The sequence below is a fragment of the Mycobacterium sp. UNC410CL29Cvi84 genome (assembly GCF_000686745.1).
GTDB classification, from domain to species: Bacteria; Actinomycetota; Actinomycetes; order Mycobacteriales; family Mycobacteriaceae; genus Mycobacterium; species Mycobacterium mucogenicum_B.
This window is the reverse complement of the sequence record NZ_JMLM01000009.1, coordinates 56,116-111,665: the sequence shown is the minus strand read 5'-3', so window position 1 is coordinate 111,665 and position 55,550 is coordinate 56,116. Positions and strand designations below refer to the sequence as shown.

Sequence of the window (55,550 nt, the reverse complement as noted above, 5' to 3'; positions counted from 1 at the left end):
GAAGATCAGCGAGTCGTTGGTGATCGCGAAGTTCTGGTAGGTCTCGGGGTCCAGCCCGGCTGCCGGCGGCATCAGCACCGGCTGTGCGGACTGGCGGATCAGCTCGCCCTGAATCAGCGGCAGGATCACCGGAAAGGGTTGTGCGCCAGGCGCGAACAGGTTCTCGATGGTGATCGGCCTGCGCTGGACCAGGTCCCACGTGAACGTCTTGTAGAAGGTCTGCGGATGCGCACCGCCGACATCCTGGAACGTCTTGAACACGACCGACTGGGTGTTACGGGGCGGGATCGCCGCGGTGTACTGCGTCGCGGTGGTATCCAGCTCGTATGAGGTCTCGTGCGGTCCGGGCATCTTCGCGACGTTGACGTATCCGTCGCGCGTCTGCGTGATGTAGTCGACCACGGCCTGCTGATCCGGGTAGTCGATGGGATAGCTGATGTTGAGCGCGTAGCCGCGGGTGGTGTCCCGAATCTGACACATCCGCGAGCCGTCGACGACACCGCCCAGCTCCGGGCATTTCGCCGGGGTCGCGGCCGCAAGAGGCGTGCCGAGCAAACCGACCGCCCCTGAAGCAGCGATCACTGCGGCGAGTGCGGGAAGGCGCATCTGGTGAATCCTCCGGGGATCAAGAAATGGCGGCACGTCGCCGCCGGTTCCAGCGTACCTGTCGGCCCTACCCGTCCCGGGCATGAACTGCGACCAGGTGATTCAGCGCGACGGCCGGCAAATGAACGCCGTCGGCCGGGCGGCGGCCCCGGCACCGATGCGCGTGATCACCACGGAGAGCTGCCCACCCGACCGCTGCAGCTTCAGCTTGGCGCGCAACGCATCCGGGTCGACGTCGACGCCGCGCACCAGGATTTCGACGGCCGACGCCCCGTGCGCGGACAGCGCCTGCCGGAGTCGCTTCTCGTTGTAGGCGATCTGCTCGATTACCTCGAAACCCCTTGTACCGCTGGGCAACTCGTCGCCGGACAGATACGCGATCGCCGGGTCGAGCTGCCACAGGCCGTGCCGCGCCGCATAGTGGCGCACCAGACCGGCCCGCACCACCGCGCCGTCGGGGTCGACGATCCACCGCCCCGCCGGCCCCGATGGACAGTCACCGGGGTCGGCATCGGTGAATTCCTCGGCCACCTGGCCGGTCTTGTCGAGCACCGTGGCCCGGCGCGTGACGCCGGAAGGGGCCAGCCCCGGTGACCACAGACAGGCCTCCCGGACGCTGCCGGCCAGCGACGTGATCTGCACCTCGCCGCGAAATCCCAGCTCGGCCAGCTGGCCGAAATCGACGCCGGGTGCGCATTTCACCACCAGATCGCGGCCCCGGTAGACCTCGAGCAACTCGTCCAGCGGCGGGGCGTAGTCGCGGGGATCGAACTTGCGGCGGCCCGAACTGCGCCGCGCCGGGTCGACGACCACCACCGCGTCCCGCGTGATCGGGCGGAGCGCGTCCGCACGGCACAGCAGCGCCCGGTCGCCCACGTTGTGCCGCGCCATCGCCAGCCGGACCGCGTCGAGATCGCTGCCGATGAGGTGAGGCGAGGAATCACCCGAATTGCTCAGGGCGGCAAGTTCTGTCCCGACGGAACACGTCGCATCGTGCACGACGCGACCGGACAACCGCCGCGCCCGATGAACGGCGACGGCCCCGGCCGTGGCCTGCTGCAGTGCCTCGTCGGTGAACAGCCAGCCGGCGACGTCGCCGAGCTCGGCCAGTTTGGCGACGGCCCGGCGACGCAGCAGCACGGTCTCGACCAGCACGGCCGCGCGGTCACCGAAACGCGAACGCGCCCAAGCGATGTCGGATACCCGGTGGGCATCGGTCAGGGGCCGGGCAGCCACCTCGGCGAGCGCCTCCTGACCGGCTCCGGTCAGGTAGGCGACATCGTCGAGCGTGAAGGCATAGCCGCTCACGTCAGAGCGTCAGGAGCGTCGGGTCCGCCGAGGATACCGTCAGGACGGCTTGACCCCGGTGATCATCACGTTGTAGAACCAGCCCTTCGGCACGACGCGGCGCCACACGTTGGCGTCGAACCAGCTCAGCGTGGTCCAGCCGCCGAAGGCGAACTTGGCCCACTTGAAGCCGAGCTTGCCCGGGGGCACCGTCGACTCGAAGGTCCGCACCGGCCAGCCCAGCATGGCGGCGGTGAATTCCTCACTGGCGGTGGCGACTTCGACCGCACCGGCGTTGGTGGCCATGCGCTCCAGGTCGGCGGGCTCGAACGTGTGCAGGTCGACGATCCACTCGAGCGCGGCGGCGCGCGAGTTCTCGTCGAGCTCCTCCTGCGGCCGGCGCCAGGATTCCAGGCCCGGCAGCTTCATGGCCGCGACGGTGGTCTTCCACGTCAGGTCGGCCAGGCGGCGGGCGTAGAAGTTACCGACCGTGGTGGGCTCGCCGGCGAAGATGAAGCGGCCGCCCGGCTTGAGCACGCGGACGACCTCACGCAGCGACAGCTCCACGTCGGGGATGTGGTGCAGCACCGCGTGTCCGACGACGAGGTCGAAGGTGTCGTCCTCGTAGGGGATTCCCTCCGCGTCGGCGACGCGGCCGTCGATGTCCAGACCGAGGGCCTTGCCGTTGCGGGTGGCCACCTTGACCATGCCCGGGGACAGGTCGGTGACAGAGCCGCGGCGCGCGACGCCGGCCTGGATCAGGTTCAGCAGGAAGAAGCCGGTGCCACAGCCGAGCTCGAGGGCACGGTCATACGGCAGCTGACGCTGGACCTCGTCGGGGACGATGGCGTCGAAGCGACCGCGCGCGTAGTCGATGCACCGCTGGTCGTACGAGATCGACCACTTGTCGTCGTAGCTCTCGGCTTCCCAGTCGTGGTACAGAATCTGCGCCAGCTTGGTGTCGTGGCGGGCCGCCTCGACCTGCTCGGCCGTCGCGTGCGGGTTGGGGGCCTGGTCAACTACCTCGGATACCTGGGCGGCAGCGTCGGCTGCGGCGACCTCGGAAGTCTGGTCGGTACTCGTCATGCAGGTCAGCCTAACTGCCCCGTCACCGGGAGTTCACATCCACGGTTCTGTTCACCCGCTGAGCACGGGTTCAGCGAACCGCGAACGCCGCCTTTGCTGTGGCCAGCGCCTCGGGCGACGCGCCCAGGAACCTGCGCGCCCACTTCTGCGCCTCGTCGTAGACGTGGTCCGGCGCAACCAGTTGGTCGACCAGACCCAGGGCCACCGCTTCCTCGGCACCGGCGAACCGGCCGCTGAACACCAGGTCCTTGGCCCGGCTGTCGCCGACGGCCGCCGCCAACCGCGCGGCGGCGCCCTCGGCCGGTGCCCGGCCCGACAGGATCTCCGTCGACCCCACCTTCACGTTGTCACCGCTGATCCGCCAGTCCGCCGCCAGGGCCAGCGTCAGGCCGCTGCCCAGCGCGTAGCCGGTGACGGCCGCGACAGTGGGCCGCGGAATGGCGGCGACGGCGTCGACCGCGGCGCGGCACACCGCGCCCGCGACGCGGGCTTCGGCAGCGTCGAGGGTGCTGGTCTCGTGGTTGTCGTCACCGGTACAGAAGACCTCGTGGCCGCCGTACACGATGACGGCGGTGACGTCGGACCTCTGGCCCAGCTCCTCGGCGGCCGCGGCGACTTCCCGGCACATCTGGCGGGTCAGCGCATTGCGCGGTGGCCTGGCCAGAAGCAGGGTCCCGATGCCGTCGGTGACGTGGAGTTGGACGAACTCGCCGATGTCCATCACTGCGCCCTGCCGGCGCGGGCCGCCTTGTACCGCTCGGCATCGAAGAACTCGATGTCCCACGTACCCTCACCCATGGTGAGCACCGGTTCGATCGGCTCGATCTTCCGCTCGTCCTTGAGCAACTGACCGACCGTGCGGCCGTCCAGCGAGCTCAGTTGCGTCCACGTGGGCGGCAACAGGAACGAATGCCCCTGCGCGAACTCCTCCAGCGCGGCCGCGGGCGTACGCCACGCGACGTGGTCGCTCTCGGTGTTGTTGCCGTCGGCGCGCTGGCCGGCCGGCAGAGCACCGACGAAGAAGAACGTGTCGTAGCGGCGGGTGCGTTCCTCTTTGGGGGTGATCCAGTTGGCCCACGGCCACAACAGGTCCGCACGCAGCACCAGCTTCTCGCGGGCCAGAAACTCCCCGAACGACAGCTCACGGCTTTCCAGCGCGGCCCGGGATTCGTGGTAGACGGTCGCGTCGGAGACGATGCCGTCCGGATCGTCGGCCGGCCCGGCGAACAGCACGCCGGACTCCTCGAAGGTCTCGCGTGCGGCGGCGCACACCAGCGCGCCGGCCAACACGGGGTCGACGCCGAACTTGTCAGCCCACCAGGTGCGGTCAGGTCCGGTCCACGCGATGTCGGCGTCGCGGTCGCGCTCGTCGACCCCACCGCCGGGGAAGACCGTCATGCCGCCGGCGAAGGCCATCGACATGGTGCGGCGCATGAGGAAGACCTCGATGCCGGGCGCACCGTCGCGCACCAGCATCACGGTCGCGGCCGGCCTGGGATGCAGCGGGTCGAGTTCGGTCATAAACGCCTCCTGTGCGCCGCGCGACTGCGGGTACGACGGGCGAAGTACCGCCCGTCGATGTACTCCAGGGCGATCGACTGACCGAAGGCCTGGGAGAGATTCTCGGACGTGAGCACCTCGGGCAGCAGCCCCGAGGCGATCGCCTGCCCCTCGGAGAGCAGCAGGCAGTGCGTGAAGCCCTCCGGGATTTCCTCGACGTGGTGCGTGACCAGGACGGAGGCCGGCGCGTCGGCGTCGGCGGCCAGATCAGCCAACCGGGCCACCAGTTCCTCCCGCCCGCCGAGGTCCAGTCCGGCCGCCGGCTCGTCGAGCAGCAGCAGCTCCGGGTCGGTCATGAGCGACCGGGCGATCAGCACCCGCTTGCGCTCGCCCTCGGACAGCGTGCCGTAACGGCGGTCGGCGAGGTGTTCGGCGCCGATGCTCTCCAAGGTGTCCAGCGCGCGGTTGTAGTCGACGTCGTCGTACTGTTCGCGCCACCGGCCCAGCACGGCATAACCGGCGGAGACCACCAGGTCGCGCACCACTTCGTCGTCGGGTATCCGCTGTGCCAGCGCCGAACTGCTGAGCCCGATGCGCGACCGCAGCTCGGACATGTCGGTGCGGCCCAGCCGCTCGCCCAGGACGAACGCCGTGCCCGACGACGGATGCTCGACGGCGGCCGCCATGCGCAGCAGCGACGTCTTGCCCGCGCCGTTGGGGCCGAGGACAACCCAGCGCTCGTCGAGTTCCACCGACCAATCGATCGGGCCGACCAGGGTGGCACCGCCGCGGCGCAGTGTGACGGCCGAGAATTCGATCAGGAGGTCGCCATCGACGGAGTCGATAAATTGGTCCGAGTCGGGCGGGACTTCTGGCCTTACGAGGTTGTCGTTGAGGGCGCCGGGCACTCGCTCATCGTAGCCACGGCCGGTTCAGCTGCCCGGTCCCCCACCACGTGCGCCCATCCGCTGGCCGCGAGCCACCGGGTCGGGGTGCACCGCAGCACCAGTTGCACCAGCGGCCCAATCCCCAAGGCGTACACGACGGTTCCCACGCCGACGGTGCCGCCCAGCAGCCAGCCGGTGGCCAGCACCGTCACCTCGATGCCGGTACGGACCAGCCGCACCGACCATCCGGTCCGGGCCACCAGCCCGGTCATCAGTCCGTCGCGCGGACCCGGCCCCATCCCGGCACCGATGTACATCACCGTGCTCACGGCGTTGAGCACCACGGCGCCGACCATCATCGCGGTGCGCACCGGCAGCGTCGTCGGCTGCGGCAGCACCATCAGGGCGGCGTCGACCACGACGGAGATGACGATGACGTTCGCGACGGTGCCGACGCCCGGCCGGTTCCGCAGCGGGATCCAGCCGAGCAGCACCACGACGCCGACGAGCGCCGTGGCGCCGCCGATGGTCAGCCCGGTGTGCTTGGCCAGTCCCTGATGGAAGACGTCCCACGGATCCAGGCCCAGGCCGGCCCGCACGAACAGCGCCATCGACAGGCCGTAGCCGCTCAGCCCCGCCAGCAGCAGCACCGAGCGGATTGTCAGGCCGGCCCCACTGACGCGTTTGCCCGCTGCCATCACCGGTGGTCCTGGAAGCGAGCGCGGATGGCGTCCAGTTCGTGACGCACCCGGGCGGCATCCAGATCGCGGACATCGGCGCGGTTGTCGCGCCTCGACCGGGTGCGCTTCTCAGCCAGTTTTGATAGCCAGTTCGTTCGCATGACACCAGTTTTCCGGCCAACTGGCTTGCCATTCAATAGCCAGTTGACCGATACTGGCTTCAATGTCGATCGAGATGTCAGCCAGATCACTTGACGAAGTCCTTCTGGCACGCGAATTGGGCAACTGGCGCACGTCCAGCCTCAGTGGCCCCGCCTATCTGGGCCTGGCCGACGCCATCCGCCTGCTCATCGTCGACGGCCGGCTCCCCGTCGGCGCCCGGTATCCCAGCGAACGCGCGCTGGCCGACGCCCTGCGGGTCTCCCGTACCACCGTCACCGCGGCCTATGCCCAGCTGCGCGAGGACGGCTACCTCAACGCCCGCCGCGGCGCCCGCAGCACCACGGCCCTGCCGCCCACGGCGCTCACGGCCAGTCCGGCACCCATCGCCAGAACCGGCACGCTGAGCCTGGCCGACGCCGCGCCCTCCGCGCCGGCGGCCGCCACCCTCGAGGCGTTCGCGCGCGCCGCCCAGCGCGTGGCGCCACATCTGCACGACCTCGGCATCGAACTCACCGGCGTCGCCGAGCTTCGCCGGGCCATCGCCGAAAGATATTGCGCCAGAGGTCTTCCCACCGATCCGGACGAGATCATGGTGACCACCGGGGCGCTCCACGCGATCAATCTCGTGCTGGCCACCTACGCCCGCCCGGGCGACCGCGTCCTGATCGAACAGCCGACGTACCACGGCGCCATCTCGCTCATCGCGGCCTCCGGCGCCCGGCCGGTGCCCGTCAGCATGGCCGAAGACGGCTGGGAACTGGACGCCGTGCAGGCCGCCATGCGGCAACTGGCTCCCACCCTGGCCTATCTGATCGTCGACAACCACAACCCGACCGGGCTGAGCCTGCCGGCCGCGGGGCGCGAGCGCCTCGCCCGCATCATCTCCGAGACCCGGACCCGCACCATCATCGACGAAACCATCTGCGACATCTGGCTGGACGATCCGCTGCCGCCGCCGCTGGCCTCCTACCTGGAGAGCCGCCGCGACCTGGTGATCACCGTCGGCTCGATGTCGAAGTCGTTCTGGGGCGGCCTGCGGGTCGGCTGGATTCGCGCCGAACGGTCCACCCTGGCCGCCATCGCCGCGGTGCGGCCGACCATCGACCTCGGCACCGCGATCGTCGAACAACTGGCGTCGGCCGACCTGCTCCGGCAGGCCGACACCGTCCTGCCCGCCCGTCGCGACATGTTGCGCGCCCGGCGTGAGCTGGTGAGTTCGCTTCTGCAGGAACAACTCCCGGACTGGACGGCCAGTCCGTGCCACGGCGGCATGTCGATGTGGATGCGGCTGCCCGCACCCATGAGTTCAGCACTGTCCGCCGCGGCGTCCCGGATGGGCCTCGTCATCCCCGCCGGGCCACGCTTCGGGGTCGACGGCACGCTGGAGCGCTTCATCCGCGTGCCCTTCACCCAGCCCGAGGAGCGCCTGCACCAGTCGGTCGCGGTGCTGGCTCAGGCGTGGCGCGGCGTCACCGGCGTGGGTACGCCGGACGCGCACGCCCTCGTCGTCTGAGGTGGGCTGAAGCGAGACTTACTGCTGGCTCTGGATCAGGCCGATGCAGGTGCCGATGTGCTCGGGCGTGCAGGGAATGCCGTTGACCGTCTGCAGGCCGCCGACCGACTGGGTGATCTGCGCGCCCGTCCCGCTGTTGGACGTCTGCGGCGGCACCGCCTGCGGGCCGCTGCCATTCGCCGTGCCCTTGACGCACACGCCTTCGAAGTGGCTCGGCACGGTCCCCCAGGGGCACGCGTAGGCGGGCGCGGCCGCCGTCACCGATACGACCGACAAGGGGCCGGCGACCAACGCGACAGCACTCACACCAACCAGAACCGCACGCTTCATGTCACCGTCTCCCACACGCTTACGCAGCAAATCAATATCAATAGTCACCACTGTAACGCGACAGCGGTCCCGGCGTGCCCTCGCCAGGGAATCCCTAGGGAATGTCCACCCGACGCACCACACCGTCGACGGCGTCGGCGGCCTCGATCTCGCCACGCGTGATGCCCAGGATGAACAGCACAGTGTCCAGATACGGGTGGTTCAGCGAGGCGTCGGCAACGGCCCGCAGCGCGGGCTTGGCGTTGAACGCGACGCCGAGGCCGGCCGCCGACAACATGTCGATGTCGTTGGCGCCGTCGCCGACCGCGACGGTCTGCTCCATGGGCACACCGGCCTGGTTGGCGAAGTCGCGCAGCGCCTTGGCCTTGCCCGGGCGGTCGACGATGGGGCCGGTCACCCGGCCGGTCAGCTTGCCGTCGACGATCTCGAGGTGGTTGGCCGCCACGAAGTCGAGCATCAGTTCCTCGGCCAGCGGCTCGATCACCTGACGGAACCCACCGGACACCACACCGCAGTGGTATCCCAGCCGGCGCAGCGTGCGCAGCGTGGTGCGGGCGCCCGGCGTCAGCTCGATCTGGTCGGCGACCTCGTCGACCACCTCGGCAGGCAGGCCGGCGAGCGTGGCCACCCGCTCCCGCAGCGACTCCTCGAAGTCCAGTTCGCCGCGCATGGCGGCTTCGGTGATGGCCGCGACCTTCGCCTCGGCGCCGGCGCGCGCCGCCAGCATCTCGATGACCTCGCCCTGGATCAGCGTCGAGTCGACGTCGAACACGATGAGCCGCTTGGCCCGCCGGGCCAGGCTGTAGTCCTCGAGCGCGATGTCGACACCCTCGTCGACCGCGACACGGGCCAGCGCGGTCTGCAGCTGCGCGTAGGCGCCGCCCACCTGCGGCACCGACACCCGCAGCTCCAGACCCGTCACCGGGTAGTCGGAGACGCCGCGGATGAAGTCGATGTTGACCCCGAGCGCCGCCACCTCGCGGGCGACGACGGTGAAGGCCTCGGCGGTGATGGGCCGGCCCAGCACCACGATGGTGTGGGTCGACGGTTCGGTCAGGACGGGCTGGTCGTCACTACTGTCGATCGACACGTCGAGCCCCAGCTCGCCGATGGCCTGCTGCACGTCGGCGCGCAATACGTCGCTCGCCACCTCGGCCGGCACCGCGACCAGGACGCCGAGCGTCAGGCGGCCACGGATCACCACCTGCTCGACGTTCAACAGCTCGATGTTGTGCCGCGACAGCACGCCGAACAGCGTCGACGTCACACCTGGCTGGTCCAGTCCGGTGACGGTGATCAGCACCGACCCGTTTGAGTTGCTTTCCTGCGTCATCCGTTAGGTCCCCTAACGCAGAACCGCCCGCGCCTTAGGCGCGGGCGGGTCGGCTGATTTCTAGTGGTGCGATCGACCGATGTGCGCTTCGGCACGCATCCGCTCGACCATGTGCGGGTAGTGCAGCTCGAACGCCGGGCGCTCCGAACGGATGCGGGGCAGCTCGGTGAAGTTGTGCCGCGGCGGCGGGCAGCTGGTGGCCCACTCCAGGGAGTTGCCGTAGCCCCACGGGTCGTCGACGACGACGGGCTCGCCGTAACGCCAGCTCTTGAACACGTTCCACACGAAGGGCAGCGTGGACAGGCCCAGGATGAAGGCACCGATGGTCGAGATCACGTTCAGCGTGGTGAAGCCGTCGGAGGGCAGGTAGTCGGCGTACCGGCGCGGCATGCCCTCGTCACCGACCCAGTGCTGGACCAGGAAGGTGGTGTGGAAACCGATGAAGGTCAGCCAGAAGTGCAGCTTGCCCAGACGCTCGTCGAGCAGGCGGCCTGTCATCTTCGGGAACCAGAAGTAGATGCCCGCGTAGGTGGCGAACACGATGGTGCCGAACAGCACGTAGTGGAAGTGCGCGATGACGAAGTAGCTGTCCGTCACGTGGAAGTCCAGCGGCGGGCTGGCCAGCAGCACGCCCGACAGACCACCGAGCAGGAAGGTGATCAGGAAGCCGACCGAGAACAGCATCGGCGTCTCGAAGGTCAGCTGCCCCTTCCACATGGTGCCGATCCAGTTGAAGAACTTGATACCGGTCGGAACGGCGATCAGGAACGTCATGAACGAGAAGAACGGCAGCAGCACGGCGCCGGTGGCGTACATGTGGTGGGCCCACACGGCGACCGACAGGGCGGCGATACCGAGCGTTGCGTAGATCAGGGTGGTGTAACCGAAGATCGGCTTGCGGCTGAACACCGGGAAGATCTCCGAGACGATGCCGAAGAACGGCAGCGCGATGATGTACACCTCGGGGTGGCCGAAGAACCAGAACAGGTGCTGCCACAGCAGGACGCCGCCGTTGGCGGGGTCGTAGATGTGCGCGCCCAGGTGGCGGTCAGCAGCCAGGCCGAACAGCGCGGCGGTCAGCAGCGGGAAGGCCAGCAGCACCAGGATCGAGGTCACCAGGATGTTCCAGGTGAAGATCGGCATGCGGAACATCGTCATACCCGGGCAGCGCATGCAGACCACGGTGGTGACCATGTTGACCGCACCCAGGATGGTGCCCAGACCACCGACGGCCAGGCCGACGATCCACAGGTCGCCACCGGCACCGGGCGAGTGGATCGCGTCGGTCAGCGGCGAGTAGGCGGTCCAGCCGAAGTCAGCGGCACCACCGGGGGTGATGAAGCCGGCGATGGCGATCATGGCGCCGAACAGGAACAGCCAGAACGAGAAGGCGTTCAGACGCGGGAACGCGACGTCCGGGGCGCCGATCTGCAGCGGCAGCACCAGGTTGGCGAAGCCGAACACGATCGGGGTGGCGTAGAACAGCAGCATCACCGTGCCGTGCATGGTGAACAGCTGGTTGAACTGCTCGTTGCTCAGGAACTGCAGTCCCGGCATGGCCAGCTCGGTGCGCATGAACAGCGCCATCAGGCCACCGATGAAGAAGAACACGAAGCAGACGACGCAGTACATGATGCCGATCAGCTTGTGATCGGTCGTGGTCACCAGCTTGTAGATCAGGTTGCCCTTGGGGCCCATACGCTCCGGGAACGGGCGACGAGCCTCGAGTTCTCCGATTGGGGGCGCTTCGGCTACCAACAGATCCTCCAAATGTTCCGGGCGAATAGTTCGAGCACACGGGGCATCCCATGTTGTCTGCCGGTGATCTTATCCCCCATCGCACAGCCTTGCGGCGAGGGTCCTACAAACTGTCGTAATTGGCTGGACCGGCCGCTGACCCCGGCGTGGCGCCGGCGCCCGCGACCGCGCCTCATCTGGGCCTGACGGCGCGAGTGTTACCGTCGGCCACGTGCAGTTTCCGACTCCCCGTACCCGGCTGTCCAGCGCAAGCGCGGCGGTTCTCACCGCCCTGTGCGCGACGGCCGCGACCGTCCTGACGGGCTGTTCGGGACACACCAGCGAACCTCAGGCAGCGAACTCGGCGCCCATCACCAGCACCACCCGTATCGCCACCGCGGGCGTGCTGGGCAACCAGCGCCGGCCCGACGACTCGTGCGCGCCCACCCCGGCAGCGCTCGATGAGGGTCCCCCCACCCGTCAGGTGCACCACGCCGCCGGCTCCACCGACGTCAACGCGGACCCGCAGCGCATCGTCGTGCTCTCGGGCACCGCGCTCGACGCGCTGTGCGCGCTGGGACTGCAGTCCCGTGTCGTCGCCGCGGCGACCCCGACGGATTCGTCGGGCCAGACGTCATACCTGGGCACCGTCATCCACAACGTGCCGGCGGCCGGGACGCGTGGCGCACCCGACATGGCGGCGGTCAAGGCCGCCAACCCTGATCTGATCATCGGCTCGCAGGTGTCGGCGACGTCGGACACCTACGGCGCGTTGTCGGCGATCGCGCCGACGGTGCTCACCGGACCGTCCGGTGCGGCCTGGCAGGACGATCTGCGGATGGTCGGGGCGGCGACCGGCCGCGGTGCCGCCGCGGGCGCACTGGTCGACGGTTTCAACGCCGACGCCACCAGGGTCGGCGGGCAGAACGACGCCTCGCACTTCCAGGTGTCGGTGGTGCAGCTGACCGAGGGCACCCTGCGCATCTTCGGCGCCAACAACTTCCCGGGCAGCGTGCTGGCCCGCATCGGCGCGGATCGTCCTGCGCCACAACGATTCACCGACAAGCCCTACCGCGAGATCGACATCTCGAAGCTGGGGCCCGGCACCGATTTCTCGGCGGCCGACGGTGACATCGTCTACATGACGTTCGAGTCACCGGCGGCCAAGGACAAGGCCGCCGTGTTGCTCGACAGCCCGGCCTGGAAGAAGCTCGCCGCCACGCGCGACAACCGGGTGTTCGTGGTGAACAACGAGGTGTGGCAGACCGGTCAGGGCATCGTGGCGGCCCGCGGCATGCTCGACGACCTGCACTGGCTCAACGCGCCCATCAACTAGTCAGCCCGCGCCCTGCAACGCCTGCTGGCCGAACTGTCCCAGTTCCAGTGAGCCGTCGGGCAGTACCAGTTCGCCCGACTCGATGCGCTGTCGCAGGTAGGCGAACGTCTGCGCGGTCTGGGCGAACAGGTGCTCACCGGCACGCAGCGCCGGGCGCGGCTTGGCATCCGGCGAAGCGAACTGCGGCAGCGGTTTCACCTCGGTGTGGTAGTCGACGTTGAAGAACAGCGGGAACGAGTACCGCTCCTCGGCGACTTTGCGGACGCGGTGGCTGGTGGCCACGAACGCGCCGTTGGTCCACAGCTCCAGCAGGTCCCCGACATTGACGACGAACGTCCCGTCGACCGGCGGTACGTCGATCCACTCGCCCGCGCCGTTGAGCACCTCGAGGCCGGGGGCCGTCGGCTTGAGCAGGGTGAAGCATTCGTAGTCGGTGTGCGCGCCGATCCCGATGCTGTCGTGGGCGTCCGGGTTGTACGGATAGTGGATGAGCCGCAGCTGGCTCGGGGTCTTGGTGGCATGCCGGGAGAAGACCTCGGGATCCTCACCGAGGGCGACGGCGAACGCCCACAGCAGCCGCTGCCCCACGGCCAGCACCGCCTGGTAGTAGGCGGTCACCGCGTCGGCGAAGCCGGGTAGGTCCGGCCACGCGTTGGGGCCCAGCATGGGATTGCCGGCCAGGTAATCCGGGTCGTCGGCGGGCAGGTCCAGCGCGGTGTCGAACGCTTCCTTCAGATCCGGGACGGTGCCCTCCAGGCCCTCCTCGCCGACCGGCACATACCCGCGGTGACAGCGGGACAGCCCGATGTAGTTGCGCATCTTTTCTTCCACCGGCAGCGCGAAGTACTCCTTCACCGCCGCCAGCATCGCGCTGAACAACGACTCATCGATGCCGGTGCCGCTGATGTAGAAGAAGCCGACGTCGGCCGCCGCCCGGCCCAGCTCGGCGGCCACGCGGTGCTGCTCGGCACGCTCGGGTGACGACAATCCGCTGATGTCGATGATCGGCACCGACGTGAATGACGTTACGCCACTCATGAATTCACATTCCCTTCCGAGTTGTCCACCGTCCAGTGCACGCCATTGGCCTGGATTTCGTCGCCGACAGAAGCCATGTCGGCAAAGTCGATACCGAGGGCTCGCTGCTCGTCGCCGCCCACGGTGCCGAGCACCACCTGAGTGCCGTCGGCCCAGCCGAACATCGTGCCGACCCGGACCAGTAGCGCCGACGCTCCGGCGGGCCCGGACAAGTACAGCGCGCCCGTCGGCCCCGCGTCGCCGGAGTCGCGGACCCAATGCTCGATGTAGTGCTCATGCACGCCGGTCTCGACGAGAACGTCACCCTCCCAGTGCATTACGCCGGCGTCGGGATGCGGACCCGGCGTCGTGATGTCGAAGTCTCGATGCCACTCGAAGACGTCGCCGTCCTGGTGCAGGGTGCCCGCGAAGCCGCGGGAGTCCACGTAGGCCGTCAGGCTCTGCAGCCACAGCACCCCCGGTTCGGCGTCGCGCGTGCCGTCGACCTCGATCAACAGCGTGCGGCGCCAGAGGCCGGCGCAGTCGGTCAGCAGTGGTGTCACGACGATTCCTCCCAGTTGTGCTGCAGCATCCGCAGTCCGTCAACGGTGGACACTCCTATTGCCCGCACCCGCGCGATCCCGCCGTCCGGGTAGGCCTGTACGCGCAGTGCCGCCACGTCGGGCACGTCGACCGCGAACACCTGGCGCGCATCGGCGAGCAGTCGCGTCCGCGGCAGCACCGGAACGTCGAAAGCGACCATCCCCCAACCATGTTCCCGATCGGGACGGCTACGACTGCCCAGCACCGACACCTCCAGGCTGGCGTTGAACACGAAGTACGAGGTGTCGACCTCGATGCGGCGCAGGTCGGCGGGGGCGGCGAACGACACGATCACCGCGTCATGGGTGTCCGGTCCGACGTCACGGCGTCGGCGTGCCTCCCACCCGTCACCCATGTTGTGCGGCCGGTTCGGCAGGATCAGCGACGTGGCACTGGAATAGAAGCTGTCACTGCACCATTCGACCCGGCCACCGTTTTCGAGGCCGGACACCTCGACGGTGACATCGCTCCAGGACGCGGGGTCCGGCACCACGTCGCCGTAGGCCCGCAGCCGGGCGACGCCGCCGTCGGACTGCAACCGCAGCCGTAGATGCGTCCACCGCCTGCGGTCCGCGACGGCCAGCAGATTGTGCGAATCAGCCTTGAGCACAGTGGGTTCCACTATCGGCGTCCAGGCCACGGCGGGGTCTGTCGGATCGTCAGTGCGCGCCAGCACGCAGGCGTCCACCGCGCAGCCGCTCGGGTGATTGCCCGAGAAGAACCGGGTGTCCACGTCGATGGTGCGCAGCCGGCCGGGTGTCCCCAGCCGGATGATCGCCCAGTCTCCGGCCCGGCCGGCGTGGCGGCGGGTCTCCCAGCCGTCCACCACTTCGCCGCGCAGGTCGAAAGTTCCGGGCACAAAGGCGGGTTCGGCCGGGTCGACGAGTCGCTCCTTGAATCCGAAAGATTCGTCACTGGCGGCCACCACGCTGCCGCCGACGAGGCGCGAGGCGAGATCGACGTCGGTCATAGTCCCAGTGCCTCCGACAGCGGCCAGTGGCTGCGCGGGTTGTCCGGTCCTGGCGCGAACACTCCGGCCTTGCTGGTGGACAGACCCAGCCCGACGACGGCCTGCGCGAGGGCCACCGCGGCGGCGACCCCGTCGACCGCGGGCACCCCGAGCTTGGCGGAGATCGCCGCCGTCACTCCCGCCATGCCGGCGCACCCCAGGCAGATCACGTCGGCGCCGTCCTCGTTGATGGCGCGCGCCGCCTCGTCGACAATCGCCCGCACGGCGCCGGCGGGGTCGGCGTCCACGTCGGCCGTGCTGAGGCCGCAGGCCCTTACCGAGGCGCAGTGTGCGTTCAGGCCGGCCAGCAGCAGCCGGTCCTCGATGGGCGGGATCGACCGGGCGAGCGTCGTGATCACCGAGAACCGCCGGCCGATCAGATGCGCGACGTGTGCGGCGCATTCGGCGATGTCGAACACCGGCACCGTCAGCATCTCGGCGAGCGCGTCACGGCCGTGCTCGCCGAATCCGGCGAGGACGACGGCGTCGAAGTCGAAGTCACCCGACCGGGTGAGACGGGCCACCAGGTCCATCACCCCGACCGCGGAAAGGTAGCTCTCGGTGGACGAGTCGATCGCCGCCGAGCCGAAATACGGTGACATGCAGACGATCTCGGTGTCAGAATGCGCCGCCGATCGCGCGGCGGCCGCGATCTCGGCGGTCATGGCCGCCGAGGTGTTCGGATTGAGCACCAGGATTCTCATACCGGCTCCCCTACCAACGCCGGGGTGCCGGCAACCCAGGTCTGCAGTACCGAACCCCGCAGCGTGACACCGTCATACGGGCTCACCGGGTGGCGGTGCCGCAGCGTCGCCGCCCGCACGGTGTCGAGGGCACCAGGGTCGAAGGCGCACAGGTCGGCCCGCAGGCCCACCGCGATTCGTCCCCGGTCGGCGTAACCGGCCAGCGCGGCGGGCCGTTCCGACATCCACCGGCTCAGGTCGGCGAGCCCGAAACCGCGTGCGGCGGCCTGTGTCCACACCGCGCGCGGGCTGAGCTGCAGTGAGCTGATCCCGCCGAACGCCCGCCCGAAATCCCCGTCGCCCTTGAGCCGCGGCGCGCAGGGCGAGTGGTCGGACACCACCAGGTCCAGCGTGCCGTCGTGCAGCGCCGACCACAGCAGTTCACGGTTGGCGCCATCCCGGATCGGTGGGCAGCAGGCGAATTCGGTGCCACCGTCCTGGACCACCTCGGCGGCGAATGTCAGGTAATGCGGACAGGTTTCGGCCGTCACCGGTATCCCGGCCCGCTTGGCCTCGACCAGGCGCGCCAGCACGGTGGCGCTCGAGACGTGCACGATGTGCGCGCGGGCCCCGATCGCCGCCGCCGCGTCGATCACCAGGGCCACGGCATCGTCTTCGGCGGCGTCGGGTCGCGACGCCAGGAACGACCGGTATTCCCGGCCCGAAGGGGCTGGGCCGGCGTCGATCACCCGGTTGCTCTCGGCGTGCACCAGCAGCACCGACCCCAGTTCGGCGATACGCCCCATGGCATCCCGGAACTGGGCCGGGCTCAGGTGCGGGAAATGCGGGTTGCCCGAGTCGGCGAGGAAGCACTTGAAGCCGCGCACCCCGGCGCGCGCCAGGTCCGCCAGGTCGTCCAGGTTGCCGGGCACCACGCCACCCCAGTACCCGACGTCGACGTGGCAATTACCCGCTGCCGTGGCCTTTTTGATGTTCAGCGCCGCGACGCTGGTGGTCACCGGGTCGCAGTCCAGGGGCATGTCCACCACGGTGGTGATCCCGGCCGCGGCAGCCGCCGCGGTGGCGGTCTCGAATCCCTCCCAGTCGGTACCCGGATCGTTGATGTGCACGTGCGTGTCGACGAAACCGGGCAGCAGCACCACCGATTCGGGCAACCGGATGTCTTCTCCCGCCGGGCAATCGGCGTCGACCTCGCCGAGGAACGCGATGCGCCCCCGATCGATTCCCACCGCGGCCGGAACCTGGTGGCCGTCGATGAGCACCCGCTCGGCGCGCAGCACGCACTCCATCACAGCCCGCCGAATCTGTGGTGGAAATGCTCGGTGAGCTCGGGCCACACGTGTGGATCATGACCGGGAATCAGCTGAAAACCCCTGTCGGCAGCCAATTTCTTGAGACGGCGGATCGGCTCGATCGTGTCCTGCGGGTCGACGTCGATGAACCCGCCGATGGCGAGCTCGTGCTCGATGTTCTCCGTCAGATCGGCGGCGTCGAAGGCGAAGACGAAGCCGTCACCGCCGACGGACTGGTCGAGTTCGACGACGAAGCTCTGATGCCCCGGTGTGTGCCCATAGGTGGGCACCGCGGTGATGCCCGGGGCGATCTCGGCTTCCCCGTCGGCCAGGAGCCACTCGATGTTCGGGTCGTCGAAATCGATCCGATTGATCGCATTGCGTTCGGGTTCGGGGTGATTCGACAGCCCGTACTCGAGTTCACGACGCTGCGCGTGCACCGGGACCTTGCCGGCGAACAGCTTGAGCCCGCCGGCGTGGTCGTGGTGCAGATGGCTGACGGCGACGGTGTGGATCTCGTCGAAATCCACCCCGACCTCCGCCAGCCGCTGCTCGATCGGCTCACCCGGGCCGGGCAGCACCGGGCGGTACTCGACGGTCGGGAAGAACCGCCGGTACAGCGCCGGATCCCGCACGAGCGCGGTGTTGAATCCCGTGTCGAGCAGGACCCAACCACCGTCGGTCTGCAGCAACACCCCGGGCACCGGCTCGCGCATGCGCTCCTCCGGCGGTGCCCCGTACACCGACACCGACTTCGGCAGCTCCTCCCAGCCCAGGGTCAGCAGAATGATCCGCCGGACCCCGGGCTTGCCGACCAGAGTGGCCATCAGCCGACCGAAAGGGCGTTCAGACGCAGTGAATTCGGGTTGGTGACCACATGTGCCTGTTCGACGCCCTTGAGCCAGGGCTGGGCCACCATGAAGTCGTTCACGTCGGCGACATTCAGCCAGCACCCGGTCTTGACCGCTTCCACACCGGCCGTCGAGAAGTCCGGGGCCGAATCGGCGGGCAGGCCCTTGGCCAATGCGTCGGTCACCGCGGGCGACGAGCAGCCGAAGAAGTTCAGGCCGCCGCCGGCATCCCACGAGATGTGGCCCCAGGTGTACGGCGACGGCGCGTCGGGCCAGCCGACGTACGTCATGATCTCGGGTGCGGACTTTCCGTCAGTACCGACCCACCCGTAAATCTCCGACGTGGGATACGCCTGCACCTTGACGGTCAGACCGGCTGCGGCCAGTTCGGTCTGAATCAGGTTGCTGATCAACTGGTTGTCCGGGTTGCTCGAGTCGTAGCCGATGGTGACGGCCTTTTGATCGGCCGGCAGCGTCGCGGCGATGGCGGACAGCGCCGAGGGGTCGTGCGGCACCGACTGCTTGCCGTATTCGGCGGCCATCATGTTCGGCGGGTAGATCTGCTCGGCCTTCTTACCTCGCCCGAAATACGTCTGCTTGACCAGCTCGTCGACGTCGATCGCCTGCATCACCGCGTTGCGGTTCTTGGCGTCGGTCATCATGCCCTTGCTCGGGTTGATGTACACGTAGTTCGACATCATGGTCGGCAGCGAGTAGTTGGTGAACGCCTTGTTGTTCAGGTACGACTGGACCGCCGAGGACGGCAGATCGTGCAGGATGGCGGCCACCTGGCCGTTGTTGAACTGCAGCTGCTGCGCCGACACGTCGGTGATGACCGGGAGCTCGACCTTCTCGAAATACGGCTTGGTGCCCCAGTATTCGGGGAAGGCGGCCATCGCGTAGTGCGACCCCACCTGGGCGTCGGTCAGCACGAACGGCCCCGTGCCGAGATCGTGGGTGGTCAGGTAACCCTGCGCGTTGTCCGTGCCGGCGTTCTTCTTCAGTCCTTCAGGACTGAGCATGCGGGGGCCGTACGGACACGCCAGGTAATCGAGGAACGCCGAGTTGGGCGCCTTCAGCGTGACGGTGACGTCGTAATCCCCTTGTGTGGTGACCGATTCCACGTCCTTGACCATGTAGGCCGGGCCCTGGTTGACGGCCACCCGGCGATCGAACGACGCCTTGACCGCAGCCGACGTGAACGGCGTGCCGTCGTGGAACTTGACGCCCTCGCGGAGCTTGAACGTGAACACCTTGTTGTCCGGCGACGCCGTCCAGCTCGTGGCCAGCAGCGGTTCCAGGACGGCCTTGTCGACACCGGCCTTGTACTGCAGCAGACCTTCGTAGGTGTTGGTGGTCAGCAACAGACCTTGGCCCGCGTAGTAGATGTCGGGGTCCGGCGGCTGGCCCGGGTCCTGCAGGAACGACAGGTGCAGAACCTTGTCGGTGGGCGCGGCGTTGGGCGTGCCGCTGCCGGAATTCGAACCACCGCAACCGCTCAGCGTCAGCATCACGGCGGCACCGGCAGCGGCGATCCGCCAGCCTCCGCGCGCGCGACCGGGGACCTTGTGGCTCTTCATCATCGGGCAACTCCTTCGAGGGCGGGGCTGGACAATTCGGGCGGACACATTTCGGAAAAGGCGGTGAGGATCTCGTCGGTGGTGCGCATGGCACCGGCCTGCAGGTACTCCATGGCATCGAGCGCTGCGTCGTGCCGATAGGTCGACGAGCCGCCGACGCAGTCGGTCACGACGCGGACGTAGAAGTCACGCTGGTGCGCATCGGCGAAGGTGTAGTGCACGCAGACGTCGGTGAGCCCGCCGATGAGAATCAGCGTCGAGGCCCGCAGGCCCGACAGCACGATCTCGAAATCCGTTCCGATGAAACCGGAATAGCGGCGTTTGACGATGTGGAACTCGTGGTTGGGCCCGTCGAGGTCGGGCAGCAGCGCGGGATGCAGCGGGGTGCCCGGCCGGCCGTCCACGCAGTGCTCTCCCTCGGCGCCGTCGAGCTCGCGGCCGAAGTCGATCCCGTTGGGGCGGTGCACCTCCTGGAAGAACACGATCGGGATCCGCGCGGCGCGGGCGGCGGCGATCAGGCGCTGGGCCCGGGCGATCCGGCCGTCGTAACCGGCCATGTGCTCGATGCCGACCAACTCGGCCGGCATGTCGCCGGACTCCTGCATGTCGACGACGACCAGGACGGGATTACCAACGATGAGCGGCTGTTTCGGCACTTAACCTCCTGTGACTGCGATACGCGGATCAGCGGCGGCCTGCAGCAGGTCCACCACCGTGTTGATGACGACGTAGAGCGCACCGAGCATCAGCGTGACCCCGGCGATCGCCGGAAAATCCGCCACGGGAATGCTCTGCGCGACGTACTGTCCGATGCCGGGCCAGCCGAAGACCTGCTCGACCACCAAGACACCCGAAAACATCAGGCCCACTTGAAGTCCCGTCATCGACAGGGCGGCGCCGACCGAGTTGCGCAGCACATGCCTGGCCAGGATCCGGGTTTCGGACAGTCCCTTGGCGCGGGCCGTCCGCGCGTAGTCGCTGTCGATGTCGGCCAGCAGGCTGCTGCGCAACACCCGGCCGATCGCGACGGCCGGGCCGATCGCGATGACGAACGCCGGCAGGATCAGGTGGTGCGCGGCGTCGGCCACGACATCGAGCCGCCCGTGGAGCAGACCGTCGACGGTGAGCATGCCGGTCGGCCCCGTCGGCGGGCTCGGCACGGCACTGCGGCCGTTGGCCGGTACCCAGCCCAGGTCTTGGTAGAAGACGATGAGACCGAGGATGCCGAGCAGGAACATCGGCGCCGAGGAGCCGGCGAACAACACGGCTCGAAGGACGTTGGCGCCGCGCCACTTCAACGTCGTGCTGAACGCCAGCAGCACCGCGAGGACGATGGCGATAAGCAGGCCGGCGAGCGCCAGCTCCAGGGTTGCGGGGACGAACGACCCGAGATCGGACATCACCGCATGCCGGGTCCGGTACGACGTGCCCAGGTCGCCGGTCGCAGCGCCGGCGAGGTAGTGCCAGAACTGCACCAGCACAGGGTCATTCAGTCCCAGCGCGGCGCGCCGTGCCGCCACCGCATCGGCCGAGGCCTGTGCGCCCAGTTGGGCCTTCACCGGATCCAGCGGCGAGATGTTCTGCAGGACGAACATCACTCCCGTCAGGGCCACCAGAATGGCCACCATCGACCCCAACCGCGAGGCCACGAAGGTCTTCATGTCGTCACCCACCTCTCTTCACGCGCGCGCTCATCACCACCACCGGTTCGGCGGCCTAGGTCGTCTTCATCAGGTTGCGCAGGCAGTCGCCGGAGATGTTGGCGACCAGCGCCAGCACCAGCACGCCCAGTCCGGGCATGACCGGAATCCACCACTGCTGCAGGAAGTAGCTCAGGTTGCGCGCCGAGTCGGCACCGAGCTCGGGTGCCGGCGCGGCCTGACCGAGCCCGAGGAAGGACAAGCCGGCCAGGGTGAGGATCAGCGTGCCGATATCCAGGCTCGCGGCGACCAAGGCGTTGGGCACCGCGCCCGGCAGCAGGTGCCGTCCCGCGAGCCGAAATCGGCTGACGCCGGCCAGCTTTGCGGCCTCGACGTGGGGGCGTGCCGCCAGCCGTGCCACCTCCCCGCGCACCAGCCGCGCGTAGAACGGCCACCACACGATGGATACGGCGATCAGCGTGTGGAGGAAGCTCGGTCCCAGCGCGGCGACCACGGCGATCGCCAGCACCGGCGCGGGCAGCGACAGGAAGCCGTCTGTGATGCGCATCAGCGTCGAGTCGACCCAGCCACCGGCCGCCCCGGCGATCAGGCCCACGAGCCCGCCGATCAGCAGGCCCAGCGCGACGACCGCCAGCGCGGCCAGCCAACTCGACCGCGCGCCGTAGAGCACGCGGGACAGGATGTCGCGTCCCACGCTGTCGGTGCCGAGCAGGAACCCGTGCTCGCCCGGCGCCTGCAACGGCATCCCGACCGGGATCAGCGGGTCGTGCGGAGCCAGGAGCGGTACCGCGATGACGGCCAACGTCAACAGGATCACGAGGGAGAATCCCGCGCGGTTGAGGATCGTCGACCGGGACTGTGGCAGCGCCAGTCGCAGCCGGCCGCGACCGCGGGTGAGACTCGGGGCGGGGATCGCGATGGCCATCAGCGCACCTTCTCTTCGATACAGGCGACCTGGTGTGCGCCACCGGATTTGCCGACGAGTCGGACGTCGAGTTCGTCGCCGCTGCACGCGTCGACGGCGATCGGGCATCTCGGATGGAACGCACACCCGGTCGGCGGTGACAGCGGGCTCGCCGGTTCGCCTGGCAGGACCCGTGATTCGCGGCCGAGGTCGGGGATCGCGTCGACGAGCGCGCGCGTGTACGGGTGCGTCGGGTTGCCGATGACCTCTTCGGCCGGCCCGATCTCGACGATGCGGCCCAGGTACATCACGGCGATGCGATCGGCGACCACCCGCGCCACCGACAGGTCGTGCGTCACGAACACCACCGACATGTCCAGACCGCGGCGCAGGTCCCCGATCAGGTTGAGCACCGAGGCGGCAAGGGACACGTCCAGGGCGCTCGTGGGTTCGTCGCACAACAGCACCGCGGGTGGGACGACGGTGGCGCGGGCCAGCGAAACCCGTTGGCGCTGACCGCCGGACAGCTGGCCGGCGCGTGACTTCGCCACCTCCGCGGGCAGCCCCACGCGGTCGAGAACCTCGATGACGGCATCGCGCCGCGCGGCCCGCGACAGTTTCCGGCCGCGCAGTCGCTCGGCGATCAACTCGCCCACCGACAGCCACGGCGTGAGTGAGGCGCCGGCGTCCTGGAACACCATCTGCGGGCGCTGTTCGCCCGCCACCTCGACGGTGCCCGTGGTCGCCTTCTCCAGACCGGCGATCACCCGCAACAGCGTGGACTTTCCCGAACCGCTCTCCCCCACCAGCGCCACCGACTCGCCGTGCCCCACGCGCAGGGTCACGCCGCGCAGCGCCTGGAGCTTGCCGTGCGGCGCCACGGTGAAGGTCTTGGTCACGTCGGTCACCGTGACGGCGGCGGGCTGGTCCGCAGCAGCAGAGCTGATCGACTGTGCGGCAACGGGTTCCAATGCGGCGTCGGGCTCCACCGCCAGATCGGGCAGCTGCTCCGGGGTGAGCAGGCAGGCGCTGACCCGCCCGGGGCCGACGGGAACCGGTTCGGGAGAAGATTTCTCGCAGTTGTCGGTGGCTTGGTCACAGCGCGGGCTGAACGCGCATCCGGGTAGCGGTGACAGCGGGCTCGGCACCGAACCCGGCATCGCCGCGAGCCGACTGCCCCGCGCGGTGTCCAGCGTCAGCCGGGACCGCAGCAGCCCGCGGGTATAGGGGTGGGCCGGTGCGCCCAGAACGTCGGCGGCCGGGCCGACCTCGGCGATCCGGCCGGCGTAGAGCACGGCGATCCGGTCGGAAATCTGCGCGGCCACCCCGAGGTCGTGGGTGATGAAGACGATGCTGCAACCGATTTCGTCGCGGAGTCGCTGCAGCAGCCGCAGGACCTGGGCCTGCACGGTGACGTCCAGCGCGGTGGTCGGCTCGTCGGCGATGATGAGTTCGGGCGAGCCGGCGATCGCGATGGCGATCATCACGCGCTGGCGCAAGCCGCCGGAGAGCTCGTGCGGGTAGGCGCGCATCCGCCGCGCCGGGTCGGGTATGCCGACCGCGGTCAGCAGGCGCAGCGCTTCCTCGTCGCTGCCCGCGGCCTCGGCGACCTGCTTGCCGATCCGCATTGTCGGGTTGAGTGAGGTCATCGGGTCCTGGAACACCGCGCCCAGATCGAGGCGGCGAACCGTGCGCAGCGTCTTCGCGTCACCGTGGACCATGTCCGAGCCGGCGACCGAGATGCTGCCGTCGATCCGGGCGGACGCCGGCAGGAGCCCGAGCATGCCGAACCCCAATACGCTTTTCCCCGAACCCGATTCGCCCACGAGCCCGAGGATTTCGCCGCGCTGAACGGTCAGCGAGACCCCGCGCAACGCGTGTACCTCGCGGCCGTTGCGCTGGAACGTGACGTGCAGACCCGCCACGGTCGCCACCGCCTCGGGGGTCGGCGACACGGTCGCGACCTGCGTGGCATCCACCACCGATACAGCAGTGCCCATGTGCGCTCTCCTGCGTTCTGATCGCCATGCCTTGGTGCGTCGCTGACCGCTGGCCTGTCAGTTGACAGTTTTCTCCCCGGACCATCCCGCATGGTGTCGCCGAAGTAAGCACGATGTAAGCAACCGGGGGCCGTAAGTAACCGGCGGATATCGCAGGTTTCTGTCGCGTGACAGATACTGACCGCCGGTATCGATGACACCTGCCGTGGACCACGATGAATGAATGTCGACCACCCACACAGGAAGGCCTCGACTGCGGCCCCAGCGACGTCCGGGCATCACCGCACGAGACGAAATCCTCGATGCGGCAAGCGAATTGTTCACGACCTTGGGTTACACCGGTACGTCGACGCGAACCATCGCCGATTCGGTCGGCATCCGGCAGGCGTCGCTGTACCACTACTTCAAGACCAAGGACGACATCCTGTGCGCCGTACTGAGCCAGACCGTCGCCCCGACACTGGCGTTCATCCCGAGCCTGCTGAGCGCCACGCCGGCGTTGACCGCAACCGAGCACCTGCACGCCCTGGCGACGTTCGACGGAGATCAACTACTCGGTGGCACGTGGAATCTGGGCGCGCTCTACCTGCTTCCCGAACTGCGCGCCGATCGCCTGGAGCCCTTCTGGTCCGACCGCGAATGCCTGCGACAGCACTACCTGACCCTGAGCCGGGCAGTGCTGGAACGCACCGGCGTCCATCCGGCGGCCGCCGACCTGCCGTTCCGGCTGGTCGAATCGCTCGTCAACATGTGGTCGGTGCCGCACGGCCCCGAACGATGCGATCTGCCCATGCAGGTCGCCGATGCCGGTGTCCGCGTGCTGGGCGTCCTCGACGCCGAAACACCCGCACTACGCGAGCGCACCAGGCAGGTCATCGAACAACACACCTGCCCCGGATAACCTCTTAGCGTGTTTCACGTACTGAACATCACCTACACGCAACCCTTGGACGTCGTCGACCAGGCGCGGCCGGCGCATCTGGAATGGCTCGGCAAACTGGTCGAGGAGCGCCGCATCCTTCTTGCCGGCCGACTGGAGTCGCAGGCCGGCGCTGTGCTGATCGCCTCGGACATGACGGCCGAGGAAGCCGACGCGCTCACCGCCAGCGACCCGTACGTGCACGCCGGCGTCGCCACCTACGAGCGTGTGAGCTTCAACGCCGGCTTCCGCGCCACCGGGCTCTAACCGGAAATTCACAGCCGAATCCGGGATTAGTTCGGCGACGGCCGCCGTTGAGTGTGGTCAGGGCCTGACGCAGTGCCCCACATTTCGTTACCTTCGCTAATCTTTGTAGCAGGTAACCGCCGCTAGGCAAGCCGAGAATGAAGAGGACTGACACGCATGACCACGACCGTTTCCGCCTACGCCGCGACTTCAGCGACCAGCCCGCTGACCAAGACCACCATCGAGCGCCGTGACATCGGCCCGCACGACGTGGCATTCGACATCAAGTTCGCGGGCATCTGTCACTCGGACATCCACACCGTCAAGTCCGAATGGGGCCCGGCCAACTACCCCGTCGTACCCGGCCACGAGATCGCCGGCGTCGTCACCGCCGTCGGCTCCGAGGTGACCAAGTACAAGGTCGGTGACCACGTCGGCGTCGGCTGCTTCGTCGACTCGTGCCGCGAGTGCGAGAACTGCCTGGCCGGCCTGCAGCAGTACTGCACCGGCAAGGGCGGCAACATCGGCACGTACAACGCCACCGGCCGTGACGGCACGCCCACCTACGGCGGCTACAGCACCGCCATCGTCGTCGACGAGAACTACGTGCTGCGCATCCCGGACAGCATCCCGCTGGACAAGGCCGCGCCCCTGCTGTGCGCCGGCATCACGCTGTACTCGCCGCTGCGGCACTGGAACGCCGGGCCGGGCAAGAAGGTCGCCATCGTCGGTCTCGGCGGCCTGGGCCACGTCGGCGTGAAGCTCGCCGTCGCGATGGGCGCCGAGGTCACCGTGCTGAGCCAGTCGCTCAAGAAGATGGAAGACGGTCTGCGCCTGGGCGCACACCACTACCACGCCACCAATGACCCGGACACCTTCAAGAAGCTGGCCGGCAGCTTCGACCTCATCATCAACACGGTGTCGGCGAACCTCAACATGGGGCTCTACCTGAACCTGCTGAAGTCCGACGGCACGCTCGTCGAGCTCGGTGCGCCCGAGAAGCCGCTCGAGGTGCCGGTGTTCCCGCTGATCGGCATGCGTCGCACGCTCGCCGGTTCGTTGATCGGCGGCATCCCGGAGACCCAGGAGATGCTGGACTTCTGCGCCGAGCACGACGTCACCCCGGAGATCGAGATCATCGAGGCGTCCTACGTCAACGAGGCCTACGAGCGCGTCATCGCCAGTGACGTGCGGTACCGCTTCGTGATCGACACCGCGACCATCTAGCCGCGGGTTTCTCGTCAACGCCGAGGATTGCAGTCGAATAGTGACTGCAATCCTCGGCGTAACGCGTTATCGGCCGTCTGCGCCGGGGCCGGCGTCAGGCAACAGGTCCAGACCGGCCAACGGCCAGCCGGCCGCAGCCAGTTTGGCAGCCACCCGCGCGACGTTCTCCGGGCCGGCGTCATGGTGGGTGACGTCGGCGATGAACTCGGCGATGTCGTCGCGCTCGATGGGATTGTCGACGTCGGCGGGCGCTGAGGCCTCGGCGATATTGCGCACCACTTCGGCGACCTGCTCCTCGGTCAGCGGCGTGGCCCGCAGCAATGCCAGCAGCGGCACCCGGTCGGGGCCAGGGACCCCCTCCGGGTAACCGGCACGCAGCCAGTTCAGCACCGAAAGCAGCAGCGACTTCGTCGACACCCGGTAAGTCTCGCCGCTGCCCGGTCAACCCACCACTGGACGCGCCGACATCTGGGCGCTGAAGCAATCCCCGGAGTACAAACTGACCGAGGCGGGAACCACTTTTCACGGGATCGGGGGTTCGCGCGTCTGCTCGCGGAGTACCGGCCACAATCTCCCTTGTGCCCGACGATGCGGTGGACATCCTGCAACGCTGGGAGCTTGCAGGTGGCGTCTGGCGGGTCATCGGCCGCCGCGCGGACGAACTGACGATCGGACTGTTCCAGTGCGACGGCGGTGAGCGGGTCGACGTGATCCGCTCCGGCGATGCCGCCCTGCTCGCCTTCGTCGGCGACCGGGAGTCCAACGCGGACTGAGCTGCCCTGTTGACGGAATTTACTGTCACGCATTAATACTTGGAGCATGACGTCCGCTCGCCGCCGTGCTCCACTGCCCCAGTTGGCCCTTGCCGGCGTGGCCATCGCCCTGCTGCCGGCGGGCGTCGCGCAGGCCGATCCCGAGCCGGTACCGGTACCGGCTCCCGTATCCGCCGGCGTCACCAGTGTCCTCAACGACTGGCAGAAATCCGTCTGTGCGCCAGGCAGTTTCAACCAGGACGATCCCGCCATCGCCGCCCGCGACTGGCCCGGCGCGGTCCGGGCGGGCACCTGCGCGAGCGCGGTGAATCCCGGCCTGACCAACGGCCTGTGGATCACGCAGTGGACCGCCAACAGCGACATGACCTCGGCACTGCAGCGCAATTTCATGGCGCTGTTCGCGTCGGCCGTCAGCGATCAGACGGCGATCATCACCTTCGCGGTGGCCAGCCCCGAGGCACGCAAATCCCTTGAGCCACTGACGAAGTTCGGGTTCACCATCAACCCGGTGCCGCCGCTGGCCTGACGGCCTGGCGTCAGTGGCCGTGGCTACCGGGGCTGGTGTGGCCACCCGTCGTCGTCGTTCCACCCGGGTTTCCCGGATGGTCATTGTTCAGGTCCGACGGCATGTGGCACTGACCTTCGATGACGACCTGCCCGGGCTCGCACACGATCGTGTCGTCGGCGACCGCAGCCGGCGCTGCGATGGTCAGCGCCAGGGCGCCCAGAGCACCGGCAGTGAATAGACGTGAGTTCGAAGTCGATAGCGCCATGATCGGCCCGCCTGTTCTCGACGTGTAAAGAACAATATTAACGCCGAGACAAATAACTGCGGGGCGTATTCGGCCAGCCAATACGCCCCGCAATCACAGCACTGAACTGCGCTTCAGAAGTCCCAGTCCGAGTCTTCCGTATTGACGGCCTTGCCGATGACATACGACGAACCCGAGCCCGAGAAGAAGTCGTGGTTCTCGTCGGCGTTGGGCGAGAGCGCCGACAGGATCGCCGGGTTCACGTCGGTCTCGTCGCGCGGGAACAGCGCTTCGTAGCCGAGGTTCATCAGCGCCTTGTTGGCGTTGTAGCGCAGGAACTTCTTGACGTCCTCGGTGAGGCCGACGCCGTCGTACAGGTCCTGGGTGTACTCCACCTCGTTGTCGTACAGCTCGAACAGCAGCTCGTAGGTGTAGTCCTTGAGCTCGGTCCGCTTGGCCTCGTCGACCGCCGCCAGTCCGCGCTGGTACTTGTAGCCGATGTAGTAGCCGTGCACCGCTTCGTCACGGATGATCAGGCGGATCATGTCGGCGGTGTTGGTGAGCTTGGCGCGCGAGGACCAGTACATCGGCAGGTAGAAGCCGGAGTAGAACAGGAAGCTCTCGAGCAGCGTCGAGGCCACCTTGCGCTTGAGCGGCTCGTCCCCCCGGTAGTACTTCATGACGATCTCGGCCTTGCGCTGCAGGTTCGGGTTCTCCTCCGACCAGCGGAACGCCTCGTCGATCTCGACGGTCGAGCACAGCGTCGAGAAGATGTTGCTGTAGCTCTTGGCGTGCACCGACTCCATGAAGGCGATGTTGGTGTAGACGGCCTGCTCGTGCGGGGTCAGCGCGTCGGGGATCAGGCTGACGGCGCCGACGGTGCCCTGGATGGTGTCCAGCAGCGTCAGGCCGGTGAAAACCCGCATGGTGAGCTGCTTTTCGCTGTCGGTCAGGGTGCCCCAGGACGGGATGTCGTTGGACACCGGCACCTTCTCCGGCAACCAGAAGTTGCCCGTGAGACGGTCCCAGACCTCCGCGTCCTTGTCGTCCTGCACGCGGTTCCAGTTGATCGCGGAGGCCCGGTCGATCAGCTTCATACCTTCAGACACCGTGACCCCATTTCGACTGGAACTGTGTTTGCCGGATCGGCACCACAGACACTACCCCTGGTGTCTGCCATCGCCGAACACCGCTAAAAGTTGTGTTCGCGTGTCGCGCACACGGAGCCGATTCAGCGGATGAACTCATACTCGGTCGACTTGAATTTTCTGGTTTCCAGCCAGTACTGCCAGGTCATGCCGCTCCACAAGGTGCGGTTGACGCCGTGCTCGTCCATGTACCAGCTGTGGCAACCACCGGTGCTCCATACGGTGCCGGCCAGGTTCTGCTGCAGCTCGGCGTTGTACTCGTCCTGGGCGCGTCGGCTCGGCATCAGCGCGGCGGCGCCCGCCTTGTCGGCCGCGGCGATGGCCTGCGCGGCGTAGCGGATCTGCGACTCGATCATGAACACCACCGAGTTGTGGCCGAGCGCGGTGTTCGGGCCGAGCAGGAAGAACAGGTTCGGCATGTTCGCCACCGTGATGCCGCGGTGCGCCGCCATGCCCTCGCGGTTCCACCGGTCGACGAGGTCCTCTCCCCCGAGGCCCTTGATGTCGACATAGGTGTACGAGTCGGTGACGTGGAAACCGGTGCACCACACCACCACATCGACGGGATGCTCGACACCGTCGCGGGTGACGATGCCGGCCGCGGTCATCCGCTCGATGCCCTCGGTGAAGACCTGCGTTTTCGGGTTGGCAATCCCGCGATAGTAGGTGTCGGAATTCAGGATTCGCTTACAGCCCGCCACGTAGTTCGGGGTCAGCTTCCGCCGCAGCTCGGGGTCCTTGATGCTGCGGTTGATGTTCCATTTGCCCAGCAGCTCACCGATTTTGAGCAGTCGCGGCTGCTTGGTCATGGCGAAGCCGACGCCTTCGTGAATCCAGTAGATGGCGTCCCGCATGAGCGCCCGCGTACCCGGCACCCGGCGGAAGGTGTTCTTCACCCACTCCGGAAATGCGTTGTTGGGCCGGGGCATGACCCACGCCGGGGTGCGCTGGTACAGGTGCAACTCGGACACCTGGTCGACGATCGCGGGCACGATCTGGATGGCGCTGGCGCCGGTCCCGATCACCGCGACGCGCTTGCCGGTGATGTCGACGCTGTGGTCCCACTGCGCGGAATGGAAAGCGGCACCGGCGAATTCGTCGCTGCCTTCGATCTCCGGAATGGACGGGATGTGCAGCCCACCGGCGCCGGAGATCAGGAACTGGGCGATGTACTCCTGGCCGTCGGTGTCGTAGATGTGCCAGCGCCGCTCGTCTTCGTCCCAGTGCGCGCGGTCGACGTGGGTGTTGAACCGGATGTTGCGCCGGAGGTTGTGCTTGTCGGTGACGCCCTTGAGGTAGTCGAAGATCTCGGGCTGGAACGACCACATGTGCGTCCAGTCGGCCTTCGGCTCGAAGGAGAACGAGTACATGTGTGACGGGATGTCGCACGCGCAGCCCGGGTAGGTGTTGTCGCGCCAGGTGCCGCCGACCTCGTCGGCCTTCTCCAGGATCAGGAAGTCGCGCTCGCCGAAGCCCTGCTTGCGCAGCGCGATGCCCATGCCCAGCCCGGAGAAACCGGACCCGATGATCACCGCCCGCGTCACGATGGGCTCGGCGGCCTCGTTGCCGACGGACTGCGCTCCAGTTGACTGCTCGACCGTCATGAACCTGCTCTTTCCTGGGAACGGCGGTACCGGATACTGCACAGTCTCCGGTCAGACCCCCGAGGTGTCAACGCACCACGTCAGGAGCGGAATCGTCAGCCGACGGACTCTTCGCGGCGCACCGCATCGTGCACCGGCAGATCCAGGTCGAACCGGATACCGAGCAGCCTGGCGGTGCCGTTGATGGCGCCGATCATGATGGTGGTCATGTGCGCGACGAACTGGTCGCGGGGCAGCCGGCGCGGAGTGTCGTCGCTGCCGCCGAGCCACCAGTCGGTCGCCGACGCGGCAGCGCCGAACAGCGTGAACGCCGCCAGCTCGAAGATGGCCGAATCCAGGTCCATGTCCTTGAGTTCGCCGCTGATCATGGCGGCGATCGCCAGGGTGATGTCGCGGCCGCGGTTGACGGTCGTCATCGCGGCGGCGGACTGGTCGGCGAACCTGCCCTGCAGCAGGAAGCGCACCACGTTGGGGTGCTGGTCCACCAGGTCGACGTAGTGTTCGACGGCACGACCGATGATCTGCCCGGTCGAATCGTGCTCGATGTCGCTGGACGGAATGACGGCCGCCCACAACATGTCGCGCATCCGCTCGCCGATCTGCGAGAACATGTCGGATTTGTCGGCGAAGTGCCGGTAGATCTTGGGCTTCGCGGTGCCGGCCTCTTCGGCGATTTCCCGCACGCTGACATTCGGGCCGAGCCGGTCGATCGCGCGGAACGCGGCGTCGACGATCTCCTCGCGGACCTTGAGCCGGTGTTCGCGCCAGCGCTCGCTGCGGGCGTCCACTTTCTCGGGCGCACCCTTGGGCGGAGTGACCTTCACCTGCACGGTGACCGACGGAACGTTCACGCCCGGCACACCAGGAACTTTCACCCCGGCCTGGATGCCGGTGCGTGGAAGAGATGGCCTGCGCACCCCGCCACTGTACCGGGCGGGCCAAATCTGACCTGCTCAGACCGCCCGGCGCGGCGCATGTCACACCTGCCGATGCCTCGTCGCACCCAGCGGATGGACAGCCTGCGCGCGTAGCATCGGCGTCAGGCCTCGCCCGAAAGTACCGGCCTGACAAGGAATTGATTGCATGGTGCAGCGGTACGACGTCATCGTCGCCGGCGGAGGTCCCGCCGGATCGGCGGCTGCGTGGCGTGCCGCGCAGACCGGCGCGAGCGTGCTCGTCATCGACAAGGCCACCTTCCCGCGCGACAAGCCGTGCGGCGACGGCCTGACCGCCCGCGGGGTCAGCTACCTGCAGAAGATGGGCCTGGCAGATCAGGTCGCCGAGTTCCACCGGATCAATCGGGTCACGGTGTTCAGCCCGCACGAGTGGGAGCTGTCGTTCCCGCGCCGCCCCGGCATGCCCGACCACGGCTGCACTGTCAGCCGAACCCACCTGGATGCGCTGTTGCTCGGCCATGCCGCGGCCGCGGGCGCGGAGGTACGGCAGGGTAGCGAGGTGGCGGGCGTCGAGCGCAGCGACGACGGCCGTGTCACCGGTGTGGTCCTCAAGGATGGCGAGACGGTGCACGCGGACGCCGTGATCGCGGCCGACGGCGCCTACTCCCCGATCAAACGGGCACTGCAGGTCGAGTCGGACTTCCATGGCTATTCGGCCATCGCGATTCGCGCCGAGATGCCGGCCGACCGGCCGGACTCCGACGCTCTGGAGATCTATCTCAAGCTGCTGTTCGACGGTGACCAACTGCCCGGCTACGGCTGGGTGTTCCCCATGGGCAACGGCTCCTTCAACATCGGGCTGGGCTACGTCAACAGCTATCGGAACTGGCAAGCCATCAACGCAACCCGGTTCCTCGGCGACTTCCTGAACACGCTGCCGCGCGACTGGGCGCTGCCGTCGATCGACGAATTGAAGAAGAACCGGAGCGTCCGGGCCTGGCGCCTGCCCATGGGGTTCACCGCATGGCCGCCGTGGCGGCCCGGCGTCCTGTTCGCCGGTGATGCGCTGGGCGCCGGCAAGCCGGCCTCCGGGGCGGGCATCTCGAAAGCACTCGAATCCGGTTTGGCCGCAGGCGAATGCGCCGTCGCGGCACTCGCGAACGGCGGTCCCGACGACTTCACCAACTACCAGCAGCGGATCGAGGCCGCGTGGGGCCGCGAGTACCGGCGTGGCCGGTTGTTTCACAAGCTGGCCGGCATCCCATGGGTGGCCGATGCCGGCCGCCGCGCGGTCGACAGCCGCGTCTTCCGCGATGTGCTGCTGAAGTCGCTGTACAAGAAGGCCGAGGGGCCGGCACACACCTGACTACGCTGCCGGCCGGGCGCCATTTCCTGATGGCGCGTGATCGGCCTTCGTGCCGGCGGGCGCGTCGGATTTGGTTGTGCTCCTGGCAGTTTCGCTTCGCCGGTCGCCGGCCTTGACGGACGGTGCGGTCGCGTCGGTACCGGTATCTGTGTGACCGGCGTCCGCGGACTGCGGTCGCCGATCGCGGGTCTGCCGCACCGGCGCGACGGCGTCTGGTGTCGGCCGCACCGAACGTACGCGCTTGGTCGGTTTCCCCTTCGAGGCGGCCGGTGACGACGGGGCCGCCACATCACCGGAGGCCGCGGTCGAGTCCGGGTCCCCCGACGTCGCCTGCGCGGTCCGCAGTGCCGTTGCCGCGAGGCGGCTTCCGGTTGTCGGCACTGCCTGGGATGTCGTCGTCGCGGCGACAGACGCGAGTGCGGTACTTGGCGGCGTAGCCGACGTCGGCTTCTGGCCGCCGACCACCTGCAACAGCTTGGCCACCGGACGAGTGATATTCGTCAGCGCCGCAGTCACATTCACCACCGTCTGCCGGATCGCTCTGGCCAGCGGTGAATTGTCGACTGTCGTCGCGGGATGGTTGGTGGTGGGTGTCACCGGTTCGGTGGCATCCACCGTCGGTTGCGGCAAGGTCGGCGTGTACTTGCCGGTCCGGAGAATCTCCACTGACTGCGCCAGCGCTCCCGGCAGCTCTTTGAGCGCGGCCTTGATCTTGGCCTGTGGCGTGGTCCAGCTGAATTGCTTGACCTGGCTGGGATCGGCCGTGCGCTCATAAGCGCTTTCGATGATGACGCGCAGAACCGGGTCCATGGCGTCGACAAGGCGCTGCGCCCCGATCAGGGACGCGGCAAGGCGCAGCGGCGCCAGCAGCGGCAGGCGCTGCGGGAAGGTCACGTACGTGGTGTTGCCCACGGTGGTGCTGACCGTGTTGGAACTGGCCTTGGGCTCCAGCGCATATCCCGGCAGGACATGCTCGAACACGATGCCCATGACGGCGTTGACGACGGCCAGCGGGTTGAAATACGCCGGGAAATCAGCGAATCCGTCGTACTGGTTCTGGTAGACCGTGGTCTGGAATGGACTGTCGGACGGCCCCGGTCGCCCGAACGGAAACAGGTCACCGAGAATCGGCATGCGATTCCACGCGGTGAAGCGGGACAGGATTCCGCCGTTCGGCTGGTACGGATCGCCGATGAGGGTGAACGTGTAGTCGCCCGCATGAGCCACGTAGGCCGGGTCCTTGGCCATGTCGGCGCGCGCGATCTCGGCAACCTCCGCGCCCTGGGACATGCCGAGAATGGTGATCTTCTCGCCAGGTGCCTGTTTGGCGATGTCCTGCTCGAGATATCCGGCGCCGATGCGCTCGGACTGCTTCAAGGAATGCGGCCAGTACGGAATGCCCGACAAACCCGGCAGCGCGGAGATGATCGGCCACTCGACGTTGATCTGCCCCGGGTAGGGCACGACGTGGAACGAATCTCCTTGCGGGACAGCGGTTCCGTAGAAGAACATCGGGATGCTCAGCCCGAGCGGGTCGAAGGACCCACCGATGCCGATCGTGGTGTCGACGAGCCGTACGGCGACCTGCGACACGATCGGAGCACCCGGTGCCGCCACACCGGCCACTGCCGCCGCCGCGATGCCGACCGCGACACCCCTCGCCAAGACCGTGGTCGTCCACCGCGACGATTGCCATTGTTGTGTTGAGTTGACCCCCATAGCCGCAGGACGCTATAGCAATCCCGCATTCGAAAACAAGAGTTCTTTTTAAAAACAAGAAGTCTTGTTCAAAAGCGTCCGCAATCGGCGATCAGCAGGTATGAAGGACCCGCGATCACCGCACCGAGGCGGCGATACCGGCCCGCACCACTGCCATGAAGCTGGTCAGATTGCCGATCAGGGTGTCGATGCTCGGGCGTGATTCGGGGTCGGCTTCGTGGTCGTGCAGCCAGTCGGCAACGGCCTCGAACAGACCACCGACCGTCAAGACCGCCAGCGCATGCAAGTCGAGCGCGGCATTGTCCGCGATCTCCGGGAACTCGCGACGCCGCCACAATTCTTCGACAAACGTTGCGGTCCAACGCCGATTCTCGCGACGCTGACGCTCGACCCGCGGCGAGATGCCCGCGCATTCCCCGAACGCCACCACCGCAATCCGGGGGTCATCGACCAGAGCGTGGGCGAACGCCGACAGCAGCAGGCGGACGGTCTCGTCGTCGTCATCCGGTGCGCTGCCGAGGATCTCGACAACATGGCGTTCGATGCGCTCGGCGATCTGCCGGAGCAACTCGATGTAGCAGTCTTCTTTGCTGTCGAACGTCTCGTAGAACGCCTTGTTCCCCACGAACGCGTTCTGGCAGATCTGCTCGATCGAAGTGTTCGCATAGCCGTCGCGGGCGAACAGCTCGAACGCCGATGCCAGCAGTTGTTCACGGCGGTGGATTCGGCGCTGCTCGGCGTCGAGACCGCGTATCGTGCGCGGACTTCCTGATGTCGCGGATCGTGGCGCGGTGGTTTTGCCTGTGCCCGCCGACGGTCTGCTCATGGCCTGGGAGTGTAGTAGCGCCGGGCAAACGCGACGGGCTACAACGGCGTCAGCGCCGACCGCGCTTGGCCTGGCCCGGCTTTCGCGCGACCTTGCCGGCCGCGGCCCGGGCCGCCTGCTTGGCGAGGGTCTTCTCCCGTGCGCTGCGTTTCGGCGCCGGCTCGGCCTGCCCCCGAGACGAACTCGCCTTCCGGCCCCGCACGATGCCGATGAACTCCTCGACCAGCTCCGACTGCTCCCCTTCCGGAAAAGCGAGTGCGACGGAGCAAGTGGGTGCGTCAGTGATGGGCCGGTACGTGAGGTCCTTGCGGTGATACAGCCGCGCGAGCGACTGCGGGACGATGAGCGCACCCATCCCCGCGGCCACGAGTTCGATTGCGTCCTCGGTGGTTTCGGGCCGGTGGTCGACGGGCGCGCCCGGAGCATCGGCCCACGCGACCACATGGTCGAGCGGTACGAGGATCGGTTCGCCGTCGAGGTCGGCGGCGGCGATCTCGTCGACGGCGGTGAGCAGATGATCGGTCGGCACCACGGCCACCGTCGTCTCCTCGTACAGCGAGATGACGGCCAGGCCACTCGTGTCGGCCGGCAGCCGGAGCAGCGCCACGTCGACGGTGCCGGCCCGGAGTGCGTCGGCCGCACCGGCCGCGGTGACCGGATGCAGAATCAGCGCCGCCTCGGGATGGCGCTCGGCCCAGATCCGCGCCCACTTCGCAGGCGTCGCGCCGGGGACGTACCCGAGGGTCAATGAGGCCGACAAGGAGGACGGTGACACGGCGATCACGCTACCCAAACGCGCGTCGGGCGGTTCGTGGTCAGCGCCGATAATTGAGGCATGACCGGGCCAGGCGTCTTCACATTCCATCTCGTCGAGATGCCTGTCACGGCGACGGTGCCGCTGCTGCGGCGACCACCTCAGCCCGACCGGGTGACGGGGCTGCGCTACGCGGAATGCCTGTCGCTGATGCGTCTCGGCGCACCGACGGTCTCCCCCGACCGGCTGCAGTTGCGGCGGCTCGCGATGTTCGCCCGGTGGGACGACGAGTCCGCGATCGACGCCTTCCTGGCCGATCCGGGCGCACGCTTCGCTGCCGGCTGGCACGTCCGGATGACGTTTCTGCGGCGCTGGTCCACGCTCGCGGCACTCCCGGATCTACCGCAGGAGGCCGATGCCTCCGACGCTGACGAGCCCGCCGTCGCCGTCACGTTGGCCCGCATGCGACTGCCCGAGGTGCCGCGCTTCCTCTCGTGGGGCAAGCCGGTCGAGCGGTTGGTCCGCGACCATCCGGACGCCACCCTGGCGCTGGCGGCAGTGCGACCGCCCCGCTCGATCTCCACCTTTTCGATCTGGAACTCGGTGCGGGCGATGACGGACATGGTGCACGGCCGGGGTGGAGCAGATGAGCTCGCTGAACCGGCGCGACATGCTGAGGCGATGGCCGAGCGCCGCCGCCGCGACTTCCACCACGAGTTCGCGACCTACCGGTTCCGGCCGCTGTCCGAACACGGCTACTGGGACGGTCGTACCGGTTACGTCCCGCGGCGTTCCAGCTTGTAGTGCAGGCGGACGGCCGGCAGGTTCCACATTCGCAGCACATGGTCGGTACGGAGCACCTGCTCGCGGTCGACGTAGAGGTCGAACGTCTCGTGCACGGGCACCCGCCGCGCGAAATGGCGACCGCGATCACGGACCAGGACGTACGCCCCGTCGGTGCCCCACGGGCCGGACGGGGAGGACAACCGCAGACCACCGTCCGGCAGGTGCTGCGGCCGCAGGAAGACCTGGACGTTGCCCTCCTCCAACGGGAACGTCACGTGCACGCTCGCCCGATCGGCGCCGGGAAGCGTTCTGCGCGAATAACATCCGCTGAACACGGTGTCGCCGTTTCCACGCAGGGTCCGAATCCAGCCGGCCGCGACCTGCGCGCCGGTGCCGTCGGTGATCACCGACACCCGGCCGTCGATGCCCCGTGCGACGTCGAGGGGACGCATCGGCAGCGCCAGTTGTTGCACGCGCTTGCCGAACACACGCGAGATCAGTTCACCGCCGGGCCAGAACAACGGTGACCAGCTGCTCCACACCTCCATGCGCCAGCGCGCGGTGTGGGTGTAGAAGTCGTGGATCATCGGGTGGACGGCCGCGGCGTCGAACCCGGGCCCGGACAGTCCGTCGAGATCCGGCTGCAGCCCGGCGTCCGGATCCTCGTCCCGCAGCGCGCCACCGCGCCGGGCCGCTTCGTCCAGCAGCCAGTTGTTCCCGCCGTCCCGCGACCCGAGTGGCGCCTGCAGCCAGGCCTCGCCGTCATCGAGATCGACGCCTCTGCCGGTTGCCCGCCAGAACTTGCGGGTCGCGAGATCCAGCCGCGAAAACTCCACATCGCGGATCGTACGGGGTCACCGCCCCGGCCTACCGATAGGCTGATGCCCATGAGCAGGCCCAACGCGCAGTCCATGAAACCCGCCACCGCGGCGAAGAAGCTGGACGTGTACTTGCCCGCGACGCCTGCGGAGTTCCAGGAGAACGCCATCACCCGCGCCGAGCTCGCCGCCCTGCAGGCCGACCCGCCACAGTGGCTCAAGGACCTCCGCAAGAACGGGCCGCACCCCAAGAACCTGGTGGCGGCCAAGCTGGGCATCTCGATCGCCGGCCTCACGCGCGGTGGCGTCGAGAAGGCGCTGACCACCGAGCAGATCGACGCCCTCCTCGAAGAGAAGCCGGACTGGCTGGTCATCGAACGCGAGAGCTACCAGAACGTGCTGCGCGAGCAGCGACGCATCAAGTCGCTGCACGCCGATCAAGATCGCGAAGCGTGACGGACCGGTAGCCACCGGCCCGTCACCGCGGGCACTCACCAGAGGTCGAAACCGACATTGGTGCTGGGATAGTGGCTGCTGAAGTTGTGATTGATCCAGTAGTTCTTGGCGAGAAAACCGGTGACGCCGGTGTTCGCGACATTCGTGTTGGTCTTCGAGTTGTTGACCTCGTAGGTGGCGGTCGGGCCGCCGACGCCCACCCGGTAGGCGACGTGCATGTCGAGTGAGTCACCTTGTGGCGCAACGGCCGTCACCGTTTCGGTGGCGCCGGGGGCCAGTATCCGCTGGGGGCCGTCGACCCATGTGCCGTTGGGGCTCGTCCCGTCATCGAGCAGGAACTGAACCTTGTCGGTGTGGTTGGTGATCGTCATCGCGATGGTCGGCTCGCCGGGATGAGTGACCGGCATGGTGCCCGCGTTGGCGACAGCGGTGAAGGACAGCGCGGCGGCAATCCCCGTTCCTGCCGCGGCGATACGGTCCGTCGTGATGTTCATGGGCCTCCTGCACGTGAATGTTGTTTTCCGAGACGGGGTTTGGGACGTCTCTCTGACACCGCCAACTATTCCGCGAATGACGTCTTCCCGGATTCCCCCGAACAGCGGATTCGCCGGTGGAACCGCACTCCACCGATCGGCGGACATACCGACTCCGCCGAACGGCCGCCACGGCGATCTGCTTGGCTAGACCCGATGGCTGACACACCGAACCCGCCGCTGGGCATCGCCACGTTCAACGTCAACGGGATCCGGGCGGCACGCCGCCGCGGCTTCGACGCCTGGCTCGCCGAGCGGGGACTCGACGTGGTGGCCCTGCAAGAGCTGCGCTGCCCACCCGCGGAGGTCGGCGCGTTCGACGGCTATCACGCGGCGATCGACAGTGGCTCCATCCCGGGCCGCAACGGCGTCGCGATCCTGACGCGGGAGGCACCTTCCGACGTGCGGACCTGGGTCTCGCATCCGCCGCGCAGCCGGGGACTTGGGGCGCAAGCGCTCGAGGGCCGGTATCTCGAGGTCGACCTCGCGGACGCTCCCCTCACGGTGGCGTGCCTCTACCTGCCGAAGGGCGGCCTGCCCGCGCACCTGCAGCGGCCCGGCAACATCCGCGACATTCCGGACGGCGGCGCCAAGTACGAACGGAAGATGCGTTTTCTCGGGGCGTTCTCGCGCGAACTGAGCCGCAACCGCCGGGCGGCGCTCGCGGCGGGCCGCGAGTTCCTGCTGCTCGGCGACCTGAACGTGGCCCACCTGCCACACGATGTGACCAATTGGCGGGCCGCGCAGAAGATGGAGGGTTTCCTTCCCGAGGAACGCGCCTGGCTGGACGCACAGATCGGGCCGCGCACACTCGTCGACGTGGTCCGGACGCTGCACGGCGACCGCCCCGGGCCGCTGTCCTGGTGGAGCTGGGCCGGCGAGTCGTTCGTCAAGGACGTGGGTTGGCGCATCGATCACCACCTGGCCACGCCGCGGCTCGCGCGGACCGCCGTGTCGGTGACGGTCGACAAGGAGGCCGCACCCGGCGCGCGGCTGTCCGACCACGCGCCCGTGGTCGTGCAGTACGACTTCCCCTGAACTGGCACGCGATGAGTTGTGCGCGGGCCGGCTGTCTACCTCTGTGACGGCACCCGCTTCGGGGCGCCGCGGACCACAGGAGCAGCCGATGCACGCCATGATCTTCGTCCACCTGCCCGTCGCCGACGTCGCGCGCTCGCGGAAGTTCTTCTCCGGCCTCGGCTATTCGTTCAACGAGACCTTCAGCAGCGACAGTTGCGTGACGGTGGTGCTGGGCGAGAACCAATTCGCGATGCTCACGCAGCGCGACGTCTTCGACTCCCTGCACCCCGCCGAAACCGCCGACGCGTCGAAGACGAAAGAGTGCGTCATCTGTCTGGGCGTCGACAGCCGCGAGTGTGTGGACAAGCTCGTGGACGGTGCTCTCGGCGCGGGCGCGACGGCGGGCGACACCGATGACGAGGACTTGATGTACGGCCGCAGCTACCACGACCTCGACGGCCACTCCTGGCAGATCTTCGCGATGACGCCAGTCGCCACCTAGTCCGAGAACCGCCCTCGGCGAGTGCCGCGCGTCGCTACGATTCCCCACCATGCAGTCGGCCCGTGCACACGACGACGACCTGACGGACAGCCCGATCGATCCGTCCTGGGTTGTCGACGGCCACCCGCGGGCACGGTCGCGGCGCTGGCACACCAGCAGCGACTCGGCAGTCGAGTTCTACATCTGGGACTGTTCGGCGGGCACGTTCGACTGGACGTTCTACTCCGAGGAGGCGGTGCACATCGTCGCCGGCGAGGTCCGGATCGGCGATCCGCAGACCGGAATCTGGCTCAGGCCCGGCGATTCCGCGGTGTTCGCCGCGGGCACCACCCACCGGTGGCACGTCCCGGACTACGTCCGGAAGCACGCCACTCTGCGTACCCCGCTCCCGACGGCGCTCATCCGGGTCGGCCGCTTCGCGACGCGGGTGGGCCGTCGCCTCGCCACCGCCATCGGGCACGCGACGCACTAGTCACCGTCGGCGCGGGGCAGCGCACCACTGCACGAAACGCGCAAAAGCCCGACTAATACGTACAAGCTCGCGCTGTGATGCCGGTTACAGCGACGCTTCTGAGATTGCTCCAGTCACACCCTCAGGAGATAGCTGATGTTGGTTGCCCTCGGCCTGACCATGGTCGCCGCCTTCATGGTCGTCATCATGACCAAACGCGCCACGCCCATCGTGGCTCTGATCGCCGTCCCCGTGATCTTCGGGCTGCTGGCCGGGGCCGGCAGCGGAATCGGGAAGATGATCACCGACGGCATCAAGGACCTGGCGCCCACCGCCGCGATGCTGTTCTTCGCGATCGTGTTCTTTGGGATCATGATCGATGTCGGGCTGTTCGACCCGGTCGTCCGCACCGTGATCCGCGTGGTGGACCACGATCCGGCGCGACTGGTGGTCGGCACTGCGGTGCTCGCGGCGGTTGTCTCGCTCGACGGGGATGGTTCGACGACGTTCATCGTCACGGTCTCCGCGCTGCTGCCCCTCTACCTGAAGCTGGGCGTGAGCCCGGTGGTGCTCACCGTGGTCGCCGGGTTGGCGAACGGCACGATGAACATCCTGCCGTGGGGCGGCCCGACGGCCCGCGCGGCGGCCGCGCTGAAGATCTCTCCGTCCGAGGTGTTCGTCCCGATGATCCCGTCGCTGATCGCCGGGATGTTCATCGTGCTGGCCTTCGCGTGGCACCTGGGAGTGCTGGAGCGCAAAAGGATCGGCTCGATCGTCGTCCGCGAGCGGGTCCTTGCGGGTGTCGGTGCCGGCCCGGAACCGGCGGGCTTGAGCGGCGGCGACGCATTCGAGGGCGCCGCCGACGACTCGGGCGCGATCTCCGGCGCGTTCGCCCGACCAAAGCTGTTGTGGTTCAACGCATTGGTGACCGTCACGCTGCTCGCGGTGCTCACCATGGACATCTTGCCGATCCCAGTGCTCTTCATGATCGCCGCGGCGGTGGCCCTCATCGTCAACTTCCCGCAGGTCGCCGAGCAGCAGGCCGCGATCACCCGGCATTCGTCGTCGATCGTGTCGGTGGTGGGCATGGTGCTCGCCGCTGCCGTACTGACCGGAGTGTTCAAGGGCACCGGCATGGTGGAGGCGGTGGCCACCTGGGTCACCGGCATCATCCCTGACTCAATGGGTCCGCACCTCGGCGTGATCACCGGTGTGCTGTCCATCCCGTTCACGTTCCTGATGTCCAACGACGCCTTCTACTTCGGCGTCCTGCCGGTGCTCTCGGAGACCGCGAGCCATTACGGGATCAGCGCGGCCGAGATGGCGCGGGCGTCGATCACCGGACAGCCGTTCCACATGCAGAGCCCGCTGGTCCCGGCAATCCTGCTCCTGGTCGCGCTGGCCGGTGTGGGCCTCGCCGATCATCACAAGAAGGTGTTGTGGCGCGCCGCGGTGGTCTCGCTGACGATGCTGGTGGTGGGCGTCGCCCTCGGCCAGATACCGCTCTGACGGGCCGATCCGCGGCCGATCCGTCGTCGACGCGGTTAGCCTCGACCCTCATGCCGAGGATCCGATTACGCACGCAGATCCTGCTCCTGCAGATGGTGATCGTGACCGCCAGCCTGGCCGCCGGTTTCGGCATCATCATCCACCGCACCGACACGCAGACGCGAACCGAATTCGCCCGCCGCGCGCAGGCCATCACGGAGACGGTAGCCGTGGATCAGGAGGTCCAGGCCGGTGCGGCCGCGCAGTCCGCGGCGCGCCGGGCCGGGCACCCGGCCTCCGCCGCCGAGCTGGCCGCCGCCCCGCTGCAGCGGCAGGCCGCGGCGATCACCGCCCGCACCGGGGTGTTGTTCGTGGTGATCGCCGACAACGCCGGCTACCGCCTCGCACATCCGGACCCGACGCAGCTGGACCGGCCCCTGAGCACCGATCCGTCCGCCGTACTCGGTGGCGAGTCCGAACTGACCGTGCAGCAGGGCACTCTCGGCGATTCGGTGCGCGCGAAGGCGCCGATCCGCGGTCCCGACGGCACGGTCGTCGGCCTGGTGAGTGTCGGCGTGCCGATGGACACCGTCAACCAGGCCACCCATCGCACCCTGATGCTGCTGATTTCTTTGGTGGCGATTGCGCTGACCGTGGGGGCGATCGGCTCGGCGCTGTTGACCCGGCGGTGGCGCCGCCTCACCTTGAGCCTGGAGCCCGAGGAGATGGCCGAGCTGATCCGCGAGCAGGACGCGGTGCTGCATTCGGGCGCCGAGGGGGTCGTCGCGATCGACGCGGACGGCATCGCCCGGGTGATCAACGAGCGGGCGCGGGAGTTGCTCGGCATCACGGCCGAACCAGGGACGCCGCTCAGCGAGCTGGGCCTGACGCCCCGCGTGTCGGCGGTCGCGGCAGAGCCGACGACGGTGCCGGTGGCCGCGGCCGTCAACGAACGCGTGGTGCTGGTGTCGTCCCGGCGGGTGCACCGCCACGGCACCGATCTGGGTACGGTGCTCACCGCAGTGGACCGCACCGACATCGAGGCGCTCACGCGGGAACTGGACTCGGTGCAGGCGATGAGCTCTGCATTGCGGGCGCAGCGCCACGAGTCGGCGAACCGCCTGCACGTGGTGGCAGGCCTGCTCCGCGACGACCGGACCGCCGAGGCGCTGAGGTACCTGGACGAGATCACCGGCCGAGCCGGCGTCGCCCCGGTGCCGGGTCTGGAACGCCTGGACGAGCCGCATCTGCGGGCATTCGTCGGCGCGAAGGCCGCCCGCGCGCACGAGCGCGGCGTCGTGCTGCGAGTGGGTGAGGAGACGGCACTGGTCGGCACGCTCGCCCACCCGGTGGACACCACCACGGTGGTCGGGAATCTGCTCGACAACGCGATCGACGCGGCAGCCGAGAACGCGGCGCCGGGCGCGCGCGTCCCGGCGGTGGAGTTGGATCTGCTGCGCGACGGGCATGATCTGGTGATCGTGGTGACGGATACCGGGCCCGGGTTCACCGTCGACGACCCCTTCCTCGAAGGAGTTACGACGCGATCCGACCCGACGGTGCCGGGTGGGCGCGGGATGGGTCTGGCCATCGCACGGCAGGTGGCGCGCGGACATGGTGGCGACGTCACCATCGCCGCCCGCGGCGGCACGGACGGCGCGCCGACCACGGTGCTGGCGACGATTCCGGGAGGTGTTGTGGGCGATGACGCGTGAGCTGCGAATCCTGGTGGTGGACGACGACTTTCGGGTGGCCGCATTGCACGCCTCGGTGGTCGATTCGATGGCCGGATTGGTCACGGTCGGCTCGGCGCGAACCATCGCGGAAGCCAGGACGATCGTGGCCGGAGCTGACGCGGCGCAGGCGCCGGTGGATCTCGCGCTGGTCGACGTCTACCTGCCGGACGGCTCCGGCATCGACCTGGTGCGCAGCCTGCGCTGCGACGCCTTCATCCTGGGCGCCGGGGACGATGCGGCCAGCATCCGGGCCGGGCTCGCCGCGGGCGCCCTCCACTATCTGATCAAGCCGTTTCCGAACACCGAGTTGGCGCGGCGCCTGGCCGCATACACGGCGTATCGGCGGATCCTCGATGGCCCGCACCTGACCCAGGAGCAGGTGGACTCGGCGGTCTCGGTGCTGCGGTCCGAGCGCCCGGCCACCAAGAAAGACGACGGAGTCTCGCTGACCGAGCGCCTGATCGTGGATGCGATCCGCGCGTCGGGTGAACCACTGCTGGCCGACGAGATCGCGCAATTGGTGGGCGTCTCCCCCGCGACCGCGCGGCGCTACCTCGCGGATCTGGTGCGGGCCGGCACCCTCACGATGGGCCTGCAGTACGGCTCTACCGGCCGTCCTCGTCAGCGTTATGCATTGGCCACCTAGACGCCGACCGGCACCGACGTGAGCAGTGCCGCCGTGAGGGCGTCCACGTCGATCCGCGTGCTGCTTCCGCCCGCGACGACCGCTTCGCCGCCCACGAGGACGGTGTCGACGATGCGCGGTGTCCCGCACGTCAGCAGCGTCGCACCGGGGTCCGTCACCGGCAGGCACGCGAAGTCCCTATCGAAACGCAGCAGGGTCAGATCAGCGGGACGCCCGACGGTGACCCCGCCCGGCACCTCCGCCACCGGGCCGCCGAGGGCACGCGCGGCACCGTCGCAGGCAATCGAGAGCATGGTCGCGGTGTCGAACAGGTCCGCACGACGGGCGTGCGCGCGTTGGACATACGCGCCCGCGCGCAGCGTCTCGAGCATGTCCTGCCGGTCGTTCGACCCGGCACCGTCGACGCCGATCCCGACGGCGACGCCCTCGGCAAGCAACTCCGTGACCGGCGCGACGCCGGACCCCAGCCGCATGTTGGACACCGGGTTCCACGAGACCGCCGCGCCGCCGGCGGCGAGGATCCGCCGCGCGTACTCGTCGAGCTCCACACCGTGGACCGCGAGGAGTCGCTCGCCGATCAGTCCGCCCTCGGCGAGGTAGTCCACCGCTGACATCCCGGCGTGCTCGCGACACCGCGCGTCGTCGGTGCCGGTCTCCGACAGGTGGATCATCGTGGTCAGCGCGCGGTCAGCGGCGAACGCTGCCGCGGACCGCATGCCCTCGATGGTGAGCGACCGCGGGTTCGGCACGGCCAGGGCGAGCTGCACCCGGTCGCCGGCGGCCGCGGCGAGGCGGTCGACGTCGTTCAGGGCGGAGTCCAGCGGCTGCATCAGCCTGGGATCGAAGCCCCACTTGCGGGTGGGGTCGGCGCGGTCGGCGATCCCCCTTCCGAGTACCGCTCGCACACCGACGTCGGCGAGTCCCGCGAGTACCGCGTCGTGCACCTCGCTGCTGGGATGCGGCCACATGTGCTCCACCAGGGTGGTGGTGCCCGAGAGCAGTCCCTCGAGCGCGGCGGCGACCGTCGCGAGGTAAGCGCGCTCGGGAGTGATTGCGTTCATCGCCTCGCCCACCGCGAGCAACCATTGCAGGAGCGGCTGCCCCTCCCCGACCCCACGACACAGCGACTGTTGCAGGTGGGTATGGGTGTTGACGAATCCGGGGATCAGATGCGCGCCCGCCCCGTCGACGGTGCCGGGCGCCCACGGTGACGGGGCGTGGTCGCGCACCGCGGCGACGGCGCCGTCGGCGATCACGACATCGGCGTGCGCGCGCCACGAACGGCCGGTCCAGACCGTGACGTCGGTGACGAGCCGCACCTGCTGGTCCGTGCGCCGCGGCAGGGTCAACGAGCTCACTTGATGCCGATCGCGCGGTCGCCGAACTGCGGATCGAACAGGGTGGCGGGGTCGACCTTGGGGTCGACCTTGGCGCCCTGGGCGGCGAGGATCGGGGCGAGGTCGGCGACGAAGGCGTGCACCCGCGCGGTGTCGTACGTCGCCACCGAGCCGTTCTCGTTCGCGATGAGGCCCTTGGACTTGAGGACTCCGGCGGCGTACTCGGCCTCGCCGATCGCCAAGGGCGCGTTCGTCGCGTCCTTGGCGACCACGTCCGAGATGAGCTTGGCCGTGGCGCTGGGTGAGGTGACGAAGTCCGCATCCGCCTGCTGGATGATCGGGACCAGCTTCTTCAGGCAGAGCGCCAGCCCGGCGAGCTTGTCGGCACGGACGGAGACGTTCGAGGCGTACGGGTCGTAGCCCAGCTCGGAGAGGAGGCCGTACTGCACCGGCTTGTTCCAGGCCGGTGTGTCGTGCTCGTATACCCACGGTTCCGAGGTGACGTACCCCTGCTGGACAATGGCGGAATCGGCCACGAACCGGGCGGGGCTGCCGTCGTAGCTGGTGTCGAGCTGGGTCTGCTTGACGTACCCCTTGGCGAGCAGCCAGGTGGGAAACATCTGTTCCTTGGATACGACGACGGTGGCGCCCGAGGCCGCCAGCGCCTTGAGGTCCAGGCCCGGATGCTTCGCCGGGTCCCACATGAGGATGGCCGGGTTGTGGGTGATCAGCGGGGCGACGCCGACGACGCGCTGGCCGCCGCTCGCCGCGACCACCTGGTCGCCGTGCACCAGGCCGAGGTCGATGCTGGAGTCGACGTACATCTGCGAGGCGACGGACTGGAAGCCGATCGCCGCACCACCGGACTTCAGCCGCAGCTTGACGCCGGTGTCCTTGCCCTGCGCGACGAGCGTGCCGGTGACCGACTTGCCGGTGACGTCCACCGCGTAGTCGCCACCCAGCATCTGGAACAGGCCGCCCATGTCGGCCTGGGGCCGCCACTGCAGTTGCACGGTCACCGTGGCAGGGCACACGTCGTTCAGACGCTGGGCGGGGGCTGCGGCTTCGAACGAGACAGACGCCGCGGGACCGGTCGACGTGCCGCAGCCGGCGAGGGCCACCGCACCGAGGCCGACCACGGCTGCCGCGGCGGCACAACGTGCGAGCTGGAAGGGCGAGCTGGACATCTGTTCTCCTGCAATGGGATCGGGCTGATGATCGACCCGAAGGAACGCCACGAGCTGGCGGGGACGATTACACACTCACCTACCCGTTAGGCGGTCGCAACTCCCGCCGGTGCATGTAACAAGAACTTCACAGCAGGGATATCCTGCTAATTACATGCAATCCTCAGAATGGCTTCTGACCGCGAGCAGTCACTGCTCACCACGGCGCCCATCCCGGAGGTTCTCGTGCCATCCCCCGCCCACCTGATCGACACCCGGAACGACGTCGACGCTCGCCACCTCAAAGCGGCCGACCAGGTCTCGTTCCACGACGTGTCCATGACCTACGCAACCGGCACCACCGCCTTGTCGTCGGTCACGCTGTCCGTCCGGCGCGGCGAATTCGTCGCCATCGTCGGGCCGTCGGGCTGCGGCAAGTCCACCCTGCTGCGCCTCGCTGCAGGCCTCGAACGCCCATCCGCGGGCCTGGTCGCCACCGGCACCTCGTCGGTGGGGTTCATCTTCCAGGCGGCAACGCTCATGCCGTGGGCGACAGTGCGCAAGAACGCATCTCTGCTCGTGGAACTCGACAGGATGCCCGCCGGAGAGCGCACCACACGGGTCGACGCGGCCCTCGCCGCCGTCGGTCTCGACGAGTTCGCCGAGCAGTTGCCGAAATCACTGTCCGGCGGGATGCAGATGCGCGTCTCCCTGGCCCGCGCGCTCGCTCTCGAGCCCGAGCTCATGCTGCTCGACGAGCCCTTCGGCGCCCTGGATGAGTTGACCCGCCAAGAGATGCAGCTGCAGCTCCTGGACCTGTGCGAAAGGCGCGGGCTCACATCCGTTTTCGTCACCCACTCCGTATCCGAGGCGGTTCTGCTCGCGGACCGGGTGATCGTCATGTCCGCCCGGCCCGGCCGGATCGCCGCCGACGTCACGGTCGACCTGCCGCATCCTCGCGGTCCGCTGCTGCGCTTCGAGCGGCAGTACACCGAGACCGTCGCCCGTATCTCGAAACTGTTGAGGGAGATCGCATGACCGCCGCACTGAACCTGCCACTGACGCGGTCGACGGGCGGATCCCTGCCCGCGCCCACCTCCGTGTGGCCCGCACGAATCGGCCGGGGCTCTGTCGCGGTCGGCGCACTGGCGGCCGGGATCGGCCTCTGGTACGCCGTGACGTACCTGGTCCTCAGCCCGTCCCGGCGATTCCTCCTGCCCGCTCCGCACACGGTCCTCACCGAGTCGCTCCTGGACCCCGTCCACCTCCAGCCGATGCTCACAGCGCTCGGGGTGACGGCGAAGGTCGCAGCGATCGGATTCCTGCTCGCGGCGCTCATCGGCGTCGCGGTCGGCGCCCTGATGAGTCAGGCCTGGTGGCTCGAGCGCGCAATCTTCCCGTATGCCGTTGTGCTGCAGGTCGTTCCGATCCTCGCAATCACCCCGCTGCTCGGTCTGTGGTTCGGCTACAGCACCATGTCCCGGGTCGCGGTGTGCGTCATGATCGCCCTGTTCCCGATCATCACCAACACTCACTTCGGCTTCCGTTCCGTCGACCCCGGCCTGCACGAACTGTTCACCCTCGGAAGGGCTTCGCGCCTCCAGCGGCTCGTCCGGCTGGAGCTGCCCGCGGCGCTGCCGTCGATCCTGACCGGCCTGCGGATCGCCTCCGGCCAGGTGATCATCGGCGCCATCATCGGCGACATGTTCTTCGCGCAGGGCCGGCCCGGCATCGGAACCCTGATGGACAACTTCCGCGCGCAGCTGCGGTCGACCGACCTCATCGCAGCGATCGCCCTCGCCGCCGCCCTCGGCGTGATCGTCTTCGTCGCCTGTTCCGCGGTGTCGCGGCTCGCCGTCGGCCGCTGGCACACCTCCGGCGGTGCTCGATGACCGCCTACCGCAACCACCTTTCCTTTTCGAAACATGTTGGAGCACAAGGATGACCGCCTTCTCCGTCCCGCGTATCGACATCGCGCCCTACCTCGACCCCACGGCGTCCAAGGACACCGACCCCGCCTGCGCCGCCGTAGCCGCACGGATCGACGAAGCCTGCGCCGGCGTCGGCTTCCTTCAGGTGATCGGGCACGGCGTCCCCGCCGACGCGATCAACGGACTCGCCGGTGCTATCGACGAGTTCTTCAGCGCGCCTGCGGAATTCAAGCGCGCTTTGCGCCGACCGGGCGAGAACCGCGGTTACACGCCGCCGAAGTCCGAATCCCTGTCCATGAGCCTGGGCGTCGCCCCCGCCAACGCCATGAATGACTTCTACGAGGCGTTCACGCTGGGCACGGAGGCCGCGGCCCACCCGCACGCGGACCTGCCGGCGGCGGATTACCCGGACAACAGCTGGCCGGACCTTCCGGGATTCCGCGACGCCGTGGCGGCCTACTTTCACGAGGTGACCGTCCTGTCCCGGGCGCTCCTGCGGGCCTGCTCCGACGCCCTGAGTCTCGGCACCGGGTACTTCGACCATCTCGTGGACCACTCCATCGACACGCTCAAGATGAACAACTACGCGCTCGCGCCCGGCGCGATCGAACTGGACGGTCCGCTCACCGGCATGGGTGCCCACACCGACTTCGGCATCCTCACCGTGCTGTGGGCCGATCGGGTCGCCGGGCTGGAGGTACTCGGACCTGACTCCGAGTGGCATCCCGTGCAGCCGGACCCGGGAGCATTTCTGATCAACCTCGGTGACGCGTTCGCGCGGTGGACGAACGACCGCTGGCGCGCAACCCTGCACCGCGTGGATCCGCCCGTCGTGGACGGACGGATCGAGCGGCGCCGCTCCGCGGCGTTCTTCCTCGACGGCAACCACGACGCCGTCATCGAGCCGCTGCCCGGCACGGTCGAGGCCGGCGCGCAGGGATATCCGCCGATCACCGTGGCCTCCCATCTGCAGGAGAAGCTCGCCGGGATGAAGACGGGACGCGCCCCCGCCGGAGCCGATCGCGAAGCCGCGCGCCTGCTGGGCGCCCGGTCCTGACCCCAACGACCTACCACGACCTTCCAAGGAGTCCGACAGATGAACGAGCAGTACGTGATGCAGGAACTGGACCTCGAGAGCCGCATGGGCGGCCTCGGCGTCGAGACCGAGCGCAGGGTCCCCCGCATCGACCTCACCGACCGCGAGGAGCGGCGCGAGGAGATCACCGATCAACTGTGGCGCGCTGCCACAGAGATCGGCTTCTTCCAGCTGGTGGGCCACTCGATCCCACAGCACCTGGTGGATGCCGCGTTCGCCCGTGCCGCAGAGTTCTTTACCCTCCCCGAGGAGACCAAAGCCGCTCTGCCACTGGACAAGCCCAACAACGTGGGCTGGGAGTTCTCCAGTCAGGTGCGGCCGTCGGTGGGCACGCCCGACCAGAAGGAGTCGTTCCAGATCACGCGGCCGCACATGACCGGACTCTGGCCGCAGGAGCAGCAGCTCCCTGGGTTCCGCGACTTCATGCTGGACTTCGAGGCGCGGTGCTGGGAGCTGGCGATGTGGGTGCTGTCCTGCTTCGCCGACCGGCTGGGTTTCGACCGCGACTTCTTCGCGCGCGCGCACGATCCGGAGTCCGACCAGTACCAGTCGACACTGCGACTCATCCATTACTACGCGCTGCCCGAGGAGCTGCGCGGCGCCCCCGGCACCTGGCGTGCGGGTGCGCACACCGACTTCGACTGCCTCACACTGCTTTTCCAGCGCGACGGCCAAGGCGGACTGCAGGTGTGCCCGGGGCGGGAGGCCGACGCGCAGGAGTGGACACCCGTGGTTCCCTCCGACACCGCAATCACCTGCAACATCGGCGACATGCTGATGCGGTGGAGCGACGACCAGCTGCTCTCCACCTTTCACCGGGTGCGGGTGCCCGGCGCCGGCGAGTATGCCGGCCCGCGCTACTCGATCCCGTTCTTCGCTCAGGCCAACCGCGACGTGGTCATCGACCCGCCCGCGGGCACGTACCCGCCGATCACTGCGGCCGAGTACCTTCGTCAGCGGGTCGCTGCGAACTACGCCGGTCCGAGGGCATGAACGCACCGGCCGCTGCCGGCGGCACGAGGAGGTCGGTGCTGATGACCGCAGGGTCGGATTCCCTACTCGGCGAAGCGGTGTACAAGCAGCTGCTGGACCGCATCTTCACCGGGCGGCTGCCGTCCGGCGCTCCGCTGAGCGTCCCGGCACTCGCAGCCGAGCTGCAGGTGAGCCGCAGTCCCGTCCGCGATTCGGTCCAGAGGCTGGTCGCGGACGGGCTCGCGGTTCACACCCCGCACGCGGGCGCCCGGGTCGCGCACGTCGACGCCGCGGAGATCGCCGATGTGTTCGCGGTGCGCGAGCTACTCGACGGATACGCGGCGTCGGCGGCGACATTGCGGGCGACGACGGCAGAGGTCGAGAAACTGGTGCGCCTCGTCGAGGACCAAAAGGAACGGCTCGCCGCTCCCGCGGACGCGCTGAACGAGGCCCGCTGGGACCTCGAATTCCACACCGCGGTGCGCGATCTGGCAGGCAACCGCGCCCTCAGCGAGGCGTTGCACCGGCTCGACGCCAAGGCCCACCTCTACAACAGCGGGCTGTGGTCCGACGACGCGGGACGCCGATTCGCCGTCGCCGAGCACGCCGCCATCGTGCACGCGATCGAGGTCGGTGACGCGGCGGCCGCCGAACGCGCCGCGGCAGCGCACGTCGCCGCGCTCGGAGTCCGGATGCGGCGCATCCAAGGGACGACCGCGGGGACGTACTCGCCATCGGGGTGCTGACCGCTGCCGCATGACGGCCGACCGTTCCTGCGCGGTGGCGTCACACCGTGGTGAGCAGGTGACCGGCTTTCAGGCCCGAACCGGTGAGGACCGCGACGACAGTGTCTGCGGCGGTGACCTCACCGGCTGCCTGTAGTCGGCGCAGCGCCGGCACGATCTGGGCGCTGGTGGGTTCGACGAAGAGCCCGGCCCTGGCGAGCTCCCCCACCGCGGGCAGCAACTCGTCTTCCGGCACCGCCACGGCAGTCCCACGGGTGTCCCGAATCGCCTGCAGCACTTCGCGGTCCCGCACCGGCTTCGCGATGGCCGTCCCCTCGGCGGCCGTCGTCGACCATTGGTGTTCGGTGACCTCATCGCGGCCCTGTTCGATGGCCGTGACGAGCGGGCAGCAGTTCTGCGGCTGGCTGACGAGGATTCGTGGCACATGTTCGATCGCGCCGGCCCGGTGCAGTTCGCCGAATCCGATGGCGCAGCCGAGAACCAGGCTGCCGGCACCCGCGGGAACGAGAACCGCAGTGGGAGCGCGGAATCCGAGGTCTTCCCACATCTCGTAGGCGATCAGTTTGATGCCTTGCAGGAAGTACGGGTGCCAGTTGTGGCTCGCGTAGAACGCTGTTTCGGCTCGGCGAACGGCCTCGTCGGCCACCTCCTGCCTTGTGCCGAAGACCAATTCGATGTGCGCGCCGTGCAACCGGCTCTGGACGATCTTGTTCGGCGAGGTCGCAGCCGGCACGAGGATGTGGGCTTCGATCCCCGCTGCCGCGCAGTACGCCGCGACCGAGGATCCCCCGTTACCGCTGGAATCCTCGAGCGCGCGGTCGATCCCTTGGTGACGTAAGACGGTCGTCATCACCGCGACGCCGCGATCCTTGAAGCTGCCGGTCGGGTTCATCGACTCGACCTTCAGGCCGACGTCGATGCCGTCGAAGGTCCGGTTGATCAACGGTGTCCGCCCCTCGCCCAGCGTCACCGGCTCGATGTGCGCCAAGGGATTTGGCAGCGCCGCGCGGTAGCGCCATTGCGAGTTGACCGCGGTGTCGATCCGCTCGCGACCGATGCCCGGCAGCGGTTCGAAGACCAACGGGCTGCCGTCGTCACCGCGCCAGCGGGGTTGGTCAGCGGGATAACGGCGGCCGCTACGGTCGACGAAACTCGGCCCAGGCGAGTTCACGGGGACCCTTTCCTACGTCAAAGCACACCGGATGGCTCTATGCGCTGAGGTTGATGACAGCACTCCAGGTACCGATTTGTAACGAGACTATTCGTCCACATCTTCTTCGTTCAGAGTTCCGTCAATGAACTTGATGACCTCGGACTGCAACCCGAGATTTCCAGCTTCGCCGAGTTCGTTCATATATTCCTCTGCGTCTTGCCTGAGGCCTTCATCGCCAGATGCGATAGCCCTGGCAAGAATCATCGGGACCGCGTTCCGCGTTAAATCGTAGACGGCCAAACCTGCCTCTTGACGGCCGCCAAGCAAGAGCTTCAGGACATCGAACGCCGTGCGCGGATCGTAATCCGAAGCTAGGGCGAGCTCTTTGCCGATCATGTAACGCTCTGCGCACAGCTGAGGGTCCAGTTCTGCTGCTTCCTTGAGGCGAGGAAGCCACCACTCGACGGCAAACTTGCCGCTCTTCACGAACCACCAAAAACCAGTCAGCTCTTCTCGATCCTGAGGACATGAGCGTACGTGCGCCACCCGCGAGTCCCAAAGGCCTGCAAGCCGGTCCCGAATGGCCGCATCGACCCTCTGCGCATGCATGAACTGCCAACCGATATGCCCCAAAGCGTCGCCCCGAATCCTAGGCGGCACAACGGAGAAGTATTCATGGGCAAGTGCATCGTCGATAGTTGTGTGGCCCCAGATTATGGCGCTCACTACCCAGTGACCGATTTGTTGCAGCGGATCAGTCTGAGTGCGCCAGCCCGCTACGATCTGATCGCCGCACTGAATTGCGCCGAGCATCGACGACCTCAACAGGTCATAAAGCGTGGAGTGGTAAAGGTGGCCAGCGATTGCTGTCGTCAGCGCGATCTGCTGTCCGGCCGACAGCCCAGAACTCGTTCCAAAAAGATCCGGAATTCGGGGTATCAGCCACTCGGGATCAGTCGAAAGCAACCGCGACAAGCGTCGGCCAATAACCGCCCTAGATGCGCCACGTGGATCGGACCTCGAAAGCTCCACCTCAAGGGCTGATCGCGCAGCCGCATACCAAATCGTTTCCCTTCCTTGCGACATCAGATTGATCAAGCCGCGAATTCTGATTGGCCACTGCCAGTTCAGAGAGATGGTCAGCGCGTCCATTCCGGCATCTACGTCGGCAACGTATTCGTCCCACGCCGCATCGTCGTTGGCGGAATTCGTAAGGAGGTCGGCGAACAGGGACATCGTATCTTCCCGAACCACCAATCCAGTTCGCTGATTGACTAGTTCTGCCAGAAGTGTAACCGCAGCCTTCTTCGCCCAACGGAAGTCCGGATCGTCATCGCCGCGGCCCCCCTCGGTCGGGAAGGCCGATTCGTCGTTGTGGCCAAGGACATCCGCTATCACTTCCGCAGTCTGTGTCCAGTCCGGTTCAAGGTCGGCCTTGACAGCAGCTTCCCATCCAACCAAGAGTGCCCTCAGATAGGTGGGACGCAGTCGCCTGACAAGTTGACTGACACCATCCAACGCTTTGGGTTTCGTTGATATGAGCGCTGTCAGTTCACGTCCCTGCCCTTCATGGGACGGCTCGGGCCCCCAGCCGTCGCCCGTGTCGTGCCAGCTCTCGAGATGCGCAGCTAGTTCAACCGGACTCATGGCAGCCATCTCGTCTTGACTCACTGGGCTATTCGGCCCAACCCACCCCGTCACTCGAAGTATCGGTTCAAGCGGCCGGTCGAAGACGCCGTATCTGGAATCTAATTCAGCCAGCTCAATTCGCAGCGGCGCAGGCAGAGCCTCCACTCCAATTGCCGACAGCCAGCGATGCCTCCAGCGATCCTCGCGTTCCCGAAGTTCCTCATCGATCTGAGCCTCATCCGCACCGGAGTTACGCATCCGCTCTTGGTGGCGGCGATTGTAGGCGCTCGAGCCCAACTCGATGAATTGGACGAGAGGGTCAAGCACTTCGGTCGACACAGTCGCGACCGCGCGAGCAAGTTCCCCATAGTCAATTCGGCATGAATCGTCATTCGAACGCTCATCGAACAAAAGCTCTGTCGCGACTGCCAATAGATCTTCGACGCGCTGCGTGTCACCACTCTGACGGATAGCCTCGCCGAGCGAAAACAATGCAATCTTTCGACCAAGAAGCATATCGCGCCCAAGCAGCGTTTCCTTCGCTTTTGACGCGTCTACAAGCATGGCTTTAACGGCGGAATCCCTGACGGCGTCGATTAGTGCCTGCTCCATGTCTTCGCATTCGTCGTCTCGGCGCCGGATTGAGTCCCGCGAGAAGTATGAGAAATCCAGGTCCTTTTTCAGGTGGCCACTGATCCGCTCATAGGCCACAAGCCAAGGCAGAACAATCTCGAGTCCGTCGTCTCCAAGTGCTGCAGCCACTTTCGGCAGACCTT

The 55,550-nt window shown here is 67.9% G+C and carries 57 protein-coding genes (2 of these 57 only partly in view); 21 read left to right on the top strand and 36 right to left on the bottom strand.

The window, feature by feature from the left end:
• The 8 genes from BR47_RS0114055 to BR47_RS33515 all read right to left on the bottom strand — a co-directional run.
• Window positions 1-606 carry the 5' portion of an esterase gene (locus BR47_RS0114055; protein ID WP_020103135.1) on the bottom strand. Its footprint begins 90 nt before the window's first position, so the window shows 606 of its 696 coding nt (coding positions 1-606); the start codon lies at window positions 604-606; the stop codon falls past the left edge of the window.
• Window positions 607-708: 102 nt separating this feature from the next.
• Window positions 709-1,914 (bottom strand): class I SAM-dependent methyltransferase, encoded by a 1,206-nt coding sequence (locus tag BR47_RS0114050; RefSeq protein WP_036427316.1) that lies wholly within the window; start codon window positions 1,912-1,914, stop codon window positions 709-711.
• Between the two features lie 39 nt (window positions 1,915-1,953).
• Window positions 1,954-2,979: a class I SAM-dependent methyltransferase gene (locus tag BR47_RS0114045; RefSeq protein ID WP_029119902.1), complete on the bottom strand. Its 1,026-nt coding sequence runs from the start codon at window positions 2,977-2,979 to the stop codon at window positions 1,954-1,956.
• A 70-nt stretch (window positions 2,980-3,049) separates the two neighbouring features.
• On the bottom strand, window positions 3,050-3,700 hold the full coding sequence (locus BR47_RS0114040; RefSeq protein ID WP_090562735.1) for an enoyl-CoA hydratase: 651 nt from the start codon (window positions 3,698-3,700) through the stop codon (window positions 3,050-3,052).
• Window positions 3,700-4,500, bottom strand: a complete 801-nt coding sequence (locus tag BR47_RS0114035; RefSeq protein ID WP_029119900.1) for an NUDIX hydrolase — start codon at window positions 4,498-4,500, stop codon at window positions 3,700-3,702. Before BR47_RS0114035 ends, BR47_RS0114040 begins: the two co-directional genes overlap by 1 nt.
• Window positions 4,497-5,324 carry an ABC transporter ATP-binding protein gene (locus BR47_RS0114030; protein WP_029105613.1) on the bottom strand — a complete coding sequence of 276 codons (828 nt, stop codon included), beginning with the start codon at window positions 5,322-5,324 and terminating at the stop codon, window positions 4,497-4,499. The genes BR47_RS0114035 and BR47_RS0114030 overlap by 4 nt, the downstream gene beginning before the upstream one ends.
• Window positions 5,325-5,356: 32 nt before the next feature.
• Window positions 5,357-6,064, bottom strand: a complete 708-nt coding sequence (gene yczE, locus BR47_RS0114025; RefSeq protein ID WP_020103128.1) for a membrane protein YczE — start codon at window positions 6,062-6,064, stop codon at window positions 5,357-5,359.
• Window positions 6,064-6,297: a hypothetical protein gene (locus tag BR47_RS33515; RefSeq protein ID WP_177127380.1), complete on the bottom strand. Its 234-nt coding sequence runs from the start codon at window positions 6,295-6,297 to the stop codon at window positions 6,064-6,066. Before BR47_RS33515 ends, yczE begins: the two co-directional genes overlap by 1 nt.
• Here BR47_RS33515 and yczR point away from each other — a divergent pair.
• Complete coding sequence (gene yczR, locus BR47_RS0114015; protein WP_029119899.1) at window positions 6,270-7,721, top strand: MocR-like transcription factor YczR; 1,452 nt, start codon at window positions 6,270-6,272, stop codon at window positions 7,719-7,721. The two genes, BR47_RS33515 and yczR, sit on opposite strands and share 28 nt — an antisense overlap.
• Before the next feature lie 18 nt (window positions 7,722-7,739).
• On the opposite strand, the gene BR47_RS0114010 is transcribed toward yczR, so the two are convergent.
• The 3 genes from BR47_RS0114010 to ctaD all read right to left on the bottom strand — a co-directional run bounded on the left by BR47_RS0114010 (window position 7,740) and on the right by ctaD (window position 11,142).
• Complete coding sequence (locus tag BR47_RS0114010; RefSeq protein ID WP_020103125.1) at window positions 7,740-8,051, bottom strand: hypothetical protein; 312 nt, start codon at window positions 8,049-8,051, stop codon at window positions 7,740-7,742.
• Between the two features lie 94 nt (window positions 8,052-8,145).
• The gene (gene serB / locus BR47_RS0114005; protein WP_020103124.1) at window positions 8,146-9,384 is read right to left on the bottom strand and encodes a phosphoserine phosphatase SerB; all 1,239 of its coding nucleotides are present in this window, start codon (window positions 9,382-9,384) and stop codon (window positions 8,146-8,148) included.
• Window positions 9,385-9,444: 60 nt separating this feature from the next.
• A complete protein-coding gene (gene ctaD / locus BR47_RS0114000) occupies window positions 9,445-11,142 on the bottom strand; it encodes an aa3-type cytochrome oxidase subunit I (protein ID WP_029119898.1) in 1,698 nt (565 codons plus the stop codon).
• A gap of 211 nt (window positions 11,143-11,353) precedes the next feature.
• Here ctaD and BR47_RS0113995 point away from each other — a divergent pair, with 211 nt between their 5' ends.
• Window positions 11,354-12,457: an ABC transporter substrate-binding protein gene (locus tag BR47_RS0113995; RefSeq protein WP_081831291.1), complete on the top strand. Its 1,104-nt coding sequence runs from the start codon at window positions 11,354-11,356 to the stop codon at window positions 12,455-12,457.
• Here BR47_RS0113995 and BR47_RS0113990 read toward each other — a convergent pair whose 3' ends face one another.
• From BR47_RS0113990 to BR47_RS0113940, 11 genes are read right to left on the bottom strand one after another with little or no spacing between them, the layout of a single operon-like run.
• On the bottom strand, window positions 12,458-13,495 hold the full coding sequence (locus BR47_RS0113990; RefSeq protein ID WP_029119896.1) for an isopenicillin N synthase family dioxygenase: 1,038 nt from the start codon (window positions 13,493-13,495) through the stop codon (window positions 12,458-12,460). It lies immediately after the preceding gene.
• Window positions 13,492-14,037, bottom strand: coding sequence for a hypothetical protein (locus tag BR47_RS0113985; RefSeq protein ID WP_020103979.1), 546 nt, complete (start codon window positions 14,035-14,037; stop codon window positions 13,492-13,494). Before BR47_RS0113985 ends, BR47_RS0113990 begins: the two co-directional genes overlap by 4 nt.
• Window positions 14,034-15,047: an allantoicase gene (alc, locus tag BR47_RS0113980; RefSeq protein ID WP_029119895.1), complete on the bottom strand. Its 1,014-nt coding sequence runs from the start codon at window positions 15,045-15,047 to the stop codon at window positions 14,034-14,036. The genes BR47_RS0113985 and alc overlap by 4 nt, the downstream gene beginning before the upstream one ends.
• On the bottom strand, window positions 15,044-15,790 hold the full coding sequence (locus BR47_RS0113975) for an aspartate/glutamate racemase family protein (protein ID WP_029119894.1): 747 nt from the start codon (window positions 15,788-15,790) through the stop codon (window positions 15,044-15,046). The genes alc and BR47_RS0113975 overlap by 4 nt, the downstream gene beginning before the upstream one ends.
• Window positions 15,787-17,079 (bottom strand): allantoinase AllB, encoded by a 1,293-nt coding sequence (gene allB, locus BR47_RS0113970; protein ID WP_029119893.1) that lies wholly within the window; start codon window positions 17,077-17,079, stop codon window positions 15,787-15,789. The genes BR47_RS0113975 and allB overlap by 4 nt, the downstream gene beginning before the upstream one ends.
• Entirely contained in the window at window positions 17,079-17,909 is an 831-nt protein-coding gene (locus tag BR47_RS0113965) for an N-acyl homoserine lactonase family protein (RefSeq protein ID WP_020103983.1), read from the bottom strand. Before BR47_RS0113965 ends, allB begins: the two co-directional genes overlap by 1 nt.
• Entirely contained in the window at window positions 17,909-19,513 is a 1,605-nt protein-coding gene (locus BR47_RS0113960; protein ID WP_020103984.1) for an ABC transporter substrate-binding protein, read from the bottom strand. The genes BR47_RS0113965 and BR47_RS0113960 overlap by 1 nt, the downstream gene beginning before the upstream one ends.
• The gene (locus tag BR47_RS0113955) at window positions 19,513-20,169 is read right to left on the bottom strand and encodes a cysteine hydrolase family protein (RefSeq protein ID WP_020103985.1); all 657 of its coding nucleotides are present in this window, start codon (window positions 20,167-20,169) and stop codon (window positions 19,513-19,515) included. Before BR47_RS0113955 ends, BR47_RS0113960 begins: the two co-directional genes overlap by 1 nt.
• Complete coding sequence (locus BR47_RS0113950) at window positions 20,170-21,174, bottom strand: ABC transporter permease (RefSeq protein WP_029105806.1); 1,005 nt, start codon at window positions 21,172-21,174, stop codon at window positions 20,170-20,172.
• 55 nt (window positions 21,175-21,229) lie between these two features.
• Complete coding sequence (locus BR47_RS0113945) at window positions 21,230-22,099, bottom strand: ABC transporter permease (RefSeq protein WP_020103987.1); 870 nt, start codon at window positions 22,097-22,099, stop codon at window positions 21,230-21,232.
• Entirely contained in the window at window positions 22,099-24,078 is a 1,980-nt protein-coding gene (locus BR47_RS0113940) for a dipeptide ABC transporter ATP-binding protein (RefSeq protein WP_029119892.1), read from the bottom strand. Before BR47_RS0113940 ends, BR47_RS0113945 begins: the two co-directional genes overlap by 1 nt.
• A gap of 223 nt (window positions 24,079-24,301) precedes the next feature.
• On the opposite strand from BR47_RS0113940, the gene BR47_RS0113935 reads away from it, so the two are divergent.
• From BR47_RS0113935 to BR47_RS0113925, 3 genes are all read left to right on the top strand, one after another.
• Window positions 24,302-24,979, top strand: coding sequence for a TetR/AcrR family transcriptional regulator (locus tag BR47_RS0113935; protein WP_029105808.1), 678 nt, complete (start codon window positions 24,302-24,304; stop codon window positions 24,977-24,979).
• Between the two features lie 9 nt (window positions 24,980-24,988).
• Window positions 24,989-25,264 carry a YciI family protein gene (locus tag BR47_RS0113930; protein ID WP_029119891.1) on the top strand — a complete coding sequence of 92 codons (276 nt, stop codon included), beginning with the start codon at window positions 24,989-24,991 and terminating at the stop codon, window positions 25,262-25,264.
• A gap of 156 nt (window positions 25,265-25,420) precedes the next feature.
• Window positions 25,421-26,470, top strand: a complete 1,050-nt coding sequence (locus BR47_RS0113925; protein WP_020103991.1) for an NAD(P)-dependent alcohol dehydrogenase — start codon at window positions 25,421-25,423, stop codon at window positions 26,468-26,470.
• 66 nt (window positions 26,471-26,536) lie between these two features.
• Here the strand turns inward: BR47_RS0113925 and BR47_RS30505 are convergent, their stop codons facing one another.
• Window positions 26,537-26,887 carry a DUF3349 domain-containing protein gene (locus BR47_RS30505; protein ID WP_036427313.1) on the bottom strand — a complete coding sequence of 117 codons (351 nt, stop codon included), beginning with the start codon at window positions 26,885-26,887 and terminating at the stop codon, window positions 26,537-26,539.
• Window positions 26,888-27,048: 161 nt separating this feature from the next.
• Here BR47_RS30505 and BR47_RS0113915 point away from each other — a divergent pair, with 161 nt between their 5' ends.
• Together BR47_RS0113915 and BR47_RS0113910 are read left to right on the top strand one after the other, a co-directional pair.
• A complete protein-coding gene (locus tag BR47_RS0113915; protein WP_029119890.1) occupies window positions 27,049-27,243 on the top strand; it encodes a hypothetical protein in 195 nt (64 codons plus the stop codon).
• A gap of 46 nt (window positions 27,244-27,289) precedes the next feature.
• Entirely contained in the window at window positions 27,290-27,769 is a 480-nt protein-coding gene (locus BR47_RS0113910) for a hypothetical protein (protein ID WP_036427311.1), read from the top strand.
• A 10-nt stretch (window positions 27,770-27,779) separates the two neighbouring features.
• Here the strand turns inward: BR47_RS0113910 and BR47_RS0113905 are convergent, their stop codons facing one another.
• The 4 genes from BR47_RS0113905 to BR47_RS0113890 all read right to left on the bottom strand — a co-directional run bounded on the left by BR47_RS0113905 (window position 27,780) and on the right by BR47_RS0113890 (window position 31,577).
• Window positions 27,780-28,016, bottom strand: coding sequence for a hypothetical protein (locus tag BR47_RS0113905; protein WP_029119888.1), 237 nt, complete (start codon window positions 28,014-28,016; stop codon window positions 27,780-27,782).
• A gap of 113 nt (window positions 28,017-28,129) precedes the next feature.
• On the bottom strand, window positions 28,130-29,092 hold the full coding sequence (gene nrdF / locus BR47_RS0113900; RefSeq protein WP_036427309.1) for a class 1b ribonucleoside-diphosphate reductase subunit beta: 963 nt from the start codon (window positions 29,090-29,092) through the stop codon (window positions 28,130-28,132).
• 134 nt (window positions 29,093-29,226) lie between these two features.
• Window positions 29,227-30,747 (bottom strand): flavin-containing monooxygenase, encoded by a 1,521-nt coding sequence (locus BR47_RS0113895; RefSeq protein ID WP_029119886.1) that lies wholly within the window; start codon window positions 30,745-30,747, stop codon window positions 29,227-29,229.
• Window positions 30,748-30,842: 95 nt separating this feature from the next.
• Window positions 30,843-31,577: a TetR/AcrR family transcriptional regulator gene (locus tag BR47_RS0113890; protein ID WP_051634806.1), complete on the bottom strand. Its 735-nt coding sequence runs from the start codon at window positions 31,575-31,577 to the stop codon at window positions 30,843-30,845.
• A 253-nt stretch (window positions 31,578-31,830) separates the two neighbouring features.
• On the opposite strand from BR47_RS0113890, the gene BR47_RS0113885 reads away from it, so the two are divergent.
• Window positions 31,831-33,009, top strand: coding sequence for an NAD(P)/FAD-dependent oxidoreductase (locus BR47_RS0113885; protein ID WP_029119884.1), 1,179 nt, complete (start codon window positions 31,831-31,833; stop codon window positions 33,007-33,009).
• On the opposite strand, the gene BR47_RS30500 is transcribed toward BR47_RS0113885, so the two are convergent.
• From BR47_RS30500 to BR47_RS0113870, 3 genes are all read right to left on the bottom strand, one after another.
• Entirely contained in the window at window positions 33,010-34,728 is a 1,719-nt protein-coding gene (locus BR47_RS30500; RefSeq protein WP_036427307.1) for a PE-PPE domain-containing protein, read from the bottom strand.
• Between the two features lie 115 nt (window positions 34,729-34,843).
• Window positions 34,844-35,554 (bottom strand): TetR/AcrR family transcriptional regulator, encoded by a 711-nt coding sequence (locus BR47_RS0113875; RefSeq protein WP_020104001.1) that lies wholly within the window; start codon window positions 35,552-35,554, stop codon window positions 34,844-34,846.
• A 49-nt stretch (window positions 35,555-35,603) separates the two neighbouring features.
• Entirely contained in the window at window positions 35,604-36,338 is a 735-nt protein-coding gene (locus BR47_RS0113870; protein ID WP_029119883.1) for a LysR family substrate-binding domain-containing protein, read from the bottom strand.
• A 51-nt stretch (window positions 36,339-36,389) separates the two neighbouring features.
• On the opposite strand from BR47_RS0113870, the gene BR47_RS0113865 reads away from it, so the two are divergent.
• A complete protein-coding gene (locus BR47_RS0113865) occupies window positions 36,390-37,112 on the top strand; it encodes a hypothetical protein (RefSeq protein WP_029119882.1) in 723 nt (240 codons plus the stop codon).
• On the opposite strand, the gene BR47_RS0113860 is transcribed toward BR47_RS0113865, so the two are convergent.
• A complete protein-coding gene (locus BR47_RS0113860) occupies window positions 37,085-37,930 on the bottom strand; it encodes a hypothetical protein (RefSeq protein WP_029119881.1) in 846 nt (281 codons plus the stop codon). The two genes, BR47_RS0113865 and BR47_RS0113860, sit on opposite strands and share 28 nt — an antisense overlap.
• 51 nt (window positions 37,931-37,981) lie before the next feature.
• Here BR47_RS0113860 and BR47_RS0113855 point away from each other — a divergent pair, with 51 nt between their 5' ends.
• Window positions 37,982-38,368 carry a DUF5997 family protein gene (locus BR47_RS0113855; protein ID WP_020104005.1) on the top strand — a complete coding sequence of 129 codons (387 nt, stop codon included), beginning with the start codon at window positions 37,982-37,984 and terminating at the stop codon, window positions 38,366-38,368.
• Window positions 38,369-38,403: 35 nt separating this feature from the next.
• Here the strand turns inward: BR47_RS0113855 and BR47_RS0113850 are convergent, their stop codons facing one another.
• A complete protein-coding gene (locus tag BR47_RS0113850; protein WP_029119880.1) occupies window positions 38,404-38,862 on the bottom strand; it encodes a hypothetical protein in 459 nt (152 codons plus the stop codon).
• 195 nt (window positions 38,863-39,057) lie between these two features.
• On the opposite strand from BR47_RS0113850, the gene BR47_RS0113845 reads away from it, so the two are divergent.
• The 6 genes from BR47_RS0113845 (at window position 39,058) to BR47_RS0113820 (ending at window position 44,744) form a co-directional block, all read left to right on the top strand.
• Window positions 39,058-39,939 carry an exodeoxyribonuclease III gene (locus tag BR47_RS0113845; RefSeq protein WP_029119879.1) on the top strand — a complete coding sequence of 294 codons (882 nt, stop codon included), beginning with the start codon at window positions 39,058-39,060 and terminating at the stop codon, window positions 39,937-39,939.
• Between the two features lie 88 nt (window positions 39,940-40,027).
• Entirely contained in the window at window positions 40,028-40,423 is a 396-nt protein-coding gene (locus BR47_RS0113840) for a VOC family protein (RefSeq protein WP_029119878.1), read from the top strand.
• Between the two features lie 49 nt (window positions 40,424-40,472).
• On the top strand, window positions 40,473-40,895 hold the full coding sequence (locus BR47_RS0113835) for a cupin domain-containing protein (protein ID WP_029119877.1): 423 nt from the start codon (window positions 40,473-40,475) through the stop codon (window positions 40,893-40,895).
• Window positions 40,896-41,030: 135 nt separating this feature from the next.
• Window positions 41,031-42,383, top strand: a complete 1,353-nt coding sequence (locus BR47_RS0113830; protein WP_029119876.1) for a CitMHS family transporter — start codon at window positions 41,031-41,033, stop codon at window positions 42,381-42,383.
• Window positions 42,384-42,433: 50 nt separating this feature from the next.
• Window positions 42,434-44,077 (top strand): sensor histidine kinase, encoded by a 1,644-nt coding sequence (locus BR47_RS0113825; RefSeq protein ID WP_029119875.1) that lies wholly within the window; start codon window positions 42,434-42,436, stop codon window positions 44,075-44,077.
• A complete protein-coding gene (locus BR47_RS0113820) occupies window positions 44,067-44,744 on the top strand; it encodes a response regulator (RefSeq protein ID WP_029119874.1) in 678 nt (225 codons plus the stop codon). The genes BR47_RS0113825 and BR47_RS0113820 overlap by 11 nt, the downstream gene beginning before the upstream one ends.
• On the opposite strand, the gene BR47_RS30495 is transcribed toward BR47_RS0113820, so the two are convergent.
• Window positions 44,741-46,102, bottom strand: coding sequence for an amidohydrolase family protein (locus BR47_RS30495; protein ID WP_231506707.1), 1,362 nt, complete (start codon window positions 46,100-46,102; stop codon window positions 44,741-44,743). The genes BR47_RS0113820 and BR47_RS30495 overlap by 4 nt on opposite strands.
• Complete coding sequence (locus tag BR47_RS0113810) at window positions 46,099-47,268, bottom strand: hypothetical protein (RefSeq protein WP_029119873.1); 1,170 nt, start codon at window positions 47,266-47,268, stop codon at window positions 46,099-46,101. Before BR47_RS0113810 ends, BR47_RS30495 begins: the two co-directional genes overlap by 4 nt.
• A gap of 168 nt (window positions 47,269-47,436) precedes the next feature.
• Here BR47_RS0113810 and BR47_RS0113805 point away from each other — a divergent pair, with 168 nt between their 5' ends.
• From BR47_RS0113805 to BR47_RS30490, 5 genes are read left to right on the top strand one after another with little or no spacing between them, the layout of a single operon-like run.
• Window positions 47,437-48,285: an ABC transporter ATP-binding protein gene (locus BR47_RS0113805; RefSeq protein ID WP_081831290.1), complete on the top strand. Its 849-nt coding sequence runs from the start codon at window positions 47,437-47,439 to the stop codon at window positions 48,283-48,285.
• Entirely contained in the window at window positions 48,282-49,139 is an 858-nt protein-coding gene (locus BR47_RS0113800) for an ABC transporter permease (RefSeq protein ID WP_029119871.1), read from the top strand. The genes BR47_RS0113805 and BR47_RS0113800 overlap by 4 nt, the downstream gene beginning before the upstream one ends.
• A 49-nt stretch (window positions 49,140-49,188) precedes the next feature.
• Window positions 49,189-50,235, top strand: coding sequence for an isopenicillin N synthase family dioxygenase (locus BR47_RS0113795; RefSeq protein WP_029119870.1), 1,047 nt, complete (start codon window positions 49,189-49,191; stop codon window positions 50,233-50,235).
• Between the two features lie 39 nt (window positions 50,236-50,274).
• Window positions 50,275-51,267 carry an isopenicillin N synthase family dioxygenase gene (locus tag BR47_RS0113790; RefSeq protein WP_029119869.1) on the top strand — a complete coding sequence of 331 codons (993 nt, stop codon included), beginning with the start codon at window positions 50,275-50,277 and terminating at the stop codon, window positions 51,265-51,267.
• 41 nt (window positions 51,268-51,308) lie between these two features.
• Window positions 51,309-51,992 (top strand): GntR family transcriptional regulator, encoded by a 684-nt coding sequence (locus BR47_RS30490; protein WP_051634803.1) that lies wholly within the window; start codon window positions 51,309-51,311, stop codon window positions 51,990-51,992.
• A gap of 40 nt (window positions 51,993-52,032) precedes the next feature.
• On the opposite strand, the gene BR47_RS30485 is transcribed toward BR47_RS30490, so the two are convergent.
• Both BR47_RS30485 and BR47_RS0113775 read right to left on the bottom strand, forming a co-directional pair.
• Entirely contained in the window at window positions 52,033-53,163 is a 1,131-nt protein-coding gene (locus BR47_RS30485; RefSeq protein ID WP_036427303.1) for a threonine synthase, read from the bottom strand.
• 87 nt (window positions 53,164-53,250) lie between these two features.
• On the bottom strand, window positions 53,251-55,550 hold the 3' portion of the coding sequence (locus BR47_RS0113775) for a hypothetical protein (RefSeq protein WP_141772233.1). Its footprint extends 553 nt past the window's final position; the window shows 2,300 of its 2,853 coding nt (coding positions 554-2,853); the start codon falls outside the window, past its right edge; the stop codon is at window positions 53,251-53,253.

What these genes read in the sequence shown, in the direction of transcription:
- serB (WP_020103124.1), bottom strand. Translation starts at nt 9,384, where the DNA reads ATGACGCAGGAAAGCAACTCAAACGGGTCGGTGCTGATCACCGTCACC.
- BR47_RS0113795 (WP_029119870.1), top strand. Translation starts at nt 49,189, where the DNA reads ATGACCGCCTTCTCCGTCCCGCGTATCGACATCGCGCCCTACCTCGAC.
- BR47_RS0114010 (WP_020103125.1), bottom strand. Translation starts at nt 8,051, where the DNA reads ATGAAGCGTGCGGTTCTGGTTGGTGTGAGTGCTGTCGCGTTGGTCGCC.
- BR47_RS0114045 (WP_029119902.1), bottom strand. Translation starts at nt 2,979, where the DNA reads ATGACGAGTACCGACCAGACTTCCGAGGTCGCCGCAGCCGACGCTGCC.
- BR47_RS0113965 (WP_020103983.1), bottom strand. Translation starts at nt 17,909, where the DNA reads ATGGCCACTCTGGTCGGCAAGCCCGGGGTCCGGCGGATCATTCTGCTG.
- BR47_RS0113950 (WP_029105806.1), bottom strand. Translation starts at nt 21,174, where the DNA reads ATGAAGACCTTCGTGGCCTCGCGGTTGGGGTCGATGGTGGCCATTCTG.
- BR47_RS0113925 (WP_020103991.1), top strand. Translation starts at nt 25,421, where the DNA reads ATGACCACGACCGTTTCCGCCTACGCCGCGACTTCAGCGACCAGCCCG.
- BR47_RS0113910 (WP_036427311.1), top strand. Translation starts at nt 27,290, where the DNA reads ATGACGTCCGCTCGCCGCCGTGCTCCACTGCCCCAGTTGGCCCTTGCC.
- BR47_RS0113945 (WP_020103987.1), bottom strand. Translation starts at nt 22,099, where the DNA reads ATGGCCATCGCGATCCCCGCCCCGAGTCTCACCCGCGGTCGCGGCCGG.
- BR47_RS0113975 (WP_029119894.1), bottom strand. Translation starts at nt 15,790, where the DNA reads ATGAGAATCCTGGTGCTCAATCCGAACACCTCGGCGGCCATGACCGCC.
- BR47_RS0113805 (WP_081831290.1), top strand. Translation starts at nt 47,437, where the DNA reads ATGGCTTCTGACCGCGAGCAGTCACTGCTCACCACGGCGCCCATCCCG.
- BR47_RS0113835 (WP_029119877.1), top strand. Translation starts at nt 40,473, where the DNA reads ATGCAGTCGGCCCGTGCACACGACGACGACCTGACGGACAGCCCGATC.
- BR47_RS0113990 (WP_029119896.1), bottom strand. Translation starts at nt 13,495, where the DNA reads ATGAGTGGCGTAACGTCATTCACGTCGGTGCCGATCATCGACATCAGC.
- BR47_RS0113810 (WP_029119873.1), bottom strand. Translation starts at nt 47,268, where the DNA reads ATGTCCAGCTCGCCCTTCCAGCTCGCACGTTGTGCCGCCGCGGCAGCC.
- BR47_RS0113885 (WP_029119884.1), top strand. Translation starts at nt 31,831, where the DNA reads ATGGTGCAGCGGTACGACGTCATCGTCGCCGGCGGAGGTCCCGCCGGA.
- BR47_RS0113830 (WP_029119876.1), top strand. Translation starts at nt 41,031, where the DNA reads ATGTTGGTTGCCCTCGGCCTGACCATGGTCGCCGCCTTCATGGTCGTC.
- BR47_RS0113895 (WP_029119886.1), bottom strand. Translation starts at nt 30,747, where the DNA reads ATGACGGTCGAGCAGTCAACTGGAGCGCAGTCCGTCGGCAACGAGGCC.
- BR47_RS0113820 (WP_029119874.1), top strand. Translation starts at nt 44,067, where the DNA reads ATGACGCGTGAGCTGCGAATCCTGGTGGTGGACGACGACTTTCGGGTG.
- BR47_RS0113940 (WP_029119892.1), bottom strand. Translation starts at nt 24,078, where the DNA reads ATGGGCACTGCTGTATCGGTGGTGGATGCCACGCAGGTCGCGACCGTG.
- BR47_RS0113905 (WP_029119888.1), bottom strand. Translation starts at nt 28,016, where the DNA reads ATGGCGCTATCGACTTCGAACTCACGTCTATTCACTGCCGGTGCTCTG.
- BR47_RS0114040 (WP_090562735.1), bottom strand. Translation starts at nt 3,700, where the DNA reads ATGGACATCGGCGAGTTCGTCCAACTCCACGTCACCGACGGCATCGGG.
- nrdF (WP_036427309.1), bottom strand. Translation starts at nt 29,092, where the DNA reads ATGAAGCTGATCGACCGGGCCTCCGCGATCAACTGGAACCGCGTGCAG.
- BR47_RS0113935 (WP_029105808.1), top strand. Translation starts at nt 24,302, where the DNA reads ATGTCGACCACCCACACAGGAAGGCCTCGACTGCGGCCCCAGCGACGT.
- BR47_RS0113865 (WP_029119882.1), top strand. Translation starts at nt 36,390, where the DNA reads ATGACCGGGCCAGGCGTCTTCACATTCCATCTCGTCGAGATGCCTGTC.
- yczE (WP_020103128.1), bottom strand. Translation starts at nt 6,064, where the DNA reads ATGGCAGCGGGCAAACGCGTCAGTGGGGCCGGCCTGACAATCCGCTCG.
- BR47_RS0114035 (WP_029119900.1), bottom strand. Translation starts at nt 4,500, where the DNA reads ATGACCGAACTCGACCCGCTGCATCCCAGGCCGGCCGCGACCGTGATG.
- BR47_RS0113845 (WP_029119879.1), top strand. Translation starts at nt 39,058, where the DNA reads ATGGCTGACACACCGAACCCGCCGCTGGGCATCGCCACGTTCAACGTC.
- BR47_RS0113850 (WP_029119880.1), bottom strand. Translation starts at nt 38,862, where the DNA reads ATGAACATCACGACGGACCGTATCGCCGCGGCAGGAACGGGGATTGCC.
- BR47_RS0113875 (WP_020104001.1), bottom strand. Translation starts at nt 35,554, where the DNA reads ATGAGCAGACCGTCGGCGGGCACAGGCAAAACCACCGCGCCACGATCC.
- BR47_RS0113840 (WP_029119878.1), top strand. Translation starts at nt 40,028, where the DNA reads ATGCACGCCATGATCTTCGTCCACCTGCCCGTCGCCGACGTCGCGCGC.
- BR47_RS0113790 (WP_029119869.1), top strand. Translation starts at nt 50,275, where the DNA reads ATGAACGAGCAGTACGTGATGCAGGAACTGGACCTCGAGAGCCGCATG.
- BR47_RS0113825 (WP_029119875.1), top strand. Translation starts at nt 42,434, where the DNA reads ATGCCGAGGATCCGATTACGCACGCAGATCCTGCTCCTGCAGATGGTG.
- BR47_RS0113855 (WP_020104005.1), top strand. Translation starts at nt 37,982, where the DNA reads ATGAGCAGGCCCAACGCGCAGTCCATGAAACCCGCCACCGCGGCGAAG.
- BR47_RS0113960 (WP_020103984.1), bottom strand. Translation starts at nt 19,513, where the DNA reads ATGAAGAGCCACAAGGTCCCCGGTCGCGCGCGCGGAGGCTGGCGGATC.
- yczR (WP_029119899.1), top strand. Translation starts at nt 6,270, where the DNA reads ATGTCGATCGAGATGTCAGCCAGATCACTTGACGAAGTCCTTCTGGCA.
- BR47_RS30500 (WP_036427307.1), bottom strand. Translation starts at nt 34,728, where the DNA reads ATGGGGGTCAACTCAACACAACAATGGCAATCGTCGCGGTGGACGACC.
- allB (WP_029119893.1), bottom strand. Translation starts at nt 17,079, where the DNA reads ATGGAGTGCGTGCTGCGCGCCGAGCGGGTGCTCATCGACGGCCACCAG.
- BR47_RS0113800 (WP_029119871.1), top strand. Translation starts at nt 48,282, where the DNA reads ATGACCGCCGCACTGAACCTGCCACTGACGCGGTCGACGGGCGGATCC.
- BR47_RS30490 (WP_051634803.1), top strand. Translation starts at nt 51,309, where the DNA reads ATGACCGCAGGGTCGGATTCCCTACTCGGCGAAGCGGTGTACAAGCAG.
- alc (WP_029119895.1), bottom strand. Translation starts at nt 15,047, where the DNA reads ATGACCGACGTCGATCTCGCCTCGCGCCTCGTCGGCGGCAGCGTGGTG.